Raw genomic sequence first — 45,620 nt, forward strand, 5'->3', positions numbered from 1 at the left:
GGCGAACCCGGTGGCCAGCGCGCTGAGCAGGTCGACGAGCCGCGGGCTCGTGCGCGAGGCCACCTGCGGGTTGCCGAGCAGGTCGTAGGGGCTCGGCAGCAACAGCGAGAAGAGCGCCCCGACTGCGATGACCAAGAGCCCGCCGAGCACGACGAACCTCACGGCTCCGGTCCGCTCCCGCTTCACCAGGGCCAGGGCGGTCCCCATGATCGGCGTCGAAAGCGGAGCGATGATCATGGCCCCGATGACGGTCGCGGTCGAGTCCGCGATGATCCCGGCGCTCGCGATGCAGGCCGCGAGCAGCAGCATGGTCCAGTACGCCGACCGCTTCGAAAGCAGGTCGCCTTCGTTGAGGTCGAGGTCCGAGGTGAGCTCCTCGAACGTCCGGCGCTGGTTGGCCGGGAGCACTCGGGCCCGGATGGCAGTGAGCATGGCGCCAGTGTGTCGGAGGGCTGCGGATGCCGGGAGCCGTTCACGGGACCTAGCACGGGCGCGGCCTACGATCGACCGCATGCCTGACCCGCTCGTGCGTGACGCCACCACCGACGACGCCGCCGCGTGCGCGGCGATATACGAGCCCTACGTCACCGGGACGACGGTGACCTTCGAGACCGACCCACCCGATGCCGCCGAGATGCGGCGCCGCATCGCCAAGGCGCAGGCGAGGCACGCCTTCCTCGTCCTGGAGGAGGACAGCGCGGTCGTCGGGTACGCGTATGCCGGCCCGTTCAAGGAGCGGGCCGCCTACCGGTGGTCGTGCGAGGTGTCCGTCTACCTCTCGCCGGACCGGCACGGGCGCGGCGGTGGTCGACGGCTCTACGAGGCGCTGCTCGCGCGGCTCACGGCGCGCGGCTACCGGATGGCCGCCGCCGGCATGACCCAGCCGAACGAGGCGAGCGCACGGCTGCACGCGGCGATGGGTTTCGAGCCGATCGGGACCTACCGCGGCATCGGCTGGAAGTTCGGTGCCGCGCGAGACGTCACCTGGGTCCAGCGACCTCTGGGCGACCCGGTGGCCCCGGGGCAGGATCCACCCGAGCCCACATGACCCTCGCGCAAGTCCGCCGGGGTGGACCTGGTGAGCTCGGGAGGGGCCAGATCGCCGCATCAAGTCCGCCGGGGTGGACTTGCGCGAGGTCGGGGGGCCAGATCGCCGCGCCAAGTCCGCCGGGGCGGAGCTGGCGCGGCGATCCAGGCGGTCTCAGGGGAGGGTGGGGTAGTCCGTGTAGCCCTCGGCGCCGCCGCCGTAGAAGGTCTGCGGGTTCGGCTCGTTGAGCGGGGCTCCCTCGCGCCAGCGGCGGACGAGGTCCGGGTTGGCGAGGAACTCGCGGCCCACCGCCACGACGTCACCGAGGTCGCGCTCGAGGATGTCCTCGACCTCCGCGAGGTTCGTCACCGACGAGAAGCCGGTGTTGAGGATGATCGGCCCGCCGAAGCGCTTGCGCAGGTCGCGGACGATGTCGGACTCCGGGTCGCCGAGGATGCTGAGGTAGGCGAGCCCGAGCGGCGCGATGCCCTCGACGAGGGACTCGTAGGTGGCCGCGGTGTCGGCCTCGTCCTCCTCGAGCACGCCCTGGATGTTGTGGGCGGGCGAGATGCGGATGCCGACCCGGTCGGCGCCGATCGCCTCGGCCACGGCCTTGGTGATCTCGACGACGAGGCGCGCACGGTTCTCCGGCGAGCCGCCGTAGGCGTCGGTGCGCTGGTTGCTCGACGGCGCGAGGAACTGGTGCGGCAGGTAGCCGTTGGCGGCGTGAACCTCGACGCCGTCGAGCCCGGCCGCGACGGCCTGGCGCGCAGCGTGGACGAACTCCGCCACGAGCGCGGGGATCTCGTCGGTCTCGAGGGCGCGCGGGACGGCATACGCCTGCTGACCCTTCGCGGTCACGATCTCGCCCGGCGCGGCGATGGCGCTCGGGGCGACGCTCTCGAGGCCGCCCTTGTTGTCGGGGTGCGCGATGCGACCGGCGTGCATGAGCTGGACGACCACGTGGCCCCCGCCTGCGTGCACGGCGTCCGCGACGAGGCGCCAGCCGGCGACCTGCTCGTCGGAGTGGATGCCGGGGGTGTCGAGGTAGCCCTGGCCAACGGCGCTCGGCTGGGTGCCCTCGGTGATGAGAAGGCCGGCGCTGGCGCGCTGGCCGTAGTACTCGGCGTTGAGCTCGGTCGGCGCCTGGCCCTCGCCCGCGCGGTTGCGCGTCAGCGGTGCCATGACGAAACGCTGGGGGAGGTCCCAGCGGCCGATGCGGATGCTCTCGAAGGCCGTGGACACAGGCCTGCTCCTCACTGTCGGTGACTCTTGGGTGACTCGTTCGGTGGTGGTTGGCGGCAACCACCCGCAGCGGGTGGAGGTTTCAACTACCTGGGCGACAAGGCGCAGAGCCGGAGGAACATTCCCGTTTGTCCAGGGTTGCCGGGGGTTGTCGAGGGGTTGGCGGGGGTATGCCGAAGGGGAGGACGCCGCAGCATCCTCCCCTTCGGACAGCGCTCAGTTCGCGAGGAACTCCGCAACCATCGACGCGTCGGTCACGGCGCGTAGATGAACTGCATCCCCGAGCTGAGGGTGACGGTGCGCGTGTCGTAGTTGTAGGCGCCGGCCGTCGCGTTCATCTCGATGATCGTCACCTGGTTGCCGTTGACGGCCGTGACCCAGCCGACGTGCCCCACGCTGGAGGAGCCGGCGACGCCGGGCTGCATGACGATGATCGAACGCGTCCGCGGCATGCTGCCCACGGTGTAGCCCGCGGACCGGGCGCCAGAGGCCCACGCCATCGCGTTGCCGGTCCAGCCACCGGGGTAGTAGCCCTCGGACTGGTACCACTTGTTGAGCGCGCCCCACGTGCACTGGCCCGGGGTGGCCCAGTTGTGCGACGAGCGCATGCCCGACGAGGCGCCGGGGACGGCGGTGTTGCTGCTCGACTTCGTCGACGAGGTGCTCGTCGTGAGCGTCGTGCGGGTCAGGTCGCGCGAGGCGCGTGCGGCAGCGGCCTGGCGGGCGGCGGCAGCGGCCTGGCGAGCGGCCGCAGCCTGGGCGGCAGCAGCCTCACGTGCGGCCTTGACCTGGATGTCCTCGATGACCGTCGGCGCCGTCTTGGCGCCACGCTGGGCAGCGACCTGCTGCGCCGCGGGGGCGTAGCCGATCTTCGACAGCGCGGTCGGTGCGGCCGCAGCAGGCGCGTGGGCCGGGCCGACGGCGGCCGGGGCGGCGACCGTCGACAGGGTGTCGGCGCTGGCCGGGTTGGCGAAAGCGGCGACGAGGCCGCCGGCGGCGGCCACGACGGCTCCGGCCTTCATGGCCGGCTGAGCCGACTCACGAGCGAGGAGCCTGAGTTCGTAAAGGGAGTTGTGACGGCCCGGTGCACGGTGGCGGCCGCGGATGTTCTCTGAGTTCACGCTTGATGCCTCTCCGCGCCTACGAAGTTAGCTGTCGGGTTCGGGCGGAAAGGTGCCCGGGCTGCCTCCACCTCACGATCAGGTCGTGCGGCGGTGCGGTCTTCACCCCAAGGACATCCGAAATCGTTGCGTCGGACGTCCGGAGAAACGTGTGGTTCCTCCGCTCCTGTCACAAGGTTTGATCTCCCTCGCCAGGCGGTGACAGGACTAGGCGGTCCACCTCGCGAGAGCCCGACCTGGTGGCCGGGCTCCCGGAAGACTAAACGAGTCGACTGGCAAATGTCACGCCACGGTAACGACGCGGCGCCGGAGAGATCCTTGAATGTCCTCTTTGCAGGTCTTTGCCGCGGCTTTACCCGGCGCTGAATGAGACGTAGGTCACAGGTAAACGGGCAACGGGGTCGAGGGCCCACTGATAAGTCGCTCCGTCCCCGTCCGGCGCATGCCGCCAGACAGGACGTGGCTCTCAGGTGACGGTGGAGAGGTGGCCGAAGACGACGACGTTGTCGCGGTACTCGTTGCGGCTGTCGGTCGGTCCGCCGCAGGTCACGAGACGGATCTCGGCCTGGGTGAAGTCGCCCTTGTAGACGAGCTCGGTCGGGAACTGCGTCTTCTTGAAGGCTGCGACCCGGTCGACCGTGAAGGTCAGGTGCGAGCCGTCGCGGCGGGAGACCTTGACGACGTCGCCCGCCTTCACCCGGCTCAGCTCGTAGAAGATGCCCGGCACCCCCGAAGGCGTGTCGACATGGGCGGCCAGGACGGCGGGTCCGAGCTGGCCCGGGGTGGGCCCGGCGCCGTAGAGCCCGACCTCCTGTGCCGTTCCCGGGACGGAGATCGTCCCGTCCCTCTGGATGCCGAGCGGCACGAAGTGTGTCGAACGCACGCCGATCGACGGGATCTCGATCCCGGTCGGCTCGGAGGCCTCGAGGAAGTTCCCGATGCCGCTGGCCCCACCCCTCGCGGGCGATGACGTACCAGGCACCGAGCGGGGTGCCGCTGGCGCGCCCGGCCCACCGGAACCGGGGGTCGCCGTTGGACCCGCGTCGATGGGGGCGGGAGGTGCGGATGCCGTGGGCACCGCGCTCCTCGCTCCCACCGCTGCGGGCTGCGGCCGACCAGGCGTTCCCCGGAGACCGAGCGTGAGCGCGACGATCCCGACGACGAGCAGGACGGCGGTGACGGCGAGGGCCGCCGCGGCACCCTGGGTGATCCGGTTGGTGATCCGGTTGGTGATCCGGCCGGTGACGCGGCGACCGCTCGACGACGGCCGCTCGGGCTGGTCAGGCATCGAGCCGGCCCGGTCGCTCAGGCGCGCGTCCGCGCGCGACGGGCGGCGAAGACGCCGGTCCCGCCGGCCGCGAGCAGGGCTGCGCCACCCACGAGCATGAGCGCCTCGTTCTGCCCACCGCTCGTCATGCCGACGCTGTTCATGCCGACGCTGTTCATGCCGCCGCTCTTGAGACCGTCAGCGGCGAGGCCGCCGCCGGTGTGCATGCCGCCCGCGGGCGCGACGCGCAGCGCGCCACACAGGGCCGGGTCGGTGGCCTCGGTGGGGAGCGAGGGCATGAGGTCGCTCTTCGTGTCGCCGGAGTACTTGCCGTCCTTGTTGTAGTCGACGCCGTGGATGACGACGACGGACTCTCCGGCGGAGATCGCCTGGGCGACGTCGCTCGAGACCGCGATGCTCCCACGCTGGTAGGTCAGCTTGCCGCCAGGTGCGGTGTCGAAGCGGTCGATGGCGAGACCCGACTTCGGGCTCGTGTCGCCGGTCTTCGTCAGCGAGACGACGATGTCGCCGTAGGCGGGGCCGCCCTCGGTCGTGTTGAGGTGGCCGTCGCCGTTCTTGTCGTCGGACAGGGCGGGGCACTCGTGACGGGCTGCAGCGGCGAAGTGGATGTGCGCGGCGTGCGGGCTGTCGGCGAGCAGGCCGTTGGCGGCCATCGTCACGGTGATCTGGTTGCCCTTGACCTCGACCATGGCCGTGCCGCTTCCGTTGACGCCACTGCCGGCGACGGGCTTGAGGTTGGCGCTGACGAAGCCGTCGGCCGCGAACGCAGGGCCGACGCTGAGGGCCAGGGCTGCGGCTGCGACGAAGCTCGCGCCGGCGATCCGAGTGGTGGTGGTGCGCATCTGTTTCCTCCTTGACGAGGAGATGAACCGTCCATTCCTGCTCTGCTTCAGACGGGGGTCGTCGTCGACCGTCTCCGCGCAGGGGTTCGCCACGGCAGGTCTGACTGGATTGGCGTTCCACCGAAATGTTTCGGCGCCCGGGGCTCAGCTGTCGGACTGCTCCGACGCGGCAGCGCGACGCTTGAGGCACAACGCGGTGATCTCGGCGATCAGCTCGAGGGGCACCGGACGGTTGATCGGGAATCGCACGGTGTCCTTGGCGCGTCGGTAGGGGCCGATGGCCTCCTCGAAGTCCGCGTCACCCGTCGGGACGGGGTAGAGCCCGACGTGGTTCTTCCAGCCGGCGTAGTAGACGAGCGGCTTGCCGTCGACGGTGAAGGTCGCCATCCCGTAGCTGATCTTCTCGCCCGCGTGCGGCGCCGCTTCACGAATGGCGCAGCGAACCCCCTCAAGCTGGGTCCGCGTCTCCTCGGGGTAGGAGGCGATGTAGTCATCGACGGACGCAAATCTCGGGGCCAATCCTGGTCCTCACCTAGTTCCGGACCGGTCTTGGAGGGGTCTAATCCGACTGTATTGGGCCAATGGGACGACCGCAAAAGCAAGGGGCACCAGACGAGTGAACGGTGAGACAACGACGAAATGTGCGGTGACTCGCCTGTCCCAGACATCCCCCAGACGCCCCTCGGACGAGCCTCAGAAATCCTCAGACGTCGACCCACTCCTCGCCGGCCAGGACGCGGCCGACGACACCACCCCGCCGGCGCCCGAGCAGGGTCGCGGTGGTGAAGTCGGCGGCCAGCCCGTCGAAGACGTCGTGGCGGCGCAGCATCGCGTGCTTGCCGCCCTCGACGGTGACGTAGCCGACCCGCTCGGCGGTCCGCGCGAGATCGCGTGCCACGGAGGCCGAGTTCGTCGGGCGGGCGACGCGGTCGTGGTCGCCGTGGACGACGAGGACCCGGCGGCCGGTGAGATCGAGGCGTCCCTCGGTCGGGTAGACCCACGGGTTCAGCGCGACGGCGCTGCGCACGCGCCGCTCCCCGGCGGCGAGCAGGGCCGCGCGTCCGCCGAGCGAGTGCCCGACGAGTCCGACCGGCAGGTCGGGTCCGAAACGGTCCGCGACCTGCTGCAGCGCCCAGCGAACGTCGTCGACGGGAGTGTGGTGCGCGTCCCAGCCGCGCGTCGAGTTGAGCAGCCGCAGGACGGCGAGCTCGCCCTTCGCGGCGCGGGCGATCCGGCTGGCGATCGGCACCATCCGCAGCACCGACAGCTGGGTCGGGCTCACCCGCATCGGGCGGCGGCGCGCCGCTCCGCCGTGGAGCACGAGCGCGATGCCGCGCGGCGCGCTGGGCGCCGCCGTGTCGATGAGCCGCGCGTGCGTCACGTTCCGCTCCGTCCTCAGGGGTGCGATGGGGTATGCCGTGTGCTCGGGTTCGTGGGTCACGTGCGGGGTTCGGAGACCGCGCGTCCACGGCTGGGTGCGCTCACGGCATACCCGATCGGTGTCGCCGGCAGGCGGCTGTCGAGGGTTGCTCAGGGGTTAGCTCAGGGGTTAGCTCAGGGGCTTGCTGACGGGCCTTCTCAGGGGCGCAGGAGCACCTTGATGGCGCGACGCTCGTCCATGGCGCGGTAGCCCTCGGCCACCTGGTCGAGGGGCAGCGTCAGGTCGAAGACCTTGCCGGGGTCGATGCGCCCGTCGAGGACGCGCTCGAGCAGGTCGGGCAGGTAGGTGCGGACGGGCGCCATGCCGCCGGCGAGGCCGACGTTGCGGACGAACATCTGGCGCACGGGCAGCTCGACGCCGTGCGGGGCGCCGACGAAACCGACGGTCGAGCCGGGTCGGCCGATGCGGAAGGCGGTCTTCATCGACTGATCGGTCCCGACGCACTCGAGCACGGAGTCGGCCCCGACCCCGTCCGTGAGCTCGAGGACGGCCTCGACCCCGGCGTCGTCGCGCTCGGCGATGACGTGCGTCGCGCCGAAGTCGCGAGCCAGCGCCTGGCGCGGCTCGTGGCGCGACATCGCGACGATGCGCTCGGCGCCGAGCTCCTTGGCGGCGATGACGCCACAGAGGCCGACGGCGCCGTCACCGATGACGACGGCGGTGCCGCCCGGGCGCACGCGCGAGGAGACGGCGGCGTGCCAGCCGGTCGCCATGACGTCGGCGAGGGTCAGCAGTGACGGGAGGAGGACGTCGTCGGGCGCGCCGTCGGTCTTGACGAGGCTGCCGTCCGCCTGGTTGACGCGGACGAGCTCGGCCTGGCCGCTCTCGGTCCAGCCCTGGTGGTCGCAGACGGACGTCATGCCGGCGCGGCAGTGAGGGCACGTGTTGTCGCAGTGGACGAACGGGATGACGACGAAGTCACCCTTCTTGATGTCGCGCACGTCGCCGCCGATCTCCTCGACGACGCCCACGGCCTCGTGGCCGATCGTCGAGCCGGGCGTGATCGGGTTGGCGCCGCGGTAGGGCCAGAGGTCCGAGCCGCAGATGCAGCCGGCCACGACGCGCACGATGGCGTCGGTGGGCTCCTCGATGGTCGGGTCGGGGACGTCGGTCAGGCGGATGTCGCCGGGGGCATGGATCGTCGTCGCGCGCATGGCGCCCATCCTTGTCCCGATCGGGACTCCGACTCAAACCCTCAGCCGCGGGAGCGCAGGCGCAGGTTGGGCAGGCCCGGGGCGGGGAGGGTGTGGTCCCAGGCATCCGGGAAGGTGCCGTAGGCCTCGGAGCCGCCCGTCTCGCGCGCCTGCTGCCACGCCTCGCGGAAGCCGACGACCTCGTCGTGGCTGCGGCCGATGAAGTTCCACCACATGACGATCTGCTCACCGAACGGCGCTCCGCCGAGGACGAGGAAGCGCGCCGGCTCGTCGGGGCCGGCCTCGACGGTGATCCGCCGGATGCCGCTGGCATGGACGACGATCTCGCCCGGCTTGGCCGTCGCCTCGCCGACCGTGAGCAGCCCGGTGTCGCAGAGCAGCCCGTGCTCGTGCGCCGGATCGACCTCGAAGGTCAGCGTGGCCCCGGCGTCCAGCGTCACCTCGGCACCGACGAGGTCGGAGAACATCGTCACCGGCGAGGTCTGGCCGAAGAGCGTGCCGAGGAAGACGAGGACGCGGGCACCGTCGACGTCGGACACCGGCGGTGCGTAGTGCTCGAAACCCGGGCTGGTGAACCGGTCGGCGTCGGGCAGCGCGACCCAGAGCTGTGCGCCGTGGAGGACGGTCGTCCCGGGCGTCGAGTACTCCGAGTGGGCGATACCGGACCCGGCGGTCATGATGTTGAGCTCGCCGGGTCGGACGAACGCGTGGACGCCCGTCGTGTCGCGGTGCTCGACCTCGCCGGTGAAGAGCCACGAGACCGTCTGCAGGCCGGTGTGCGGGTGGCCGGGCACGACCATGCCGCCGGTCTGGGAGACGTCGTCGGGTCCGTAGTGGTCGACGAAGCACCACGCGCCGATCAGGGAGCGCTCCCGCTGGGGAAGGCTGCGGCGGACCGGCATGGCGCGCGGACCGCCGAGCGGCACCTCCCGGTAGGGCAGCACGACGGCGGTGGCAGGGCCCGAGCCGTCGGCGCCGCAGACGACCTCGGTGGGGTGCCGCTCTGGATTGCTCACTCGATCAGGCTAGGCCGCGCTCGCGAATCGGCGCTCGCAGATCAGGTTGGTACCTTCGCCGCATGACCGACCCCACCGCCACGGCTCCCGCCACCGAACGCTGGTCGGCGTGGCGCGTCGTCTGGTGGTTCGGCTTCGTCAGCCTGGCTGCCGACATGGTCTACGAGGGCGCGCGCTCGATGTACGGGCCGCTGCTGGCCTCGCTCGGGGCGACCGCGGTCGTCGTGGGCCTCGTGACCGGGGCCGGCGAGGCGATGGCTCTCGTGCTGCGCCTCGTCTTCGGGCCGCTCGCCGACCGGACCGGGCGCTACTGGGGCCTGACGATGGCCGGCTACGGCCTCACCGCCGTCTGCGTGCCGCTGCTCGCCGTGACCCCGTTCGTCGGCGGTGCGGGCCTCGTGCTGGCCTCCGTCCTCATCCTCCTCGAGCGCTCGGGCAAGGCGGTCCGCAGCCCGTCGAAGTCGGCGCTCCTGGCCCACGTCGCGTCGGCGGTCGGTCGCGGTCGTGGCTTCGGCGTGCACAAGGCGCTCGACCAGGTCGGGGCCTTCGCCGGGCCGCTGCTCGTCGCCGGAGTCATCGCGGCGACGGGCGCCATCTGGCCGAGCATGGCGGTCCTCGCCATCCCGGGAGCGGCGGCCATGCTGCTGCTGGTCGTGATCCGCTCCCGCGTGCCCGACCCGTCCGTCTACGACGCCGAGACGGGAGTGTCGGACAGTCCTGCGGCACAGCCGGTTCCGGCCGGCCGGGGGCTGCGCGGGTGGTTCGCCGACGCTGTCGGCTCGGGGCTGCCGCGCGAGTTCTTCGGCTACGCGCTCGCGGCCGGCCTCATGACCGGTGGGCTCGTCACCTTCGGGATCATCGGCTACCACCTCACCGTGGAGGGGCTCGTCCCCGTCGCGACCGTCCCCGTCGTCTATGCCGGCGCGATGGCCGTCGAGGCGCTCGCCGCCCTCGGGGTCGGGCTCGTCTACGACCGCCGCGGCGGCGCCGTGCTGTATGCCGTGCCGGTGCTCGTCGCGCTCGTGCCCCCGCTCGCCCTGTCGGGCTCGGTCGTCCTGTCGCTCGTCGGGGTCGCCGTCTGGGGCCTGGCCTACGGCGTGCAGGACTCGACGGTCAAGGCGCTCGTCGCGGAGGTCGTGGAGGCGCCGAAGCGGGCGACGGCATACGGCGTCTTCGCGGGGGTGCAGGGTGCGTTCGCGATCGTCGGCGGCCTCGTGGCCGGGTGGCTGTACGACCGGTCGGTGCCGGCGCTCGTCGTCGTCGTGGCGGTGAGCCAGCTCGTCGCGCTCGTCCTCCTCGCGCGCACCGTCCACTCCGTGCGCCACCTCCCCCGCCCCGCCTGACCCACCTGACCCCCCTGACCCGCAAACCCCGATCGAAAGAGCGATCCGACCGGACGGATCGCTCTTTCGATTGAGGGTGGGGGTTTTGGGGTCTTGGTGGTGCTGGGTCAGCCGCCCTGGATTGACGAGGGCAGGTCAGGCGGGCTCGGCCTGCCGGGTCAACGGTCCGAGCGCGATGAGGAGAAGCAGTGAGCCGAGCGGCCCGAGCCCCCACGGGAGGAGCAGCACTGCACCGGCCAGGCCGGCGAGCGCGAGCGAGCCAGCCGGCAGTCGCCCCTCGAGGGTCAGGGCGATGAGCGCGATCGCGAGAGCCACGCCGGTGAGTACGGCGCCCCCCGAGGACAGCGCCGAGGGGATCGTGTCGCCGAGCAGGCCGGCGAGGTGTCCGAGCCAGACGGCACCGGTGGCGCCGGCGCCGAACGCGGCCAGCAGGACCGTCGGTGTCGCGAGCGGCAGGTGACGCAGGCGCGCGCAGAGTCCGGCCGTGAGCCAGGCGAACCCGCCGACGGACAGGACGAGGAGCGCACCCGCCGTGACGGACAGCGCACCCTGGTCACGGGCAGCGGCCAGGCCGCCCAGACCACCCAGGCCGCCCAGACCACCGAGGGGGCTGGTGTCGTCGAGCGTGTCGAGGCCATCGACCCAGGCGACGATCCCGTGGGCGAAGAGCAGGAGCGGCGCGAGCAGCGCCAGGAGCGGAAGATGGTCCGCGGTCGTATGCGTGGTCGCCCGTTCCGGCGCCCGCGTGCTCGTGGAGGGCGCGAGGCTCGCGGGGCCGGCCGGGTCGAGCGTGCTCGTCGTCATGCCTCCAGCGTGACGGTGAGCGCGGACGGTGCCCATCGGGGTCGACCCCGAGACGCCCCCGAGCGTCCCCTGAGCGCAGTGCGCCGGAGGAAGCGAGCTTTTGCTCCATTTCAGAGACTTTGACCGTTTTTGGTCGTAACGTGCCGCTGAGGGGGCCGAGGTCTGGTTCCCGTCCGACTCTGATCAAAGGGGTAGAGATGTCGGTGCGCTTCAACGCTCCTCCGGGATGGCCGGTTCCGTTGCCGTCCTGGGCTCCGGGTGACGACTGGATGCCGGACCCGAGCTGGCCGGCCCCGGCGCAGGGGTGGACGTTCTGGGTCGTCGTCGAAGAGCAGGCCGTGCCGGATCTCGGCGAGGCCGACAGCGCCTACGGCACCGACCGCGAGAGCTGGCTCGCGAGCCTGCGCGTCCAGGGCTCGGGCGACGCACTGGAGGCGTCAATGTCCGGCGGCGCTCCCGAGCCGCCCCTGTCCCAAGCCCTGCTGTCCCAAGGAGATCCGGACGGCTCCTGGCAGCGGGACCTGCTGCCGGCACCGGCCGGGCTGGACCTCTGAGATGGACGTCCTGCTCAGGGTCGCACCCGAGGTGCGGCTCAGCTCCTCCACGTCCGGACTGCGTGCCTCTCTCGAGGGCAAGGGGACCAGACGCGAGACCGGAGTCGGGTCGCGCCCTGCCTCTGGCGAATCCGGCCACACCGCTGGCGAGCACCTGACCCTGACCGATCTCGAGGCTCGCGCCCGACAGGCCCAGGAGTCCGGCGACCTCCCTGCGCTCCGGTCGATCGAGGAGACGCTTCGCTCGCTCCACCTGGAGAACCACCCGCTGCGTCGCCGACCCGAGCCGCCGGACGCCGGCGGGCTCCCCGCCAAGGAACGGGCCATGCTCCAGCGCACCGCGTTCCAGGCGGCGCTGCCCCGGGTGTCGGTGTTCAAGCGAGCGGCGCGCAATCAGGCCCGTGCTGTCGCCGAGACCGAGGCCGACAGCTTCGCCCGCGCCCTCGACGTGGCGCAGGTCGTCATCGCCCAGCACCGGGCTGCCACGGTGGACGACCAGTGGAGCGCCCTCGCCGAGCACGACCGCTGCGCGGTCATCGCCGAGCTCGACGCCGAGTTCGCCGCCGCCGGGTGCGGCTGCACCTGCATCGACGCCGGGTGGGACGCCGAGACGTCGCGGGGTTACGTCACCGTCGTGACCCGCTATCCCGACATCGACATCGTCGCCGAGCGTGGGCCCGGCTTCTCGTCGAGCGGCCGTCCGATGTTGCGCCGCCGCACCCGGGCCGAGCGCAACTCGCGCTACCTCAGTGGCCTCGCGTCGTTCGCCCTCGCTGCCGCCCGCCGGGCGATCAGCGTCGCCGTCGCGGCCGACGACGTCCACCTCGTCGTCGTGCGTCGGAGCGGTGAGGGTCTGGAGCCGATCTACGTCGGCAGCCTGAGCCGCGAAGCCATCACCCTGCGGCCTGCGCTCGCAGACCCGGTGCCGCTCCTGCTCGGGTCAGCAGTGCGTCCGCTGCAGTTCGACGGCCCCGCCCACGACCTCGTGGCCGTCACCCCGCATGACGACACCACCGACATCGTCCGACGGTGCGTTGCTGCACTCGACGCCGAAGCCCTTGACGTTCAAGCCCTTGACGTTCAAGCCCTTGACGTTCAAGCCCTTGACGTTCAAGCCCTCGACGTTCAAGCCCTCGACGTTCAAGCTCTCGACGCCGAGGCCCTCGAGAGCGATGTCATCGCTGGCGAGGACTTCGAGCACTGGGAGGCCCACGGCATACGTCCTCGTCGGCTGCAGAGGGACTAGGGCTCGGACCGGACGAGGCGACGGAGGGCCAGCGCGGCCACCGGGCGATAGCCGATGACCGCTAGGGCCGGCGCGTCGATGACGAGCTCTGTGGCGCAGCCTCCGGGCGCGGGACGCACGACGTGGTCGAGGGTCGCCTCGACGGGACCGAGGCGCACGCGCCAGCTCCACTCCATGACGTCTGCGTCGACGGCCAGCACCTCGAACGGCACCCGGATCCCAAGCGGTCCGACGACGAGCCCGGCGAGGCCGGACGTGATGCGACGGCTCGCGGCGATGACCTCCGAGATCTGCGGCGACCACGTCGGCCAGAGGTCGAGGTTCTCGTAGCGGCTCCACGCCACCGCGGGGTCGGCGCCGCCGGTGACGGTGATGGACGCGCGCATCGCGAACCGGCTCGTCGCTCAGACGCCGTCGGAGGGAGCGGACGGAGCCGGCCCCTCGACGTTGACGGTCGGAGTCCCCGAGCCGCAGCGGACGATCACGGCGCGGGACGTGTCGTCGCCAGGGTTGGACTCGCGGTGGACGGCCCCGGCCGGCACGCGCAGGAAGTCTCCCGGACCGGCCTCGACGACGACCTCCCCGCCAGGCCCGGACTCGAGCCGCATCCGGCCCGACACGACGTAGAGCGTCGTGTCGTGGTCGCCGTGGTGGTGCCACCCGGACACCGCGCCGGCCTCGGTGTCGACGGTGCCCGACCACATCGACTCGGTGTGCAGGGCGACCTGCCGGCTCATCCCCGGCGTGGGGTCGGCGGGGCTGAGGTCGTCGCCGGCGACGTGGGTGCACGGCTGGGCTGCGAGGCCCGGCTCGTCGGTGTGCTCCGTCATGCCCCCATCAAACCCCCAGAGCTCTAGCCTTGTCGTGTCCCGTCAACGCCGTCGGCGAGATGAGGTGGACATGACAGCAGGTGCCAGGCGTCCGGAGGGCCGCGTCGTCGTGGTCGGCGGCAGCATGGCCGGGCTGCTCGCGGCCCGGGCTCTGGCCGACCACGCGGAGTCGGTCGTCGTGCTCGAGCGCGAGCACCTGCCCGATGCCGTCGTGCCACGGGGGCGCGTGCCGCAGGGCCGGCACCTGCACCTGCTCCTGTCGGCCGGTCTCGACCTGCTGCGGGACTGGTTCCCCGGCATCGAGGACGAGCTCGAGAGCCTGGGCGCCGTCCGCGTCGACGGCACCGGGGCGTGGGCACCAGGGCGGTGCCTACCGCGCCCGCGGCGACTGGGGCCACCCCGCGATCTCCCAGACACGGCCCCTGCTCGAGCACGTCGTCCGGTCGAGGGTGCTGGCCCTGCCGGCGTCACCGTCGAGGACGGGGTGACCGTCGAGCAGGTCACACGGTCCGGTCGTCGCGTCACCGGGGTCGTCGCCGACGGCCGGGAACGGCCCGCGGACCTCGTCGTCGACTGCTCGGGCCGCAGCTCGCGGATCGCGCACGACCTCGCAGCAGCGCACGTGCTCGACCCGCCTGTCACCCACGTCGCCATCGACATCGGCTACGCGTCCTTCACGATGCGGCGGTCCGCGGATGACTTCGAGGGTCACTTCGTCGTCTGCATCGACAGCCCCTGCTCGTTCCGGGTCGGCGGCGTCCTCCCCGTCGAGGGCGATCGGTGGCAGGTGACGCTCGCCGGCGTCCACGGCGACGTCCCGCCCACCACGGACGAGGGGCTCGCGGCGTTCGCGGCGAGCCTCCCGACCCCGGCGGTCGCCCAGCTCATCGACCGGTGCGAGCGGCTCTCCGACGTCTCGACCTACCGCTTCCCGTCCAGCCAGCGGCGCCACTACGAGAAGGTTCGCGACCTGCTCCCCGGGCTCGTCATGCTCGGTGACGCGTCGAGCAGCTTCGACCCGGTCTACGGACAGGGGATGACATCGTCGGCGTTGCAGGCGGCCGCGCTCGGTGAGGTGGCGTCACTGGCCGGGGTCGCCGCTGCCGATCTGCCGAAACGCTTCCACCGCAAAGCAGCTCGCATCATCGAGTCGCCCTGGCGCATCGCGGTGGGTGGGGACTTCGGCCATCCGGCGACGACAGGTCCCCGGCCGCTCGGGACGGCACAGCTCAACGGCTACCTCCAGCGCGTCATCCAGGCCTCGCACGCGTCGGTGCCCGTCGCGCGCTCCTTCAACCGGGTGCTCCAGCTCGACGACCCACCGGCGGCGCTCGTCCACCCGGCTCTCGTCGTCCGGGTGCTGCGCGAAGCCGGCCGCTCGCCCGTCGCGACCGGCGCGCAGGTCCGCCACCCACGCATCGGGCCGCCCGTGCTCTGACAGGGGCGCGTGGGCGGACAGGTGGTCGTCAGTCGCTCCGGTCTTTGACAGGGTGGGCGCATGAGGACCGACCACTTCATCCGATTCGAGCACGTCGACTCCGTCGAGGAGGCCGAGCACGGGCTGCTGGCCCGGTTGCACGGCGAGCTGCTGCGCATCGACGCGGTGCGCCCCGACGTCGTGCGGCTCCAGCTGAGCCGCGGAGGGTCGTTCGACCCCAAGCCGACGTATGCCGTGTGCGTCGACCCGATCGCCGCCGACCCCGACGAGCCGGTGGCGTGGCGTGCCGAGCGTGTGGATTCAGACGGGGAGGGCGCGTGGCGGCTCGTCACGGACGACCTCGTCGTGACGCTGTGGCTCGACCCGTTCCGCGTCGACGTGCACCGCACCGACGGCTCGGTCGTCGTCGAGTCGGTGCCGGACTCGGAGGGCCGCTACTGGACGTACGCGACGCTCAACGACGCGTGGACGACGCGCCGCCGGATCGGGCGGGACGACGCGATCTACGGCCTCGGCGAGAAGGGCGGTCACCACAACCGGCGCGGGCGCGACTTCACGATGTGGAACACCGACGTCCTCAACGAGCACGCGACGGCCGAGTTCCGCGCCGGGCTGGACCCGGACGACCCTCGGTCCGACATGTCGAGCACCGAGTTCGACCCCTACTACGTGACGATCCCGTTCTTCTACCAGCGCGACGCGACGAGCGGCGCTGCCGCCGGCTCGTTCGTCGACAACGGCTACCGGGGGGAGTACGAGTTCAGCCGCAACGACGAGTACCGCGTCACCTTCCACGGCGGGCAGTGGACGGAGTACGTCTTCGCGGGCCCCTCGATGGCGAGCATCCTCGAGCGCTACACGTGGCTGACCGGCCGGGCGTCGCTCCCCCCGATCTGGGCGCTGGGCTACCACCAGTGCCGGTGGCACGCCTACTCCCAGGCGGACGTCGAGAGCAACGCGAAGCGCTACCGCGACGACGAGTTCCCTTGTGACGGCATGTGGCTCGACATCGACTACATGGACGGCTACCGCGTCTTCACGTGGGACTCGTCGCGCTTCCCCGACCCGGCGGGCATGCTCAAGGGCCTGTCGAACCAGGGCTTCCGGACCATCTCGATCGTCGACCCGGGCGTCAAGCACGACCCGGGCTACTCGGTCTACGACGACGGCCTCGAGCAGGACCTCTTCTGCCGCACCGAGGGTGGCGACACCTACATCGGCCAGGTGTGGCCGGGCAACACCGCCTTCCCGGACTTCGCGACGCCCGAGGCGCGCTCGTGGTGGGGCGCGCTCAACGCCAAGCACGTCGAGTCGGGTCTGGCGGGCATCTGGAACGACATGAACGAGCCCGCGACCGGTGAGATCGCCCCGCAGGCGATGCTCTTCGACAAGGGCCGCGCCAAGCACGAGCGCTTCCACAATCAGTACGCCCTGCTCATGGCGATGGGCACGATCGAGGGCCTCCGGGCCGCTCGTCCCGAGGCCCGGACCTTCATCCTGTCCCGGGCCGGGTCCGCGGGCATCCAGCGCTACGCGGCGAACTGGATGGGCGACAACCAGGCGCGCTGGGACCACCTGTGGGTCAGCATGCCGATGGCGTGCGGCTTCGGCCTGTCGGGTCAGCCCTTCGTCGGCGCCGACATCGGCGGTTTCCAGGGCGACACGAACCCCGAGCTCTTCCTGCGCTGGATGCAGATGGGTGCGTTGACTCCCTTCTGCCGCAACCACTCCGAGATCAACAACATCGACCAGTACCCGTGGTCGTTCGGTCCCGAGATCCACGACCTCGCCCGTGAGGCGGTGCGGCTGCGCTACCGGCTGATGCCGTACATCTACTCGGCGTTCGTGCGGGCGACCGAGACCGGCGAGCCAGTGCAGCGCCCGCTCGTCCTCGACCACCAGGACGACCCCGCCGTCGTCGACCTCGACGACCAGTACCTCTTCGGCCGCGACCTCCTCGTCGCGCCGGTGACGGAGCAGGGCCAGACGTCGCGCACGGTCTACCTACCGGCGGGCGACTGGTACGACTGGCACACCGGAGAGGTGCACCCCGGCGGCCAGCGGATCACCGTCGAGACGCCACTCGAGCGCATCCCGCTCTTCGCTCGCGCCGGTTCGACGATCCCGATGTGGGTCGAGGCCCCCGCGTCGACCGACGGCTACCGTCCCGAGAGCATCGAGCTGCACGTCTTCGACCCGCTCGTCGACGGTCGGTGGGAGTCGGTGCTCGTCGAGGACGACGGCCTCACGGTCGCCGCCGAGGGTGGGGACGCTGACGAGCCCGCGCGCCTCACGACGACCGTCGTCGTCGAGCGCACCGACGGCGAGGTCTCGGTCGAGCACTCGACGGCGGGACCCGGGTATGCCGGCCACGCGCGGACCCGCTTCGACGTCGTCCGCCACACCGCGGCCTAGCGCGAGCCGCACACTGCGGCTGCGCTGTTCATCGAGGATGCCACCGAACGGCATACGCCCTCATCGGGTATGCCGTTCGGTGGCGCTCCAGCGGCCCTTGAGCAGGTGATCACCGAACGGAAGACTGACGAGCATGGCTGAGACGGCGGAGAACGAGCAGGGCCAGAAGAGCGAGAGCCTGCTCACCGTCCTCGTCGCACTGGCGATGAACGCGCTCATCGCACTCGCGAAGACGGTCGTCGCGGTCATCACCGGTTCGGCGTCGATGGTCGCGGAGGCCGCGCACTCGTGGGCCGACGCCGGCAACGAGATCTTCCTGCTCATCGCGGAGCGCCGCGCCGGCCAACCGCGCGACCCGACACACCCCTTCGGCTACGGGCGCGAGGCGTACGTGTGGTCGATGTTCGCGGCGTTCGGGCTCTTCGGTGCCGGCGCGGTCGTGTCGGTCTGGCACGGCATCTCGGTGCTCGGGCACGAGGAGCCCGAGACGTCGTACGCGTGGGCGTATGCCGTGCTCGCGATCGCCTTCGTGCTCGAGAGCGTGTCGTTCTTCCAGGCGACCCGGCAGACGCGCGCGGAGGCGCGGACCCGGGGCCTGCGGCCGTTGAGGTTCATTGCCAACACCTCGAACCCGACGCTGCGCGCGGTCTTCGCGGAGGATGCCGCGGCGCTCGTCGGGCTCGTCATCGCCGGCGTCGGCATCGCGCTGCACCAGATCACGGGCAACGCGGTCTGGGACGCGCTCGGGTCGATCCTCGTCGGTCTGCTGCTCGGCGTCGTCGCGATCTTCCTCATCGGCCGCAACCGCGACTTCCTCGTCGGCCAGGCGGTGCGGCCTGAGCTGTGGCGCCAGGCGTTCGACCACCTCAGCGGCAGTGACGAGGTCGAGCGGGTCACCTTCTTGCACCTCGAGTTCGTCGGACCGGGCCGGGTCTTCCTCGTCGCCGCCGTCGACCTCACCGGTGACGACCCCGAGGCGAAGGTCGCCGACCGGCTCGCTGCACTCGGGCACCAGGTCGAGGAGCACGAGCTCGTCGAGCTCGCGATGATCACGCTGTCGCAGACGGACGCGCCCACGCTCGTGCCCTGACGTTCGTGCCCTGACGTTCGTGCCCTGACGCAGGCGCTGCTCGCTACCGGGGCAGCACGACGAGGCCGACGACGCCGACGACGTAGAGCGCGAGCACGGCGATGCTGTCGATCCCGAGGCGCGCGTGCTCCTTGGCCGGGCGGAAGACGAGGCCGGCCATGTAGACGATCGTCAGGAGGGCGGCCAGGCCGGTGAGGTAGATGTCCGCGGCGTGGGCGTTGGGCAGGACCGCCTTGCCGGAGACGAGGACGGCGAGCAGGAACAGCACGGGCAGGAACGCGTTGCCGCCGAAGATGTCGCCGAAGGCCAGCTTGTAGTCGCCCTGTCGCACCGCGGTGAGCCCGGTGCTGAGCTCGGGCAGGGAGGTCGCGGCGGCCAGGACGGTGGCCCCGAAGAGGGCGCCGGACAGGCCGACCTGGTCGGCGGCCGCGGAGCCGCTCTCCTCGGCCAGCGCACCGGCGACGAGGGTGGCGAGGGCGGCGGCGCCGAAGACCAGGACGACGCGGGTGGTGCTGACGCCCCGACGGGTGGCCTCGGCCGACCGGGTCTTCTTCGAGTGGCCGCGAGGCTTCGGCTGGCTGTCCGGTGCCTCACCACTGTTGGACCACGGCAGCTTGGTCCCGGCGCGCTGGGTGAGCATGAGCCCGACCACCCAGACGATCGCGATGAGCACGACGTCCGGCGAGAGCCGCGCGACGACGAGGTCCTTGGGCAGCTGGGTGCCCATGATGACGACGACGAGGACCGCGAGCACGATCGCCCCCTCGATGACGAGCGTGAGGCTCGCAGCCTGGTAGGTCAGGGGTCGGCGTTCCCGCACGCCGAACGCATCGAGCGCGACGAGGACGACGGTCTGGATCGCGATGCCGCCGAGGATGTTGCTCACCGCGATGTCGAGGTGGCCGCTCGCGGCGGCGCTGTAGGTGATGGCGATCTCGGGGAGGTTGGTCGCCACGGCCAGCAGGATGAGCCCACCGAGCGCCTGCCCCAGGTGGAGCCGGTCGGCCAGGATGTCGGTGTAGTCGGACAGCGGGATCCCGGCGACCCAGATCACGCCGGCGCAGGCGACGAAGATGAGCAGCTCGGTCCACAGGGGCAGGTGAGGCAGCAGGTTCACCTTTGCACCGTATGGACGCATCTTGGCAACAACCTCAAAGCGGTCGTATGCCGCGTGGTGGCCCTCGGGGCCATGGGGAGCCGGGCCCAGGTTGCGAAACGAGCAACAGGTGCGCAACAACGCGCATTTTCGATCATCGATGTGTCACTGTGCTGGTGTGCGCTATGCGCGGCATCGGGCCATCACCCACGAGCTACGAGACGGAGCCGTCTCGGTGCAGGATCTCGTCGTGCGCCTCGGGGTGTCCGCCGCCACCATCCGTCGCGATCTCGCCCAGCTCTCCGACGCCGGGCTCGTGCGCCGCGTCCACGGCGGCGCCGCGCCGCTCGCCTCACTCGAAATCGACCGCCCCTACGAGGAGGTCGCCGACGACGCCGCCGCCGACAAACAGGCCATCGCCCGGCGAGCAGCCGAGCTGGTGCGCGACGGCGACACGGTCCTGCTCGACATCGGGACGACCACGGGAGCCCTGGCCCGCGAGCTCAAGGGCCGCTCGATCACCGTCATCACGCCCAGTCTCGCCGTCCTCGACGCGCTGCGGGGTGACGCGGCCGTCGACATCGTCCTGCTCGGCGGCTCCCTGCGCCGCGCCTACCACTCGCTCGTCGGACCGCTGACCGAGGAGGCGCTGCGGCGCGTGCGGGCCTCGACCGTCTTCCTCGGCACGAGCGGCATCGACGAGCACGGCTGGGTGCTCGACACGACCTCGGTCGAGGTGCCGACCAAGCGGCTCCTCCTCGAGGCCGGTGGCCGGGTCGTGCTGCTCGCCGACCGCACGAAGTTCCCCGGCCAGGGCTCGATCCGCGTCTGTGACTTCACGGCGGTCACGACCCTCATCACGACCTCCGACGCCCACCACCCGACCCTCGAGATCGCCCGGTCACACGGAACGGACGTCCTGCTCGCCTGACCACCCGCCTCTCACACACCCGCCTCTCACACACCCGCCTCTCACACACCCAGAGAAGGAGCCCATGCAGATGAAACCCACCTCGACCCACGGTGCCAGGCCGCGTCCCCGTGCCACGCGCAGGACCGTGCTGTCGGTGCTCGCTGCGTCCCTCACGCTGGTCGGCGCCGCGGCGTGTGACCGGAGCTCCTCGACCGGGGCCAGCCCGTCCCAGAACGCGGGGGCCAAGGACGTCACGCTGACGATCACGTCCAACTCCATCGCCGGCGGCAAGAACGCCGACGAGGCCGACTGGTACACGAAGTACGTCATCCCCACCTTCACCAAGCAGCAGAAGGACAAGGGCGTCAACGTCACGGTGACCTTCCAGCCGTCCGGGGTCGACGACGAGCAGTACAAGACCAAGGTCGCCCTCGACCTCAAGAGCCGCGCCGGCGCCGACATCATGGCGCTCGACGGGATCTGGGTCGGCGAGTTCGCCCAGGCCGGCTACCTCAAGCCGCTCACCGACGTCGTGGGGCAGAGCGTCACCTCGTGGGAGGGCTGGTCGCAGATCCCCAAGGCGGTGCAGGCCAACGCCTCCTTCGAGGGCAAGACGTACGGCATCCCCGCTGGCACCGACGGCCGCGTCCTCTACTTCAACAAGAAGCTCTTCGCCCAGGCCGGGCTCCCGGCCGACTGGCAGCCGAAGTCGTGGCAGGACATCACCGCCGCGGGGATGAAGCTCAAGGCGATCCAGGGCATCGACCCGATCCAGATCAACGCCGGGACGGCCATGGGTGAGGCGACGACCATGCAGGGCGTGCTCCCCCTGCTCGTCGGCACCGGCTCCGAGATCTACAGCGGCGGCAAGTGGCAGGGCGACACCAAGGCCGTGCGCGACGTGCTGACGCTCTACAAGCAGCTCCTCGACCAGGGGCTCGAGAACAAGAACTTCCAGCAGGCCGCCAAGGGCCGCGACCAGTCCTTCGCGGCGTTCGCCGAGGGCAAGGTCGGCATCCTCCTCGAGGGCGACTACTTCTGGCGCTCGGTCATCAACCCCGACAACGGGGACGCGCCGATGGCCACGCGCAACACCGACGTCGGCTACGCATACATCCCCGCTCGAGAGGCCGGCAGCGGCGTCGGCGGGTCCGACTACGTCTCGATGTCGGGCGGCGGCGGCTACTTCCTCAACCCGAACACGAAGTACCCGCAGCAGGCGTGGGAGCTGCTCCAGTTCATCGGCTCCCCGGACGCCATCAACGCCCTGCTCCACGGGTCGGCGAAGGTCACCGCGCGGCAGGACGTCAACGAGCAGGTGTTGGCCAAGGACCCGTTCCTGTCGTTCATCTCGCAGAAGGTGCTGCCCGTGACGCACTACCGCCCGGGGCTCGCGGTCTACCCCCAGGTCTCCCAGGCGCTGCAGCAGGCCACGGCCGACATCGTGTCGGGCAAGAGCGTCGATGAGGCCGCGAAGGCCTACGGCGCCGCGGTGGAGAAGGCCGTCGGCGGCGCGGACAAGGTGTCGTCATCGTGACGACGGCCGGGCACCCGCCCCTTCAGGGGGAGGCAGGTGCCCGGTGACCGTCACGTCCGTGGACGCGGCGGGACTGGGGCGCCGGCGTGCGGTGGGGCTCGTCACGCCGGCGCTCATCCTCGTCACGGCCTTCCTCGTGGTGCCGGCGGTGTGGACGGTCTACCTCGGCATGACGGACTACCGGCTCACCGGGGTCCAGGCGGCGAACCCGCAGTTCGTGGGTCTCGACAACTACCGCGCGGCGCTCGTCGACCCCGACTTCCGCAACTCGTTGTGGCTGACGCTGCTCTTCGTTCTCGGTTCGGCCATCATCGGCCAGACGGTCGCCGGCTTCGCCCTCGCCTGGACCCTGCGCGGGGTGCCGCGTCTCGTCCGGAGCGGGGTGGAGGCGCTCGTCCTGATGGCCTGGATCCTGCCCAGCTCGATCGTCGCCTTCCTCTGGGTCGCGTACCTGTCCGGTGACGGCGGCACCCTCAACGCCATCCTGGGGACCACGGGCACCGAGTGGCTGCTCGAGCACCCGATGGGCTCGATCATCGTCTTCAACACCTGGCGCGGAACGGCCTTCTCGATGCTGCTCTTCTCGGCGGCCCTCGGCGCGGTGCCGCCCTCACAGCTCGAGTCGGCCCGCCTGGCCGGAGCTGGGACGTTCGCGCAGCTGAGGGACGTCGTGCTGCCGCACATCCGCGGGCACGTCCTCACCAACACGCTGCTCATCAGCCTGTGGACCTTCAACGACTTCTCGCCCTACCTGCTCACCGCCGGCGGACCCAACCATGCGAGCGAGACGCTGCCGGTCTTCATCTACAACAAGGCGCTCTACGGCGGCCAGCTCGGCTACGGATCGGCGATCTCCTTCATCATGCTCGTCATCAACCTCGTCATCGCCCTGTTCTACGTCCGCCTGCTCCGGGAGCGACGATGAGAACCTCAGTGAGTGCCCGCTCGGTCGTGGGGCGCCTCGCGATCACCGCTTTCGTCGCCGCGGCCGTCGCCTTCTGGGCGCTGCCGATGCTCTGGCTCGTGACGGCCCCCTTCGACTCCCACCCGGGCCTCGACGTCAGCTGGCCCGACTGGACCCTCGAGAACTTCCGCAAGCTGTCCGAGAACCCGTATGCGTTCTCCTCACTCAAGAACTCGCTCTACCTCGCGGTCGGCACGATGCTCGGCGTGACCGCGATGGCAGCGCTCGCGGCATACTCCCTCTCGCGGGTGCGCATCCCGGGACGCAACACGATCCTCTACGGGCTGCTCCTGCTCAGCTCGATCGTCACGGGCACCGCGGCGATGGTGCCGATCTTCCAGCTGATGTTCGCGCTCAACCTCGTCGACGACCGCTCCGGCGTCATCCTCGTGCTGACCGGCGGCCTGCTGCCGGCGGCGATCTTCATCCTCAAGGACTTCATGGACGCCACCCCGAAGTCCTACGAGGAGAGCGCCCGCGTCTTCGGCGCGACGCCCCTGCAGGTGCTGCGGCACGTCGTGCTCCCCATCGTCCGTCCCGGGCTCGCGACGATCGCCGTCTGGGCGCTCGTCAACGTGTGGAGCGACTTCCTGACGTCCTACATCCTGCTGCGGGACCCGGCCAAGCTGCCCGCCGGCGTCGTGATGTACACCTTCTACTCCGAGGGCGGACAGGCGAATCTGCCTCTCATCTCGGCGTTCTCGCTCGTCTATGCGCTGCCGGTCGTGGCGCTCTACCTGTTCGTCAACCGACGCTACGGGTTCCGTTTCCATGGAGGCATCAAGAGCTGATGGCCAACATTCGCATCGACGGACTGACCAAGGTCTACCCGGGTGACGTCACCGCCATCGACGGGCTCGACCTCACCGTGGCGGACGGGTCGTTCTTCGCCCTGCTCGGCCCGTCCGGCTGTGGCAAGACGACGCTGCTGCGCACCATCGCCGGGCTGGAGGAGGCCACGGGCGGCGCGATCAACATCGGGGACCGTGACGTGACGCGGCTGTCTCCCGGTGACCGCAACGTGGCCATGGTCTTCCAGGACTACGCCCTCTTCCCGCACATGAGCGTCACCGACAACATCGCCTACCCGCTGCGCATCAAGAAGGTCGCCCGCACCGAGCGCGTCGCCAAGGCGGCCGAGACCGGTGAGGGGCTCGGGCTGTCGGCGCTCATGGACCGCCGCCCCGGCGAGCTGTCCGGCGGGCAGCAGCAGCGCGTCGCGCTCGCACGGGCGATGGCGTGCCAGCCGGACGTCTTCCTCCTCGACGAGCCGCTGTCGAACCTCGACGCACGCCTGCGGCTCGAGGCGCGCACCTTCCTCAAGCGGCTGCAGCGTGACCTCGACGTGACGACGGTCTTCGTCACGCACGACCAGAGCGAGGCCCTCGCGATGGCGGACCAGATCGCCGTCATGGAGGCCGGCCGGATCCGTCAGCTCGGCACGCCGTCGGAGATCTTCCGCCGGCCGGCCAACACCTTCGTCGCGAACTTCATCGGCTCCACGCCGATGAACATGCTGCCCGGCGAGCTGAGCTGCGGCCAGCTGCGGGTGGGCGACCGCGAGCCCGTCGACGCCGTGGCCGCTGGCTGGGCGGCCCGCGACTCGCGCGACGGCGCCGTGACGGTGGCCTTCCGACCGGAGTATGCGCGAGTCGTCGAGGAGGGTCCGCTCGCCTTCAAGGGTGAGGTGGAGACGAGTGAGAACCTCGGCGCGAGCGTGCTCATCACCGCCCGCACCAGCGATGACCACCGCGTGCAGGCCGTCGTGCCCGAGGGATCCGAGCCGGAGCCCGGGGCGGCCGTGTGCATCAGTCCGGTGCCGGGACGGGTTCTCGTCTACGACGAGAGCGGCGAGCTGCTGGCGTCATGACGTCGCAGACCCTGCTCTACCTGCGTCAGCCCTGGCTCCCCGGCGACCGAGCCGAGCAGCAGATCCGCTCGATCGCTTTCGACGTGCCGCGGTCCGCCGCCGCCCTCGAGGTGGAGCTGGCGTATGCCGCCGGCCCGGGTGCCGTGCTCGACCTCGGCCTCGAGGGGCCGTCGGGGTATTTCGGGTGGTCGGGTGGCGCTCGAAGCCGCCTCATCGTGTCGGCGGACTGGGCGACGCCCGGCTACCTCCCGCAACCGGTCGAGCCGGGCACGTGGCAGGTGCTCGTCGGGCTGCACCGGGTGCCCCCGGCCGGGGTGATCATGGAGCTCACGGTGCGCACCGTCGCGGCCGGGGAGGTCGAGCGTCATCGAACGGCCGAGCCGGAGGACCCGCCGTCAGTGGCGCGCGCTGACCGTCGCCCCCGCCGCGATCTGCCCTCGGGGGACGGGTTGCGGTGGCTCGCCGGCGACTTCCACTCGCACACGGTGCATTCCGACGGCGTGCTGTCGGTCGGTGGGCTCGCCGCACTCGCGGCGTCGCGGGGGCTCGACTTCCTTGCCGTCACCGACCACAACACGACGAGCCATCACGCCCACCTGCCGGAGGCAGTGCGGCGGCACGGCATCGTGCTCGTCCCGGGGCAGGAGGTGACCCGGGACGTCGGCCACGCCAACGTTTTGGGCGACGTCGGGCTCGTCGACTTCCGGAGCCCACCCGAGACGTGGGCCCAGCAGGCCGAGAGCCGGGGCGGCGTGCTGTCGATCAACCACCCGCTCGCCGCGGACTGCGCATGGTTGTTGCCGGTCGACCACCCGCCGGTGGCCGAGGTGTGGCACTCGTCGTGGGCGCAGGTGCCGACGTGGGGAGCGCCGCTGGCCTGGTGGCTGCTGACGCCCGACACCGTGCCCATCGGTGGCAGCGACTTCCACCAGCCCGGTCACGACGGGCTCCCGGGATCTCCGACGACGTGGGTGCTCGCCGAGGGCGACGACGTCGTCGGGGCCGTGCGCGCCGGGCGGACTGCCGTGAGCGCGTCGGTCGACGGGCCCCTCGTCATCCGCGACGGTGACGAGATCGTCGCCCTCGACGCGGAGGGGCTGCTCCTCACGGGACCGGGCCGGTCGCGCCGCCGGGTGCTTGGTGACCGTGTCCGCGTGCCGGCGTGGTCCGGTCCGTGCTGGCTCGAGGACGACTCGCGGATCGTCCACGCCCTGTGCGGCTGACGGCCACGCGCACCCCTCCTCCTGACAATCGAAAGAGCGATCCGTCCGGCCGGACGGATCGCTCTCTCGATTGGATTGGGGCGGATTGCTCTTTCGATTGTGTGTGTTGGTCAGGGGTGGAGAGGTGCTCCGACGTCGATGCGCACTGCGGCGATCTCCCACGGGCGCAGCGGAACCCGGACCCGACCATCGGCCACGTCGAGCTGGCTGCCCACCGTGCCGAGCCCGTCGACGAGGGTGGCCTCGTGGACGGGCAGCGCATCGGACCCGAGCACCGCGACGGTGGGCTGACCAGACATGTTGACGACTCGCACCTCGACGGCCGTGTCGGCATCGGTTCGGCGTCGCAGCGACACGAGCTCGACGCCGGCGCCCAGGAGGCTCAGGCCCTCGACCGACGGCAGCGCTCCGTCGGTGGGCCCGGCTCCGCGGGCCACGACTACCGGGTGGAGGTAGGCCTCGGTCGCCTCGGCGACCTCCGCCGCGGCCCACGAGCCCTGGTGGGGCATGACGGCGAGCGACAGGTGGCACGGCCCGAGCGCCTGAGCGTCGGGTGTCGGCAGCTGGGGACCGGCCGGCTCGCTGCGGTAGGGGTGGACGTTGCGGCTGAGGTAGCCGATCGAGCGCAGCGCCGTCACGGCGACCTCCGTACCGTCGGCTGAGGAGTCGTTGTCAGCGTCCACGATCTCGTACTCCACCGTGCGGCCGACGAGGACCGCGACGCCTCCCGCGTCGACGAAGCGCTCGGCGGGGAAGGTCGGCAGCGGGTGCTCGCCAACGGGGCCGGCCTCCGCCGTGCGACCTCGCTCCACGACGGCGAGCTGACCCTGCGCGTGCGACACCGCAGCCGGCCGGGCGGTCGGGACATGAAGCCGCAGCCGGTGGTCGCGGGTGACGTTCTGCCAGTCGAGCCGGAGCCGGACGAAGGGCTCGCCGGTCCGCAGCTCGACGTGCATCGCCACCGCGGTGGACTCGGCGGTGTCGGACCGACCGGCAAGGTCGCTCGTGACGGGGAGCTCGTAGCGGCGGTCGACACGGATCGCGCCGACCACCGGGCCCTCGCTGCCGAGCGCCGTCACCGACACCTGCGTCGGTTCACTGACGAGCACGTCGTGCTCCGGTGGGGCGTAGTTGTAGGAGTCGCCAGGGTCGCCTCCGTCGACGAGCCGCCCGACCCCGCGGAGGGTAACCCCGTCGGCGGTGACGGTCAGGGCGCCGTCGTCGTCGACGCGGACCTGCACGAGCCCGTTGTCGAGCACCCGCTTGCCCTGGCGTATGCCGTGCCGCCCGCCCTCGCTCGCCCGTGCGGTCTCGCTCGCCGGTGCCTCTGGTGCGGTGGGCACGGGCCGAGTCAGCTCTGTCACGCGAACGGCGGTCCAGCCCAGCGGGGGCGCGGGGATGACGGCTGCGAGACGGCGTCGGGGCTCGTCAGCGGTGATGACGTCCCAGACCGCGTCGGGCCCGGATGCGGCTGCCGCAGTGCGTAACCGGCTCTCCGCCGCGATGGCGTCGAAGTCGGGGTCGCCGTGGTCGGCGAGCTGGAAGGTCAGGCGCTGGTTCGCCTCGTCGATCTCGATGTCGCGCATCTGGAGACCGAAGAGCTCCCGGTCGTGCACGCGGTGCATGAGCCGCGGCAGGTCGGCGGAGCGGACCCGCTCGCTCGCCAGCTCCGTGGCAGGCCGCGAGACCTCCTGGGCGGGGACCACCCGGCCGGCGGGCAGCTCGAAGCCGACCGCGGACCAGTGCCCTGGCACGGGCAGCGTGAGGTCGATGACGTCATCCCGTTGTGTGGCAAGCGGATTGGCGACGACGACGGACCCGGCCGGACTCAGCGCCTCGGCTGCGGTGAGAGCTCGGTCGCGCACGGCCTGCGCGGCGTGCTCGCCCTCCTGGAGGCGGGCGAGGACCTGCACCGCGGTCTCGTCGACCCCGCACCCGGTCACCGAGTCGTGACACGAGGAGTCGATGACCCGGCGCCAGGCCATGGCCAGGTAGTGCGCCGGCAAGGCCCGAAGGTGCAGGGCCGCGAACGGCTCGGCGTAGCGGGTCAGCAGGCGCTCGGTGCGGGCCATCGCCTCCTTGAGCTGCCAGCGCACCGAGAGCACGCCGGGCAGGATGTTGGCGCGGGCGTGGCTGCGCAGCTCCCCGTCGACGAGGCGCAACGCCTCGCGCGGGTGGCGCGGCTCGGCGAGGTAGTCCGTCAGGGTGGCGACCCGAACGTGCGGCCCGCCTGCGGTCCCGTGGGCGACCTCGTTCAGCTCTGCCACCTCGGCCATCAGTGAGGGAAGCGGGGCTGCGTGGTCGGTGCCGTACATCGCGAGGAAGTCCCCGGCATACGCCCTCGACTGCGTGGCGAGGCGGGCCGCGAGGCGTTCGGCCGCGGCGCCGCTGCCGAAGACGTCGGCGGCGTTGCCGTAGCTGTTGACGAGGAACTCGGTGCGGATGCCGGTGCCGTCTGGGGAGCGCCACCAGAACTCGTGGCAGTCGACGTCTGCCGGCACGCCGCGGTAGACGACGGCCTGCTCGATGCCGACGTGCCGCAGCAGCTGGGGCATCTGCGCGCAGTGGCCGAACATGTCGGGCAGGTAGCCGATCGGCATCACCGTGCCGAGGCGGGAGGCGTCGGCCCAACCCATCTCGAGGTTGCGGATCATCGTCTCGCCCGAGCAGAGGAACTCGTCCATGAGCACGCGCCACGGGCCGATCGCGAGCTGGCCCCGGGCGACGAGCGCGCGGACGGCCTCGGTCTGCTCGGGCCGGACCTCGAGGTAGTCGTCCACCGCAGCCATCTGGCCGTCCATCGTGAAGCGGAAGTCGGGCTCGCGCTCCGCGCGCGCGACGACGTCGTCCATGAGGTCGACGAGACGGAGGCGGAAGCGTTGGAAGGGCTCGTACCACTCCCGGTCCCAGTGCGTGTGGGGGACGAGCCACACCGTTTCGGTCATGGCTCACGATCATGTCAGCCGAGACGTTCCGGTTGCCGGATGCGCGCTGACCTCTTGTCGTAGCCTCTTGTCTCTGCCCTGACACCCTAGGTAGAGTACGACTATGCCCCCGCGCATGACCATGGCAACTCGCTTGGTCCTCGACGTCCTCTTCAGCGACCTGGCGGCCGACTGGTATGGGTCGCAGATCGGCCAGCATGCCGGCCTGCCGAGCGGCACGGTCCATCCCATCCTGGCCCGCCTGGAAAGGGTCGGCTGGCTGGAGTCCCGGTGGGAGGACATCGACCCGAGCAGGGAGGGGCGACCGGCGCGCAGGTACTACCGGCTCACGGAGTCGGGTGCCACCCAGGCGGGGAGGGCCTTGGCCGCTGCGCGCCGGCCGCGACCTGGCTTCGCTGCCATACCGAAAGCTGCGATACCGAAGGAGGGCTTGTCATGAGAAGGAAGAACCAGAGGGCGTCGGTCCGCTTCGCGGCGTCGGCGATGGAGCGGGCCACCGTCGGCGTCCCCTCCGAGACCCGCGATCGCTACCACGACGAGCTCGTCGCGGAGATGCACGACCTCGGGCGGATCGCCGCGTGGCGATACGCCGTCGGGGTCGCCGCATCGGCCTCCACGATGCACGCCGCCCTGACGGACGGCGGACCGCAGCCGGAGCCCGCTCTCCACCTGCCCATTGGCTGCCGCACCAACACCCGCCACGTGTGGCAGACGACCCACACGTCGGACGGCAAGCTGTATCGCGCCTGCGCCCGGTGCGGCAAGGAGTACGTCCCCATGGGTCCAGGGGCCGGCTTCACCTGGGGCTGAGCCGGGTCGCGGCTCGGGGTGTGGGCCGTGCACTAGAGGCCGACGGAGCCCTGCATGATGCCGCCGTCGAGGAAGATGGTCGTCGCCGTCGCATAGGCAGCACGGTCGGAGGCGAGGAAGACGACGGTCTCGGCGATCTCCTCCGGCTTCGCGAGGCGCCGCAGCGGGATCGCCGCATCGAGGGCGGCCAGCTTCGTGGGGTCGGCGGTCGTCGTGGCGTTGATCGGAGTGTCGACGGCGCCGGGTCCGACGCCGACGACACGGATGCCGTGCTGCCCGAGCTCCACCCCGGCAGTGCGGGTCAGCATCCGCATGCCGCCCTTGCTGACGCAGTAGGGGGTGTTGCCGGGCATCGGCCAGTCCTCGTGCACCGACGTCACGTTGATGATGACGCCGCCGCCGCTCTGGGCGATGAACTGCTTCGCCGCGAGCTGGCTGCCGAAGAAGGCGCTCTTGAGGTTGATCGCGAGCACCCGGTCATAGGCGTCCTCGTCGGTGTCGAGCAGGGAGGTGCGCGTCTCGATGCCGGCGTTGTTGACCCACACGTCGATGCGACCGTATGCCGTGACCGCCGCGTCGACGAGGCGCTGCAGGTCCGCGACCTTGCTGACGTCGGCGTCGACGCTGATCGCCTCCGAGCCCTCGTGGGTGATCTCGTCGTCGACGGCCTGGGCGTCCTGTGGCCGCGTCACGTAGTCCACGACGACCTTGGCGCCCTCCCGACCGGCGACCTCGCAGATCGCGGCGCCGATGCCGCTGTTTCCTCCGGTGACGACAACGACTTTGTCCTCGAGCAGCATGCTCAACTCTCCTTGTGGGCTGGGGGTTCTGGGGGTTCTGAGTGTGTTGCGGGTGGTGGTGGCGGTGCATGGAGCCGCCCGTCGGGCGAGCAGATGAGGTGGGCGACGAGCGCGGTCCACCCGGTCTGGTGCGAGGCGCCGAGCCCGCGGCCGGTGTCGCCGTGGAAGTACTCGCTGAACGTCGGGTGCTCGGTCCACAACGGCCCCGCGCCCTGGTCACGCGGGTGGCTGGGCGGCGGCCCGTCGGGTCCGGGGCGGAAGAGCGAGACCAGGCGGCGCTGCAGCTCGTCGGCGACCTCAGCAAGGCTGGCTCGGTGGCCCGAGCCGCGCGGCAGCTCGACCGTGAGCGCGTCGCCGAGGCCCTCGGCGTGCCGGCGCAGGGCGCTGACGATCAGCACGTTGACCGGCAGCCAGACGGGTCCGCGCCAGTTGGAGTTGCCGCCGAAGAGCCCGGTCGTGGACTCGCCGGGGTCGTACCGGATGTCGAGGTCACGGTCGCCGACCCGCTCGCTGAATCCGTCGCGATAGGCCGCCGACAGCGAGCGCACGCCGTGCGTCGACAGCAGCTGACTCTCGTCGAGCATCACCTCGAGCAGCCGGCCGAGGCGCTCCGGGTCGACGAGACGCAGCATGCGGTGCACGTCGGGCCGGTCGGTGGTGCCGGCGACGGCGTCCATCAGCTCGGGGCGGTTGGCCTGCAGCCACGCCAGGTGGGTCCGGAGCGTCGGCAGGGTGCTCGTCGCCCACGTCGGCAGCAGGTCGACCGCGAGCAGGGGCAGCAGCCCGACGAGGGAGCGCACCCGCAGCTGGACGGCCTCGCCGGTGTCGCTGACGAGGGCGTCGCAGAAGAATCCCTCGTCGTCGTTCCACAGCGAGATGCCTTGGCTGCCAAAGCTCTCCATCGCCTCGGCGATCCCGCAGAAGCGCTCGAGGAAGGTGGTGACGAGGTCGCCGTAGGCCTCGTCGCGTCGCGAGAGCTCAAGCGCGATGCGCATCAGCGACAGGGTGTTGAACGCCATCCACGCCGTCGCGTCCGACTGCTCGAGCCGCCAGCCCGCCGGGACGTCGCGGGACCGGTCGAAGAGGCCGATGTTGTCCATCCCGAGGAAGCCCCCGGCATACAGGTTCGACCCGTCGGGATCCTTGCGGTTCTGCCACCACGCGTAGTTCAGCAGCAGCTTGTCGAGGATCCGCACGAGGAAGGTGTGGTCGCGCGCGCCGTCGATGACGTAGACCTGCCACGCCGCCCACGCGTGGACGGGCGGGTTGACGTCGCCGAAGGCCCACTCGTATGCCGGGAGCGCGCCATCGGGGCCCTGCGCCCACTCGCGGGTCAGCAGGAGGAGCTGCTCCTTGGCGAAGTCGGGGTCGACGTGGGCGAGCGTGACGCAGTGGAAGGCGAGGTCCCACGTGGCGAACCACGGGTACTCCCACTCGTCGGGCATCGAGATGACGTCGGCGAGGGCGAGGCTTCGCCAGGCCGTGTTGCGCCCGCTCAGGGCCCTCCGGCTCGGCGGGGGAGCCGGCTGGCCGGGGTCGCCCTCGAGCCAGTCGCGCACCGAGTAGCGGTAGTGCTTCCGGCCCCAGAGCAGGCCGGCGAACGCGCGCCGCGCGATGTGCTGCTCGGTCGCGTCGGCCCTGGCGGGGATGACCGCGGCGTAGAAGGCGTCGGCCTCCGCGCGACGTGCGGCGACGATGGCGTCGAAGCCGGCGCTCGTGTCGGTGCTGGTGTTGGGGTTGAAGGGCTCGTCGTCGTGACCCGGCCCGCGCAGCCGTAGGCGCAGGCGCACCGAGGCACCCGGAGCGACGGCCTCCCAGGAGCGGACTACCGCGGCCTTGGTTCCCGTGTGGGCGGGGTTGAGGCCGGACTCGTCGCCGTGGACGACGGCCCGGTTGATGCCGTCCTTGGGCCACGGCGTGCGGCTCGTCGGCGACCCGTAGAGCGCGACGTCGTTGGTCTCGTTGTCGCAGAAGAGCGCCCGCGCCGAGTCGTCCTCGACGTGGAGTGTCAGGGTGCCGAGGAAGGCGTGGGTGGCCTCGAGCGTCGGGCCGCCCGCGTGGCCCGCATCACCCTCCAGGAGCCGGATCGAGGGCGTGCGGTCGTCGCGGCCCCAGGCCCACGTGTTGCGGAACCACAGCTGCGGCACGAGATGCAGGGGCGCCGCATCGGGGCCGCGGTTGGTCGCGACGATCTCGACGCAGATGTCGTCGGGGGCGGCCTTGGCGTGGAGCACGGTGATGTCGAAGAACCGGTTGTCGCCGAGCAGTCCGGTGTCGGACAGCTCGTACTCCGGCTCGTCCCGCCCCCGTGCCGAGTTCTGGGCGACGAGGTCGGCATAAGGGAAGGCGCCCTGCGGGTAGCGGTAGAGCATCTGCGCATAGGAGTGGGTCGGTGTGGCGTCGAGGTGCCACCAGTACTCCTTGGCGTCCTCACCGTGGTTGCCCTGCGGGTTGGTCAGGCCGAAGAGCCGCTCCTTGAGGCGGTCGTCGGCGCCGTTCCACGCGGCGAGGCCGAGGGCAAGGAAGCCGTGGCTGTCGCTGAGGCCGGCGATGCCGTCCTCGGCCCACCGGTAGGCGCGCAGGTGCGAGTGCTCGAACGGGAAGTAGGCCCACGCATCGCCGTCGGCGGAGTAGTCCTCGCGCACCGTGCCCCACTGCCGCGCAGGCAGATACGGACCCCAGAGGCGCCAGTCCGCGATGCCCTCCCGAGCCGCGCGCAGGCGCTCGTGCTCCGCCGTCATGCGGGCCCTCGACCCACTCGAGCGGGACCGCTGAGTTGCACCATGGGGGCCACCGTAGCCAGCCCCGCTGCCCACGATGGTGAGGCGCGGTGCGGACTCAGCACACGCACAGAATCCGCTCATGAGGCCACTCATGACAGGCCACTCGCGACAGGCCACTGGCCCCGCCGGCGCCGGCGGGGTGTGGGGCGGGTGACTCAGGTGTGCCAGGTGACGCCGAGAGCGGTGACCGTCGCGGTGAGTCCGCGGTCATGGACCTCGGTGTGGTGCTTCGGACACAACAGGGCAGCGTTGAGCAGGGAGGTGCGGCCGCCGTGTCGCCAATGGATCACGTGGTGGGCGTCGCACCAGCTGGCGGGCACCGTGCAGCCCGTCCAGCTGCAGCCCTTGTCGCGCGCGATGAGGGCGAGTCGCTGGCCCCGGGTGAAGAGGCGCCGTCGGCGCCCCACGTCGAGCGGTTCACCGTCGGCGCCGAGCACCATCGGGATGATCTCCGCGTCGCAGGCCATCCGTCGTACAACACCTGGCGACAGGACGTCGCCCGTCAGCGTGACACCGGAGCCCGAGCCGGTCCTGGGTCGGCCGCCTGCGCAGGTGCCAGTGCTCGCGTCGGAGGAACCCTTGCGCCTGAACGCCTCGGGGATGTCGTCGTGCAGGTCCGCCAGGAGATCGTCGAGGTCGATGAGGACAACGACCTTGGCCTTGTCGGTCGTGGGCACGCCGTCGGCGGAGGCGACCCCGCGCTGGACGATGGCCAGTAGCGCGTCCATGCGACGCCGGGCCGGGGTGCGGTCGTCGGGAGTGACGGTGCGACCCTGCTCGTCCATCTCGGGGCACGGGATGGACAGCGGGTCGATGGCGGACTTGAGGATGGCAGCGCCTTCGGGGTCGAGCACGCCGCGCAGGCCGACCATCCCGGTGGCGTTGGGCTGGGTGAACCACAGTCCGCGTGCGTCGCGTCGGCCGCGGTCGAGCGAGTCCTCGTCGCGGGGCGGCTTGATCTGCTCGGTGTGGTGCCGGACGAGGCGGCTCAACTCCTCTGGCCGTAGCTGTCGGGCCTGGTCGGTGAGGTCGTCGAGCGCTGTCGTGAGATCGTCCCGGTCGGCGACCGGAGCGGTGCGCCCGTGGAAGTCGACGATCTGTGCCGCGTTGCCGACCGTCACCTGCTGGGTCGCGACGAGCAGGCGCAACCGGGCCCATCGCGCATCGGCCAATGCCGTGCCGACCGTGACGAAGGCCTTGGCCTGCCCAGCCGTCAGGGACGGATCGTGGCTACGCAGCCAGTCGGCACGCGTCAGGCCTTCGGGAGCCTCGACGCCCCGGGACACCAGCTCGGAGACGATGTTGACCAGCGTCACCTCGTGGTTGCGCCGCTGGTGGGCGACCAGCTCGGCCGCGGCAGTGAGGTCCGTGCTCGAGTGCCGGTCGAGGCTGAAACCGGCGACAGCGTCGAACGCGATCGCCTGCTGACGATCGCTGTCGGCGCAGTCGTCCCGGTGCGCGGCCGCACGCTCGGCGGTGGCCTCGATCCAGGCTGGGTCGTTGACCATCTCGTGCCACTCCGCCTCGGAGAGCGGCTTCATCTCGCGCAGGTCGAGCGAGTCCAGGCTCTCCGCCGACAGCTCGGACCACGGCCCCTGCGGGGCGGTGACCGGCCGCGACTCAGGCGCGACCCGGCGCGTCCGTCGGCGCCCCTTCCCCACGGGTGCGGACGAGGCGTCGGGCGCGGTCGAGGCAGCGGGCGCGGTCGAGGCAGCGGGCGCGGTCGAGGGTGACGGCATACGCCCAGCGAAGCGCTCCCAGAACTCAGGCTCGGACGCGCCACCCGCAGCGCGCTGCCGCGCCTCGAGGTCGGCGAGCCGGCTCCGGAGGAGCTCGAGCGTCGATGGTTCTGGTGCCATGAGTCGAACATACATTCGACCACCGACACTGCTTGAGCCCACCGTCACGCGACCTCGAGGCAGGGCTCGTAGCCAGCCCGGTGGTCCAGGTAGCCGCCCCAACCGTGCGGGGTCACGACGTAGACGTCCCCCTGGAAGGCGCCGCGGAGGTGGTTGGAATATCTCCATGCCATCAGCCAGGCGCTCTCACGCTCGGTGGGGGTGACGCGGCCCTGACGGCAGACGACAGTGACGAGCACGTGGGTGATGCCGTGTCGGCCGGAGGCCCAGCGCTCGGGGACGAGCTGCTCGGCCAATCCGCGGAGGAGCTCGCTGGCGTCGTGCCGGTCGGGCGGCTCGCCGGCGACGGCGACGCGCGCCCCGGTCACCTGCTGCGTAACAAGGTCGACGGCCGCCACGATGACGTGGCCCATCACAAAGGGGCAGATCGCGGCGATGTCGCGCAGGGTCTGCTCGGCGTTCTCGAGGTGCCAGGAGTCGTCAGACATGTCGTAACCGTGGCATGGCGTGTGCAGTCGTCTCAGTGGTTCTCCACAGGGCCGACCCCTGTGGAGAACCCAAAACCAAGAGGAGCGGATCTGCTTGTCTGGTGGTCGATTCCACCGCAGACGACAAGACAGCGAGGTGCGCCATGGGATTCAGCACGACCTACCTGGGTCGGCTCGACATCGAGCCGAAGCTCAACCCGGCGGAGGTGGAATGGCTCACTGCCTATGCGGAGATCGACCGTCGCCACTTCACTGACCCGTACGAGGTGCCGATGAACCCGCGGGCTTTCAGGATCGAGCAGCAGAACAAGCGCGAGGAGCGTTACCGGCTCGAAGCCGAGGCGCGGGCAGCCCGGCCGGCCACGTCGAGGCGCAAGCGACGCCCCACGAGAACAACCCCGGACCCCTTCACCACGCTGACGCCGGGGGACGGTAGCCCGTATCCGCATCTCGACTGGAAACCGTGCCCGACGGGGTGCTGCCTGTCGTGGGAAAGCCGCACCGAGAAGTCACGGATGGCCGAGCCGTGGCTGCAGTACCTCATCGACCACTTCCTCTGCCCGGGCGCCCTGGCCCGCACGAGCACCCGGCCCGACTTCGCCGACTTCACGTTCGACCACGTGCTCAACGGCACCATCGCGGCGGAGCGGGACGACACGCGCGAGCTGTGGCTGATCGTGTGTCGCGACAACGAGATCGACACGGTGCAGCTGGTGGCGCCCGACGTCATGCCGTGGGAACTGGGGTCGTATGCGTGAAGCGGACCGTGGGTCTTCCGGCAGCGCGATAAAAGTGCTATCTAAGTGATATCACTTTCTTTCACGCTCAGGAGGCATCATGAGCACCGTCCCGACCCCAGCCCCGACCCCAGCCCCGACCCAGGGACCCGTCGGTCACCAAGGGGTCCTCGTCGACATCACGCAGCGCCCGGCCTTCGCCCTCAACGGCTGGTTCGGCGTCATCGTCGTGGCGGTGTGCGGCGCCGCCATCGCCTATCTGCTCACCAACGACACCACCGGCCTGCTCTGGCTGCCGATCCTCGTCGCCGCTCTCGTGCTCTCGGCGCTCGTCGTCGTGCCGCCGGGGCAGACGCAGGTCGTGCAGTTCTTCGGCCGCTACGTCGGCACGGTGAGCCGGTCCGGCTTCTGGTGGGTGCTGCCGCTGACGATCCGCCGCCAGGTGAGCATCCGCGTGCGCAACTTCGAGACGAGCCGGCTCAAGGTCAACGACGCCGATGGCAACCCGGTCGAGATCGCCGCCATCGTCGTGTGGCAGGTGGCCGACACGGCGCGGTCGACGTACGCCGTCGACGACTACGTCAACTTCGTCACCGTCCAGGCCGAGTCGGCGCTGCGCCACGTCGCGAACACGCACCCCTACGACGTCGCGGAGGGCGTGGGCACGTCGCTGCGCGGCTCCACCGACGTCGTGGCCGGCGAGCTGGCCGCCGAGGTCGCGCAGCGCGTCTCGGTGGCCGGCGTCGAGATCGTCGAGGTGCGCATCTCGCACCTGGCGTACGCCCAGGAGATCGCCCAGGCGATGCTGCGTCGCCAGCAGGCCAACGCCGTCGTCGCCGCCCGCAGCCGGATCGTGGAGGGGGCCGTGGGCATGGTCGAGATGGCACTCGCCCGGCTGGCCGAGCACGACATCGTGGACCTCGACGAGGAGCGCAAGGCCTCGATGGTGAGCAACCTGCTCGTCGTGCTGTGCGGTGACCAGCCGCCGTCGCCGGTCGTCAACGCGGGATCGCTCTACACGTGAGCCGCCGGCAGGTGCTGCTGCGTCTGGACCCAGCGGTGCACGACGCGCTGGTGCGCTGGGCCAACGACGAGCTGCGCAGCGTCAACGCGCAGGCTGAACTCATCCTCCGCCGCGCGCTCGCGGAGGCCGGCCGGATGCCCAAGCACGCCGGCCCGCTGCCCAAGCGCGGACGCCCGAGTCGGACGCCCGACGAGGCCGACTGAGCAACGACGTCAAGCCTCGGGGTAGGGCCACACCCAGAGGTGGGACCTTCGCCTCTGGGTGAGCGGCCACCGAGCCCGCACGCTGAGGCGAGGAGGTGGCAGGTGGGGCGTTCCCTGCGTCGCATCGCAGCCGCGGCGCTGACGGCAGCGGCCGTGGGCGTGGCCACCGTGTCGCTCGCCGCGTGCTCCACGTCACCCGGCCAGCCCTCGTCGCAACGCACGACGGCCGCCTCCACAGCCTCCGTCACCACCGCCTCGAGGTCCCTGGCCGGAGTGCCGCTGGTGGCGTGCACGATCAGGGGAGAGCGCCCAACCCCGGCCCGGGCCTTCGCCCTCTGCGGCACGCTGAGCGTCCCCGAGGACCGGTCGAAGCCAGCGGGCCGACAGGTCCCGCTGCGCGTGGCCGTCATCCCGGCGAGCGGCACTCGTGCGGCCGCCGATCCGGTCTTCGCCGTGGCCGGCGGTCCGGGTGAGGCGAGCACGCAGTTCTTCGCGTGGTTCCCGTCGGTCTACACCGGGCTCCACGCCGCCCACGACATCGTCCTCGTCGACCAGCGCGGCACCGGCGCCTCCAAGCCCGAGAGCCTGCCGCCGCTGCCGGCCACCACGGGCCTGCCCCGGGCAGCCGCGGACGCCCGACTCGCGACCTGGGCACGCGATGGCCTCCGGTCGGTCGACGTCGACCCGCGTCAGCTCACCTCCACCGTCGCGGCCGATGACCTCGACGCGGTACGCGCCGCGCTGGGCTACGGCACGATCGACCTCTACGGCAGCTCGTACGGCGCGACGCTCGTGCAGTACTACCTGCGCCAGCACCCGGGGCACGTGCGCGTCGCGGTCCTCGACGGAGGCACGCCACTCGACGTCCCGGTCTTCGAGCGGATGGCGGCCAGCAGCCAGGCGGCCCTGGGGCTGCTGCTGCGCCGCTGTGCCGAAGACCTGGCCTGTCACGGCGCCTTCCCGCGGCTCGACGCCGAGTGGCGTGAGGTCCTGGCGAGGTTCCGGACCCCGGTGCGCGTCGTCGACCGGGCCTCGGGACAGTCCGCAGTCATCGACCAGGCCATGCTGGCCGAGGCGATCCACGCCGCTCTGCTCACCGAAGCGGGCGCGGCGCAGCTCCCGCTCGCGATCCACCTGACGTATGCCGGGAAGTACGTCGAGGCGTCCGCGCTCATCGGCCTCACTCCCTCCACCGAACCCAGCCTCCTCATGGCTGACGAGATCCTCTGCTCCGAGGCGTGGGCCAGGGACGCCTCCGCCGAGGTGGCGCGGCTCGGTGCCGGCAGCTATGACCTGCCGAATGAGCTGCGTCAGGCCCAGAGTCGGGCGGCCATGTGCGCCCACCTCCCGTCGGGGGTCGTGCCGACCAAGGATGTCGACGGGGTCCGGACGAGCGTGCCCGTGCTCTGGCTGGCCGGTGACGGGGACCCGCAGGACCCACCGTCGAACCTCGCGGGCGTCGCAGCGCAGCAGCCGCACAGCAAGATCGTCGTGCTACCTGCCCTGCAGCACGTCGTCGGGCACCTCGGCTGCCTACCCTCCGTCGTCGCGGCCTTCGTTGCTGCGGGGAGCGTCGACGGGCTGGACACGTCGTGCGTGGCGGCGGGCTCGCCGGCTCCGCCCTTCCGGCTTCGCTAGCGGCGCTCCACTGATCAGCACAGCGAGCGGATCAGGACAGCCACCGGATCAGGCCAGCGAACGGATCGACCCGCGCACCTGGAGCGGCATCTCGATCAGGTGCTCACCCGGCGCGGCCGCAGGGTCGAGGAGCAGCTCGAGCGCCTGACGCCCCATCTCGAGGTAGGGCAACCGCGCCGTCGTGACGCCGGGCCGCATGTAGGTGGCGATCTCGTCGTCGTCGAAGGAGGCGACTGACAGGTCATCGGGGATGCGAAGTCCCTTCTCCTGCATGGCCTGCTGGGCGCCGAACGCGACGCGGTCGTTCAGGCAGAGCAACGCCGTCACCGGAGCCCCGGACGCGAGCACGCCCTTGACCGCGTCGTAGCCGTTCCACGGCTCCCAGTACTCGATGTCGGCGACCGCAACTGGCGTCACGCCGGCCTCGTCGAGCGCACGGTGGATCCCGTTGAAACGACGGCCGATCGTCACAGAGATGCGCGGATCCGACCGTGCCACAGGGGCGTTCCCGATGATGGCGATGCCATCGCGATGGCCAGCGTCGAGCAGGCGGCGGGTGACGGCATACCCAGCCTGCTCCTCGTCGGGGAGGACGGCGACGGGCACGTCGGGGTTGACGCAGTTGACGGTGACGGCGCGCATGCCACCAGGCAGCGGCGGCAGGTCGATGAGGCGAGCGGACAGGGCTCCGAAGACGAGCCCGTCGACCTGGCGGTCGACCATGGCCTCCATCGCCTTGCGCAGCTGCTTGGGGTGCTTGAACGTCTCGGCGATGAGCACGCCGCGGTCGCTCTCGTCGGCGGCGTCGAGCAGGCCGCGGATCATCGCCGAGGCGAAGCGGGTGACCGTGACGTCGTCGGAGATGAAGCCGATCGTGCCCGTCGTGCCGAGGCGCAGCGACCGGGCCTGCGCGTTGGGGCGGTAGTCGAGCTCGCGCGCGGCCTCGTGGATGCGGGCGACGGCGTCGGCCGACAGGCGCGAGCCCGGGCGGTCGTTGAGCACGAGGCTCACGGCCGTCTTGGACAGGCCCGCGCGCTCCGCCACGTCGGCGAGCGTCGGTCGCTTGTTCACGTCAACCCCTTCGTGCGGGCGCCGGAGCCCGTATGCCGTGTGGCGCCCTCGAGGACGCCTCCGCGGTCACTCTAACCCACCGGTAACGACGGCTGACCGCATCACCGCAGGTGAAATGGATTTAGCAAACCCTTGTGCGCCGTCACGTCAGCCGCTAGCGTTCCGTGCTGAAAGGTTTTAGCAGTGGCGCTGACCTTCACCACCCGGAGGAACCATGAAGCTCACCTCGACCACCAAGCGCGTCGCCGTCGGACTGCTCGCGGCCGCGCTCCCTCTCTCGATGGCCGCCTGTTCCAAGGGCGCCAGCAGCTCGACCGGCGGGGCCGGTGGCGAGCTGACGATGTGGACCCACAACGCCGGCAACAAGGCCGAGCTCGCGGCGATCACGAACATCGTGAACGACTACAACGCGAGCCAGAAGAAGTACAAGGTCAAGATCCAGGCCTTCCCGCAGGACTCGTACAACCAGTCCGTCGTCGCGGCTGCGGCGTCCAAGAAGCTGCCCTGCATCCTCGACATCGACGGCCCCAACGTGCCGAACTGGGCGTGGGCCGGCTACCTGGCGCCGCTCGACGGCATGGAGGGGACGCTGTCGAAGTACCTGCCGACGGTGCTCGGCAAGTGGGACAACAAGACGTACTCCTTCGGCTACTACGACGTCGCGCTCGTCATGGTGACGCGCAAGACGATCCTCGACAAGTACGGCATCCGCGTCCCGACGACCGAGCAGCCCTGGACGAAGGACGAGTTCACCGCGGCGCTGAAGAAGATCAAGGCCTCGGGCGCGTTCGCGAACCCGCTCGACATCGCGACGAGCTTCACCGGCGAGTGGTGGCCCTACGCATACTCCCCGATGCTGCAGAGCTTCGGCGGCGACCTCATCGAACGCAAGGACTACAAGTCGGCGGAGGGAGTCCTCAACGGGCCCAAGGCCGTCGAGTGGGCGACGTGGTTCCGCGGCCTGGTCACCGACGGGCTGATCCCGCTCAAGTCCGGCGCCGACCCGGCCAAGGACTTCATCAACGGCAAGTCCGCGATCCTCTACAACGGCACGTGGACGGCGGTCGACACCCGCAAGGCGTTCGGCAAGGACACCCTGTTCCTTCCGCCGCCGGACCTCGGCACCGGCCCGAAGATCGGTGGCGGCTCGTGGCAGTGGGGCATCTCGCAGAACTGCTCCGACACCGCCGGCGCGCTGGACTACATGAAGTTCGCGGCGCAGGACAAGTACGTCGCGAGCGTCGCCCGCGACACGAACAACATCCCGGCCACCGACGCTGCCGCAGCCCAGGTGAAGGGCTACGAGAAGGGCGGCGAGAACGAGGTCTTCCTCGACTATGCCAAGAAGTTCGCCGTCCTGCGCCCGGTGACGCCCGGCTACCCGTTCATCGCGACGGAGTTCACCAAGACGGCGCAGGACATCCTCAACGGCGCGGACCCGAAGCAGTCGCTCGACCAGGCCGTGAAGGACATCGACGCCAACCAGAAGTCCAACGGCTACTTCCAGTGAGTGACTGAGATGACGACCATCACTGCGGCCGAGGACGCCTCGGCCATCGCGACCCGGAAGAGGAAGCCCGTATCGGGCTCCCGCTCATCGACCACGACGGCACTGCTCATGCTGCTGCCGGCGGCGGTCCTGCTGATCACGTTCCTGCTCATCCCGATCGGGCTGACGTTCGGGCTCGCGTTCACCAACGCCCGGCTCATCTCGCCCCGTCCGGCGGAGTTCATCGGCACCGACAACTTCGTGCGCCTCTTCCAGGACGAGACGTTCTGGGCGTCGCTGCGCAACACGATCGTCTTCGCCGTGGTCATCGTGCCGCTGCAGTCGGCGTGTGCGCTCGGGCTGGCGCTGCTCGTCAACGTCAAGATGCGCGGGGTCAACTTCTTCCGGACGGTCTACTTCCTGCCGGTCGTCACCTCGATGGTCGTCGTGTCGATGCTGTGGCTGTTCATGTACCAGAAGAACGGCCTCATCAACCAGGTGCTGCTGAAGTTCGGCATCGTCGGGCCCGACTGGCTCGGCGACCCGCACACGGCGCTGCTCGCGATCATCCTCATGTCCGCATGGCAGGCGATGGGCTTCCACATGGTCATCTGGCTCTCCGGGCTGCAGACCATCCCCGGCGACCTCTACGAGGCGGCCGACCTGGACGGCGCCGACACGTGGCAGAAGTTCCGCTACGTCACGTGGCCGGGCCTGCGGGCGACGCGGACCTTCATCCTCATCACCATCACGATCTCGGCGTTCGCGCTCTTCACCCAGGTCAACATCATGACCCAGGGCGGCCCGCTCGACTCGACCTCGACCCTGGTGCTCATGGCGGTCCGCACCGGCTTCCAGCAGCAGCAGACCGGCTACGCGTCGGCGATCTCACTCGCGTTCTTCGTCCTCGTGCTCGCCGTCACCCTGGTCAACCGCTACATCACCCGAGACAAGGACGTCGTCCGATGAGCGCCGCAGCCACCACCGGGGCCGAGACCACGGGGACCCTCGCCCACGTCGCCGAGACCGCCGTCCCCGAGCACCACCGGAGCGGGGAGCGACCTCACCCAGCCCGGCAGGGCCTCGGTCTGCTGATGCGGATCGTGCTCTGCCTCGTCTTCGGGCTGCCGCTGCTCTTCATGGTCGTGTCCAGCTTCAAACCGGACCTGCAGATCTTCGACGACCTCGGCAGCATCAAGGCGTTCCTGCCCACCGGGGACATCTCGGCCGACAACTACACCGGCGTCTTCGGCCGAGTCCCGTTCGCGCAGTTCATGATGAACTCGGTCCTCATCACGGTGGTCACCGTCGTGCTCGGCATCGTCGTCAACTCGATGGCCGCGTTCGCCCTGGCCCGGATCGGGTTCAAGGGCGGCGGCATCGTGCTCGGGATCATCCTGGCGACGCTCATCGTCCCGTTCGAGACGCTCGCTCTGCCGCTGCTGTGGTGGTCGAATCAGCTGCCCTTCCTCGGGCCCGACGGGTTCAGCCAGGGCTGGCTCGACACCTATCAGGTGCAGATCATCCCGTTCATCGCCAACGCCTTCTCGATCTTCCTCTTCTACCAGTACTTCGACTCCATCCCGAAGGAGCTCGACGAGGCGGCGAAGGTCGACGGGGCCGGCTGGTTCCGCATCTATCGCAGCATCGTCATGCCCCTGTCGGGGCCGGCCATCGCGACCGTCGCGATCCTCACCTTCCTGCCGATGTGGAACCAGTACCTCTGGCCCCTCATGGCGGTGCAGACCGAGGAGCTGCGGCCCGTCATGGTCGGCATCGACTACTTCAAGCAGCTCAACACCTCGTGGGGCCAGATCATGGCGTACGCGACGATGATCACCGCGCCCGTGCTGATCCTCTTCATCGCCTTCCAGCGATCGTTCATCAACTCCATCGCCAGCAGCGGCGTGAAAGGCTGACTTGTGTTCAAGCTTCCCGAGGCATGGGTGTGGGACTTCTGGCTCGTCGACGACGGTGAGCAGTACCACCTGTTCTTCCTCTACGCGTCGCGCGCTCTCAAGGACCCGCACGCCCGGCACCACCGCGCATCGGTCGGCCACGCGGTGTCGTCGGACCTGGTGCACTGGGAGCGGGTGGTCGATGCGTTGGTGCGCTCGGACGCGCCGGCGTTCGACGACCTGGCGACGTGGACCGGGTCGGTCGTGCGGCACCCGGACGGTCGATGGTTCATGTTCTACACGGGGGCCTCGCTGAACGACGTGGGCGCGAACGTGCAGTCGATCGGGTATGCCGTGTCGTCCGACCTTCACGTGTGGGACAAGGCGCCTGGCCCGGTGCTGTCGGCGGACCCGCGGTGGTACGAGAAGTACTCCGACGGGAACTGGCACGACGAGGCGTTCCGCGACCCGTGGGTGCTGGAGGATCCTGACGGCGACGGTTGGCACATGCTGATCACGGCGCGCGCCAACCACGGTGACGTGGTCGACCGCGGGGTGGTCGGGCACGCGTGGTCGGCCGACCTGGAGAACTGGGAGCTGCGGGAGCCGCTGTCGCAGCCCGGGCAGGGGTTCGGGCAGCTCGAGGTGGTGCAGCCCTTCGTCGTCGACGGCCGCCAGGTGTTGCTCTTCAACTGCGGGGTCGGGGACATGCCGGAGGCGGCGAGGTCCGAGGGTGTGACGGGCGGGGTCTGGATCGCAGACGCGAAGTCGCCGCTCGGGCCCTACGACATCGCCGGCGCCCGCCACATCGACGACCCGTCGCTCTACGTCGGCAAGTTCATCACCGACCGGCAGACCGGCGAGACGAAGTTCCTGGCCTTCCGCAACGAGACCGGGGGTCAGTTCATCGGTGAGATCACCGACCCGTACGCCGTCTCCTGGGACGGCGACCGCCTGCGCCTCGCGTGAGGGCGGGGAGCTCTGGGCCCCCGGATGTCAGGTGGGACGTGAGGTGGTCAGAGCACCCCTGAAGTTCCTGTACTGTTACTCGAGCAGAAACCGCTGGTTCTGCGTAGGACCCGCTCGGACGGCCTTTAGGCCGGATCACGGGATTTGGTCCTGGCGCGTCCGGCGGGTAAGTTTGAAGGGTTGCCCCGGAGGCCTCCTCGTTGAGGTGGTTGATGGTGTGTGTCCGATTCTTGAGAACTCAACAGCGTGTCAAAAATCGATGCCAATTACCTCGTCCCGGGGCGCGGCATGGTCACTCGTATGGGTGGTCGTGTGGTGTTTTGGGCGAATTATCCTTTGGTTGAATCGAACTTCTAGCTTTTTTTGAGCTAGTGGTTCGGCTTCAGTCAGGTTTTCGAGCCCTTCATGGGTTCAAAGTTTGCTCATCTCCTTTTCGGGGGTGGGTGTTT

42 protein-coding genes and 1 riboswitch (1 of these 43 cut by a window edge) are annotated in these 45,620 nt (G+C 70.6%); of the genes, 23 read left to right on the top strand and 19 right to left on the bottom strand.

The genetic code is table 11. The features are described 5' to 3' along the window. Window positions 1-432, bottom strand: the 5' end (the start) of a protein-coding gene (locus AC1DIW_RS20685) for a TIGR00341 family protein (RefSeq protein WP_478110594.1). The gene continues 567 nt to the left of window position 1, outside the view; 432 of the gene's 999 nt are visible here — the first part of the coding sequence; the start codon lies at window positions 430-432; its stop codon lies off the left edge, out of view. 79 nt (window positions 433-511) lie between these two features. On the opposite strand from AC1DIW_RS20685, the gene AC1DIW_RS20690 reads away from it, so the two are divergent. Next, window positions 512-1,048: an N-acetyltransferase family protein gene (locus tag AC1DIW_RS20690; RefSeq protein WP_478110595.1), complete on the top strand. Its 537-nt coding sequence runs from the start codon at window positions 512-514 to the stop codon at window positions 1,046-1,048. Between the two features lie 153 nt (window positions 1,049-1,201). Here AC1DIW_RS20690 and AC1DIW_RS20695 read toward each other — a convergent pair whose 3' ends face one another. From AC1DIW_RS20695 to AC1DIW_RS20730, 8 genes are all read right to left on the bottom strand, one after another. Beyond that, on the bottom strand, window positions 1,202-2,272 hold the full coding sequence (locus AC1DIW_RS20695; protein ID WP_442280642.1) for an alkene reductase: 1,071 nt from the start codon (window positions 2,270-2,272) through the stop codon (window positions 1,202-1,204). 254 nt (window positions 2,273-2,526) lie between these two features. Then, window positions 2,527-3,294 (bottom strand): CHAP domain-containing protein, encoded by a 768-nt coding sequence (locus tag AC1DIW_RS20700; RefSeq protein WP_478110597.1) that lies wholly within the window; start codon window positions 3,292-3,294, stop codon window positions 2,527-2,529. A 103-nt stretch (window positions 3,295-3,397) separates the two neighbouring features. Beyond that, window positions 3,398-3,584: riboswitch (cyclic di-AMP (ydaO/yuaA leader) on the bottom strand. Window positions 3,585-3,859: 275 nt separating this feature from the next. Further along, on the bottom strand, window positions 3,860-4,681 hold the full coding sequence (locus AC1DIW_RS20705; protein ID WP_478110598.1) for a sortase domain-containing protein: 822 nt from the start codon (window positions 4,679-4,681) through the stop codon (window positions 3,860-3,862). Window positions 4,682-4,698: 17 nt separating this feature from the next. Then, on the bottom strand, window positions 4,699-5,523 hold the full coding sequence (locus AC1DIW_RS20710; RefSeq protein ID WP_478110600.1) for a hypothetical protein: 825 nt from the start codon (window positions 5,521-5,523) through the stop codon (window positions 4,699-4,701). A gap of 144 nt (window positions 5,524-5,667) precedes the next feature. After that, the gene (locus AC1DIW_RS20715) at window positions 5,668-6,042 is read right to left on the bottom strand and encodes an iron chaperone (protein ID WP_478110601.1); all 375 of its coding nucleotides are present in this window, start codon (window positions 6,040-6,042) and stop codon (window positions 5,668-5,670) included. Window positions 6,043-6,226: 184 nt separating this feature from the next. Continuing rightward, window positions 6,227-6,964: an alpha/beta hydrolase gene (locus tag AC1DIW_RS20720; protein ID WP_478110602.1), complete on the bottom strand. Its 738-nt coding sequence runs from the start codon at window positions 6,962-6,964 to the stop codon at window positions 6,227-6,229. A gap of 137 nt (window positions 6,965-7,101) precedes the next feature. Further along, a complete protein-coding gene (locus AC1DIW_RS20725; protein ID WP_478110604.1) occupies window positions 7,102-8,118 on the bottom strand; it encodes a zinc-dependent alcohol dehydrogenase family protein in 1,017 nt (338 codons plus the stop codon). A gap of 41 nt (window positions 8,119-8,159) precedes the next feature. Beyond that, the gene (locus AC1DIW_RS20730; RefSeq protein WP_478110605.1) at window positions 8,160-9,134 is read right to left on the bottom strand and encodes a pirin family protein; all 975 of its coding nucleotides are present in this window, start codon (window positions 9,132-9,134) and stop codon (window positions 8,160-8,162) included. Between the two features lie 62 nt (window positions 9,135-9,196). Between AC1DIW_RS20730 and AC1DIW_RS20735 the strand changes: the two genes are divergently transcribed. After that, entirely contained in the window at window positions 9,197-10,477 is a 1,281-nt protein-coding gene (locus AC1DIW_RS20735; protein WP_478110606.1) for an MFS transporter, read from the top strand. Window positions 10,478-10,612: 135 nt separating this feature from the next. Here the strand turns inward: AC1DIW_RS20735 and AC1DIW_RS20740 are convergent, their stop codons facing one another. After that, window positions 10,613-11,281 carry a hypothetical protein gene (locus tag AC1DIW_RS20740; protein WP_478110608.1) on the bottom strand — a complete coding sequence of 223 codons (669 nt, stop codon included), beginning with the start codon at window positions 11,279-11,281 and terminating at the stop codon, window positions 10,613-10,615. Between the two features lie 197 nt (window positions 11,282-11,478). Here AC1DIW_RS20740 and AC1DIW_RS20745 point away from each other — a divergent pair, with 197 nt between their 5' ends. Together AC1DIW_RS20745 and AC1DIW_RS20750 are read left to right on the top strand one after the other, a co-directional pair. After that, entirely contained in the window at window positions 11,479-11,835 is a 357-nt protein-coding gene (locus tag AC1DIW_RS20745) for a hypothetical protein (RefSeq protein ID WP_478110610.1), read from the top strand. A 1-nt stretch (window position 11,836) separates the two neighbouring features. Then, window positions 11,837-13,081, top strand: coding sequence for a hypothetical protein (locus tag AC1DIW_RS20750; RefSeq protein WP_478110612.1), 1,245 nt, complete (start codon window positions 11,837-11,839; stop codon window positions 13,079-13,081). On the opposite strand, the gene AC1DIW_RS20755 is transcribed toward AC1DIW_RS20750, so the two are convergent. Both AC1DIW_RS20755 and AC1DIW_RS20760 read right to left on the bottom strand, forming a co-directional pair. Continuing rightward, window positions 13,078-13,467: an SRPBCC family protein gene (locus AC1DIW_RS20755; protein ID WP_478110614.1), complete on the bottom strand. Its 390-nt coding sequence runs from the start codon at window positions 13,465-13,467 to the stop codon at window positions 13,078-13,080. The two genes, AC1DIW_RS20750 and AC1DIW_RS20755, sit on opposite strands and share 4 nt — an antisense overlap. Before the next feature lie 18 nt (window positions 13,468-13,485). Continuing rightward, window positions 13,486-13,911 carry a cupin domain-containing protein gene (locus AC1DIW_RS20760; RefSeq protein WP_442281179.1) on the bottom strand — a complete coding sequence of 142 codons (426 nt, stop codon included), beginning with the start codon at window positions 13,909-13,911 and terminating at the stop codon, window positions 13,486-13,488. A gap of 70 nt (window positions 13,912-13,981) precedes the next feature. Here AC1DIW_RS20760 and AC1DIW_RS20765 point away from each other — a divergent pair, with 70 nt between their 5' ends. The 3 genes from AC1DIW_RS20765 to AC1DIW_RS20775 all read left to right on the top strand — a co-directional run bounded on the left by AC1DIW_RS20765 (window position 13,982) and on the right by AC1DIW_RS20775 (window position 18,854). Then, on the top strand, window positions 13,982-15,349 hold the full coding sequence (locus AC1DIW_RS20765; protein ID WP_478110616.1) for an NAD(P)/FAD-dependent oxidoreductase: 1,368 nt from the start codon (window positions 13,982-13,984) through the stop codon (window positions 15,347-15,349). A gap of 60 nt (window positions 15,350-15,409) precedes the next feature. After that, window positions 15,410-17,764: a glycoside hydrolase family 31 protein gene (locus tag AC1DIW_RS20770; RefSeq protein WP_478110618.1), complete on the top strand. Its 2,355-nt coding sequence runs from the start codon at window positions 15,410-15,412 to the stop codon at window positions 17,762-17,764. Between the two features lie 133 nt (window positions 17,765-17,897). Beyond that, the gene (locus AC1DIW_RS20775; protein ID WP_478110619.1) at window positions 17,898-18,854 is read left to right on the top strand and encodes a cation diffusion facilitator family transporter; all 957 of its coding nucleotides are present in this window, start codon (window positions 17,898-17,900) and stop codon (window positions 18,852-18,854) included. 43 nt (window positions 18,855-18,897) lie between these two features. Here the strand turns inward: AC1DIW_RS20775 and AC1DIW_RS20780 are convergent, their stop codons facing one another. Next, window positions 18,898-19,971, bottom strand: coding sequence for a sodium:calcium antiporter (locus tag AC1DIW_RS20780; RefSeq protein WP_478110620.1), 1,074 nt, complete (start codon window positions 19,969-19,971; stop codon window positions 18,898-18,900). 157 nt (window positions 19,972-20,128) lie between these two features. Between AC1DIW_RS20780 and AC1DIW_RS20785 the strand changes: the two genes are divergently transcribed. The 6 genes from AC1DIW_RS20785 (at window position 20,129) to AC1DIW_RS20810 (ending at window position 26,457) form a co-directional block, all read left to right on the top strand. Beyond that, window positions 20,129-20,881: a DeoR/GlpR family DNA-binding transcription regulator gene (locus AC1DIW_RS20785; protein WP_478110622.1), complete on the top strand. Its 753-nt coding sequence runs from the start codon at window positions 20,129-20,131 to the stop codon at window positions 20,879-20,881. 64 nt (window positions 20,882-20,945) lie between these two features. Next, the gene (locus tag AC1DIW_RS20790; protein ID WP_478110624.1) at window positions 20,946-22,400 is read left to right on the top strand and encodes an extracellular solute-binding protein; all 1,455 of its coding nucleotides are present in this window, start codon (window positions 20,946-20,948) and stop codon (window positions 22,398-22,400) included. A gap of 43 nt (window positions 22,401-22,443) precedes the next feature. After that, window positions 22,444-23,325, top strand: a complete 882-nt coding sequence (locus AC1DIW_RS20795; RefSeq protein WP_442281186.1) for a carbohydrate ABC transporter permease — start codon at window positions 22,444-22,446, stop codon at window positions 23,323-23,325. A gap of 8 nt (window positions 23,326-23,333) precedes the next feature. Continuing rightward, window positions 23,334-24,155, top strand: coding sequence for an ABC transporter permease subunit (locus AC1DIW_RS20800; RefSeq protein ID WP_478110626.1), 822 nt, complete (start codon window positions 23,334-23,336; stop codon window positions 24,153-24,155). Continuing rightward, window positions 24,155-25,234 carry an ABC transporter ATP-binding protein gene (locus tag AC1DIW_RS20805; RefSeq protein ID WP_478110628.1) on the top strand — a complete coding sequence of 360 codons (1,080 nt, stop codon included), beginning with the start codon at window positions 24,155-24,157 and terminating at the stop codon, window positions 25,232-25,234. The genes AC1DIW_RS20800 and AC1DIW_RS20805 overlap by 1 nt, the downstream gene beginning before the upstream one ends. Then, window positions 25,231-26,457, top strand: coding sequence for a CehA/McbA family metallohydrolase (locus tag AC1DIW_RS20810; RefSeq protein WP_478110629.1), 1,227 nt, complete (start codon window positions 25,231-25,233; stop codon window positions 26,455-26,457). The genes AC1DIW_RS20805 and AC1DIW_RS20810 overlap by 4 nt, the downstream gene beginning before the upstream one ends. Window positions 26,458-26,567: 110 nt before the next feature. Here the strand turns inward: AC1DIW_RS20810 and AC1DIW_RS20815 are convergent, their stop codons facing one another. Further along, window positions 26,568-29,402, bottom strand: a complete 2,835-nt coding sequence (locus AC1DIW_RS20815; protein WP_478110631.1) for a glycoside hydrolase family 38 N-terminal domain-containing protein — start codon at window positions 29,400-29,402, stop codon at window positions 26,568-26,570. Window positions 29,403-29,523: 121 nt separating this feature from the next. Here AC1DIW_RS20815 and AC1DIW_RS20820 point away from each other — a divergent pair, with 121 nt between their 5' ends. Continuing rightward, entirely contained in the window at window positions 29,524-29,841 is a 318-nt protein-coding gene (locus AC1DIW_RS20820) for a PadR family transcriptional regulator (protein WP_478110653.1), read from the top strand. Then, window positions 29,838-30,212, top strand: a complete 375-nt coding sequence (locus AC1DIW_RS20825) for a hypothetical protein (protein WP_442281191.1) — start codon at window positions 29,838-29,840, stop codon at window positions 30,210-30,212. The genes AC1DIW_RS20820 and AC1DIW_RS20825 overlap by 4 nt, the downstream gene beginning before the upstream one ends. A gap of 32 nt (window positions 30,213-30,244) precedes the next feature. Here AC1DIW_RS20825 and AC1DIW_RS20830 read toward each other — a convergent pair whose 3' ends face one another. From AC1DIW_RS20830 to AC1DIW_RS20845, 4 genes are all read right to left on the bottom strand, one after another. Continuing rightward, window positions 30,245-31,012 (bottom strand): SDR family NAD(P)-dependent oxidoreductase, encoded by a 768-nt coding sequence (locus AC1DIW_RS20830; RefSeq protein WP_478110633.1) that lies wholly within the window; start codon window positions 31,010-31,012, stop codon window positions 30,245-30,247. A 2-nt stretch (window positions 31,013-31,014) separates the two neighbouring features. Next, the gene (locus tag AC1DIW_RS20835) at window positions 31,015-33,753 is read right to left on the bottom strand and encodes an MGH1-like glycoside hydrolase domain-containing protein (protein WP_478110635.1); all 2,739 of its coding nucleotides are present in this window, start codon (window positions 33,751-33,753) and stop codon (window positions 31,015-31,017) included. Between the two features lie 197 nt (window positions 33,754-33,950). After that, window positions 33,951-35,654, bottom strand: a complete 1,704-nt coding sequence (locus AC1DIW_RS20840; protein ID WP_478110637.1) for a DUF222 domain-containing protein — start codon at window positions 35,652-35,654, stop codon at window positions 33,951-33,953. Window positions 35,655-35,698: 44 nt separating this feature from the next. Then, entirely contained in the window at window positions 35,699-36,142 is a 444-nt protein-coding gene (locus tag AC1DIW_RS20845) for a hypothetical protein (RefSeq protein WP_478110638.1), read from the bottom strand. Between the two features lie 143 nt (window positions 36,143-36,285). Here AC1DIW_RS20845 and AC1DIW_RS20850 point away from each other — a divergent pair, with 143 nt between their 5' ends. The 4 genes from AC1DIW_RS20850 (at window position 36,286) to AC1DIW_RS20865 (ending at window position 39,744) form a co-directional block, all read left to right on the top strand. Continuing rightward, window positions 36,286-36,900, top strand: a complete 615-nt coding sequence (locus AC1DIW_RS20850) for a hypothetical protein (RefSeq protein WP_478110639.1) — start codon at window positions 36,286-36,288, stop codon at window positions 36,898-36,900. A gap of 79 nt (window positions 36,901-36,979) precedes the next feature. Beyond that, on the top strand, window positions 36,980-37,903 hold the full coding sequence (locus AC1DIW_RS20855; RefSeq protein WP_478110640.1) for an SPFH domain-containing protein: 924 nt from the start codon (window positions 36,980-36,982) through the stop codon (window positions 37,901-37,903). Then, window positions 37,900-38,106, top strand: coding sequence for a type II toxin-antitoxin system antitoxin (locus tag AC1DIW_RS20860; protein ID WP_478110642.1), 207 nt, complete (start codon window positions 37,900-37,902; stop codon window positions 38,104-38,106). Before AC1DIW_RS20855 ends, AC1DIW_RS20860 begins: the two co-directional genes overlap by 4 nt. A gap of 102 nt (window positions 38,107-38,208) precedes the next feature. Continuing rightward, window positions 38,209-39,744, top strand: a complete 1,536-nt coding sequence (locus tag AC1DIW_RS20865) for an alpha/beta hydrolase (RefSeq protein WP_478110644.1) — start codon at window positions 38,209-38,211, stop codon at window positions 39,742-39,744. A gap of 48 nt (window positions 39,745-39,792) precedes the next feature. Here AC1DIW_RS20865 and AC1DIW_RS20870 read toward each other — a convergent pair whose 3' ends face one another. Continuing rightward, window positions 39,793-40,815 carry a LacI family DNA-binding transcriptional regulator gene (locus AC1DIW_RS20870; RefSeq protein ID WP_478110646.1) on the bottom strand — a complete coding sequence of 341 codons (1,023 nt, stop codon included), beginning with the start codon at window positions 40,813-40,815 and terminating at the stop codon, window positions 39,793-39,795. 214 nt (window positions 40,816-41,029) lie between these two features. On the opposite strand from AC1DIW_RS20870, the gene AC1DIW_RS20875 reads away from it, so the two are divergent. From AC1DIW_RS20875 to AC1DIW_RS20890, 4 genes are read left to right on the top strand one after another with little or no spacing between them, the layout of a single operon-like run. After that, window positions 41,030-42,325, top strand: coding sequence for an ABC transporter substrate-binding protein (locus AC1DIW_RS20875; RefSeq protein WP_442281201.1), 1,296 nt, complete (start codon window positions 41,030-41,032; stop codon window positions 42,323-42,325). Between the two features lie 9 nt (window positions 42,326-42,334). Continuing rightward, a complete protein-coding gene (locus AC1DIW_RS20880) occupies window positions 42,335-43,273 on the top strand; it encodes a carbohydrate ABC transporter permease (protein WP_478110647.1) in 939 nt (312 codons plus the stop codon). After that, on the top strand, window positions 43,270-44,223 hold the full coding sequence (locus tag AC1DIW_RS20885; RefSeq protein ID WP_478110649.1) for a carbohydrate ABC transporter permease: 954 nt from the start codon (window positions 43,270-43,272) through the stop codon (window positions 44,221-44,223). The genes AC1DIW_RS20880 and AC1DIW_RS20885 overlap by 4 nt, the downstream gene beginning before the upstream one ends. Before the next feature lie 3 nt (window positions 44,224-44,226). Further along, on the top strand, window positions 44,227-45,171 hold the full coding sequence (locus tag AC1DIW_RS20890; protein WP_478110650.1) for a glycoside hydrolase family 68 protein: 945 nt from the start codon (window positions 44,227-44,229) through the stop codon (window positions 45,169-45,171). Window positions 45,172-45,620: the final 449 nt, after the last annotated feature.

Source organism: Terrabacter sp. 01T434 (assembly GCF_056398545.1).

Coding starts and splice junctions, on each gene's coding strand:
- AC1DIW_RS20690 (WP_478110595.1), top strand. CDS start 512: ATGCCTGACCCGCTCGTGCGTGACGCCACCACCGACGACGCCGCCGCG.
- AC1DIW_RS20700 (WP_478110597.1), bottom strand. CDS start 3,294: ATGAAGGCCGGAGCCGTCGTGGCCGCCGCCGGCGGCCTCGTCGCCGCT.
- AC1DIW_RS20705 (WP_478110598.1), bottom strand. CDS start 4,681: ATGCCTGACCAGCCCGAGCGGCCGTCGTCGAGCGGTCGCCGCGTCACC.
- AC1DIW_RS20710 (WP_478110600.1), bottom strand. CDS start 5,523: ATGCGCACCACCACCACTCGGATCGCCGGCGCGAGCTTCGTCGCAGCC.
- AC1DIW_RS20725 (WP_478110604.1), bottom strand. CDS start 8,118: ATGCGCGCGACGACGATCCATGCCCCCGGCGACATCCGCCTGACCGAC.
- AC1DIW_RS20735 (WP_478110606.1), top strand. CDS start 9,197: ATGACCGACCCCACCGCCACGGCTCCCGCCACCGAACGCTGGTCGGCG.
- AC1DIW_RS20740 (WP_478110608.1), bottom strand. CDS start 11,281: ATGACGACGAGCACGCTCGACCCGGCCGGCCCCGCGAGCCTCGCGCCC.
- AC1DIW_RS20745 (WP_478110610.1), top strand. CDS start 11,479: ATGTCGGTGCGCTTCAACGCTCCTCCGGGATGGCCGGTTCCGTTGCCG.
- AC1DIW_RS20750 (WP_478110612.1), top strand. CDS start 11,837: ATGGACGTCCTGCTCAGGGTCGCACCCGAGGTGCGGCTCAGCTCCTCC.
- AC1DIW_RS20755 (WP_478110614.1), bottom strand. CDS start 13,467: ATGCGCGCGTCCATCACCGTCACCGGCGGCGCCGACCCCGCGGTGGCG.
- AC1DIW_RS20760 (WP_442281179.1), bottom strand. CDS start 13,911: ATGACGGAGCACACCGACGAGCCGGGCCTCGCAGCCCAGCCGTGCACC.
- AC1DIW_RS20765 (WP_478110616.1), top strand. CDS start 13,982: ATGACAGCAGGTGCCAGGCGTCCGGAGGGCCGCGTCGTCGTGGTCGGC.
- AC1DIW_RS20770 (WP_478110618.1), top strand. CDS start 15,410: ATGAGGACCGACCACTTCATCCGATTCGAGCACGTCGACTCCGTCGAG.
- AC1DIW_RS20775 (WP_478110619.1), top strand. CDS start 17,898: ATGGCTGAGACGGCGGAGAACGAGCAGGGCCAGAAGAGCGAGAGCCTG.
- AC1DIW_RS20790 (WP_478110624.1), top strand. CDS start 20,946: ATGCAGATGAAACCCACCTCGACCCACGGTGCCAGGCCGCGTCCCCGT.
- AC1DIW_RS20805 (WP_478110628.1), top strand. CDS start 24,155: ATGGCCAACATTCGCATCGACGGACTGACCAAGGTCTACCCGGGTGAC.
- AC1DIW_RS20810 (WP_478110629.1), top strand. CDS start 25,231: ATGACGTCGCAGACCCTGCTCTACCTGCGTCAGCCCTGGCTCCCCGGC.
- AC1DIW_RS20815 (WP_478110631.1), bottom strand. CDS start 29,402: ATGACCGAAACGGTGTGGCTCGTCCCCCACACGCACTGGGACCGGGAG.
- AC1DIW_RS20820 (WP_478110653.1), top strand. CDS start 29,524: ATGGCAACTCGCTTGGTCCTCGACGTCCTCTTCAGCGACCTGGCGGCC.
- AC1DIW_RS20825 (WP_442281191.1), top strand. CDS start 29,838: ATGAGAAGGAAGAACCAGAGGGCGTCGGTCCGCTTCGCGGCGTCGGCG.
- AC1DIW_RS20830 (WP_478110633.1), bottom strand. CDS start 31,012: ATGCTGCTCGAGGACAAAGTCGTTGTCGTCACCGGAGGAAACAGCGGC.
- AC1DIW_RS20835 (WP_478110635.1), bottom strand. CDS start 33,753: ATGACGGCGGAGCACGAGCGCCTGCGCGCGGCTCGGGAGGGCATCGCG.
- AC1DIW_RS20840 (WP_478110637.1), bottom strand. CDS start 35,654: ATGGCACCAGAACCATCGACGCTCGAGCTCCTCCGGAGCCGGCTCGCC.
- AC1DIW_RS20845 (WP_478110638.1), bottom strand. CDS start 36,142: ATGTCTGACGACTCCTGGCACCTCGAGAACGCCGAGCAGACCCTGCGC.
- AC1DIW_RS20850 (WP_478110639.1), top strand. CDS start 36,286: ATGGGATTCAGCACGACCTACCTGGGTCGGCTCGACATCGAGCCGAAG.
- AC1DIW_RS20855 (WP_478110640.1), top strand. CDS start 36,980: ATGAGCACCGTCCCGACCCCAGCCCCGACCCCAGCCCCGACCCAGGGA.
- AC1DIW_RS20875 (WP_442281201.1), top strand. CDS start 41,030: ATGAAGCTCACCTCGACCACCAAGCGCGTCGCCGTCGGACTGCTCGCG.
- AC1DIW_RS20880 (WP_478110647.1), top strand. CDS start 42,335: ATGACGACCATCACTGCGGCCGAGGACGCCTCGGCCATCGCGACCCGG.
- AC1DIW_RS20885 (WP_478110649.1), top strand. CDS start 43,270: ATGAGCGCCGCAGCCACCACCGGGGCCGAGACCACGGGGACCCTCGCC.